This is a genomic window from Aureimonas populi, assembly GCF_017815515.1.
GTDB lineage: Bacteria > Pseudomonadota > Alphaproteobacteria > Rhizobiales > Rhizobiaceae > Aureimonas > Aureimonas populi.
This window is the reverse complement of the sequence record NZ_CP072611.1, coordinates 2,701,016-2,756,740: the sequence shown is the minus strand read 5'-3', so window position 1 is coordinate 2,756,740 and position 55,725 is coordinate 2,701,016. Positions and strand designations below refer to the sequence as shown.

The following is a 55,725-nucleotide window of genomic DNA, read 5'->3' as shown; positions in this document are numbered from 1 at the left end:
GTCGTCGAAGACCGCATGCTTGGCCACGGACGGGACATTCTCCATCGTGACCAAGTCGGGGTGCGTCGCTTTGATCAGGCGGCCGAACTGGTAGAGCAAACCCCAACGGGGGCTACCAACGACATCGTAACGCTGGGCATAGGTCGAGAATGGCTGGCAGGGCGCGCACCCGGCGAGCACGCGGAATTCAGCATCACCGAACAACTCGTCGAGACGCTTGGGAGTCAGACGCCCCACATCCTCATTGATGAATTTCGCCGCGTTATTGGCTTCAAAGGGGTGACGGCATGCCTCATCGACGTCTATGCCCGCAACGACCTTGATGCCTTCAGAAATCAACCCATGCGTAAGGCCGCCGGCCCCGCAGAAAAGGTCGACGCACGCAATATCAGCCATCCGCTTTCCCTCTTTCCGCATGCTTCTCCCTCTGTGAAGCAGGCCCCGATGTTTCTGCTTCTCTGTAATCGTCCGATGCTTTTCCGTTCCTTACCCAGTCATCGACTTCGCCAGTTTTGAACTTCCAAAGTCGCCCGACCTTATGAGCAGGCATCTCTCTCTTACTTATCCATCCGTAGATCGTGTCTTTGCTGACGCCGAGATGTTCAGCAATTTCTTCTACAGAAACCCAGCGGTCGGACATGATACGGCCCTCGAGAGGTCAGCCTTCTCCAAGTTCTCACTATCTCATCCGACTCAGCAGGAGTAAACGGGTTCAAGGCGGGTTTCGTCCGATTTGGTGGTATTTGACCGCGCCTGGGCGGAGATGATCGCGATGGCACCATTCATGAGCAGGCGCTTGGGCGTGCCGGGAAGTCCATCGACGCTCGACCGGCACGCCCATCCCGCGTCATGACCGGCACCACGCCAGCCACGCGGCCGGCGAAAACTCGAGCCGGCCTGGTGGGCTCCGAGCGGGTTCGCCGCCATCCCCACCACCACGCTCGATCCGCCCCACAGTGCGGCGTCTCCCGCGGTCCCCGCGCTTATCGGGTCCGGGTCCCCATCGGTCGTCGCGATCCTGTCAGGCTGCCTCCGGCGGCAGCGTGGATGTCATCTCGGCGATCGCCTGGAACTCGGGCAGGAATTCGGGACGATGCTGCATGAGGTAGCGAACCACGCGGGCGTTCCCGAGCAACTTCGCCAGGTAGCCCTTGACGACGGTCAGATGCAGGTGGTCTTGACCGTAGGTCTCCTGAATGGAGGTGATCGACTCCTGTAGACGGGCCAGCTCGCTCTCCATCCGGGCCATGGCTTCGGGCGTGATGCCCTTGATGCGCTTGGGTTTTGAGCCTTCCGCGAGCTGCGTCTGCGGGGTGCCGGCCAGGATCGCCGAGGCATAGGCGACCGAGTAATTGTTGGCGTTGACCAGCAGTTCGGCGGCCTCGAGCTGGCGCAGCGGCTTCAATTTCCGGAGGATCTCGAACACGGCCATCGGACAGGGCTTGTCCTTGAGGATGGCGACCGTCTCGTCGCAGATCCCGTTCAGCATGCGAACCTTGCGACGTACGCTCTGAGGATTGATGTCCAGCGCCTTGGCGATCTTTTCTTCCGGAACGCCGCGCTCGATGGCGCGCCGGATCATCTTGTGCTCCTGAACCGGCGACAAGCGGCTGATCCGCTTGTTGTAGGTGAAGGCTTCATCGTCGGTGGAGACCAGGCACTCGACCCGTTCGATGCCGAGATCCTTCAGCACCTCGATGCGAACATGGCCATCCAGCAGCAAGAAGGTGCCCGGATTGGCAGGATCGCGGGCCACCACGGGCGGCTCTACGAGGCCGACCTCTCGGATCGAGGCGGTGATCTGCTGGTATTTCTTGCTGGATTTCGTAGCCGTCCGGAGCACCCTCACGGGGAGAAGGGCATCTACGGCCAAGGTCACGCAGTCGTCTTCAAAGGCATGGGCGACGACATCGGAAAGGCGGCGATCTTTCCGTGTCATGGATCCGTCCTCGCGTGTTCCTCCAGATAGGTGGGCATCACCTCGAGGCTTTCGGCACGCAGCAGCGTCAGGAAGTTCTCGTCGCTCCGCAGCGAGCGGAACGCCTCCGTGACAAACAGAAGCCGGCCTTGGGTCAGCTCCGCCTTCTTGATCATCAGCTTCTGGCGATCAGCTTCCTGACGATAGGCCCGCACGAGCGCATCGCTGGTCAGGGGACGCCCGGAGCGGTTCACCTTGCGGCCGAAGGGCGTTTCATCGACGCGCCGCCCATGGCGCTGGCGTCGTTCGAGCAGGCGCCGCACGGCCGCGAACTTCTTCCCGCGCAGCTTCTTCTCCGTATAGGCATCCATGAGCGCGCGCTGGGCACCTTCGTCGTCCGCTCTGGAGATTTCGATCGCGAGGTTCAGCGGCATGAGGCCGGTCTCGACCGCAGAGACGAGCCGCTGCTCGCCTCGCTCCAGCAGGCCGGCGATCATGTTGACGTATTCGGGGCTGACCCCGATCTTGTCGGCGATTTCGCGGTCGTTGTAGCCGCGCTTACGGAGGGTGCCGATTTCCTGCATCAGATCGATCGCGCGATGCTGGCGCCTGGCGCAATTCTCGACGAGGCTCATGACGAGGCAATCGCTCTCGTCGGCATCGATCACGATGGCGGGGATGGCGTCCTGCTTCAGTTCGATGAAGGCTTCGAGCCGCCCCTGGCCGCAGACGAGGTCGTATTCCGCAGGCTCCGTGTCCGAGCGCCGGGTCACGGTGATCGGGCGCTTGAGGCCGATCCGCGCGATGCTCTCGACCATTTCCTCGAACGTTCGCCGGTTGCGCACACGCGGATTGAGGATACGGATCCTGTCGGTCGGGATGAGGGTCACATGCTTGTGGTCGTCGGTCGGGATGTCTTCGGGCATCAGGCCACCTCCGAGAATCTGGCCCTGCCGGCCATTGAGAAGAAGAAATCGAGCGTGTCGAAGCGATAGGCATCGAGAGACAGGCCGTTCTGCTCGGCGAGCCGAAGCCGATCCGCGGTCATGTCGATGCTCGGGAGGACGTAATAGTCGCGTGGCGCCGCGTTCAGCTCGTCCATGCGTATGGCGATGGTGATGTCCGGCAAGAGTCCCGTGTCGAGGCGGATGCGCCAGCGCAACGAGCCTGCCGCGGTCTCGAAGCATCGCGACAGCACGACCGATACCGTGAATTCGCCATTGACGGTCAGAAGCTCGGTCCGGGGGTCCTGAACGGCGCTGCCACCGGCGTTCTCGATCCCGGCGATGACACCCGCGACGATCTGCGGATATGCCTCGCGGAGCTTGCGGTTGATCTCGATGTATCGGTAGTCCCGGTCGGGCTGATAGCCGACCATCTCATAGGCGCGGAGCAGGCTGCCGAACCGGGACCGAAACGCGCTCGATGACGGCGTGTCCTCGTGCTCGTCGATGACCAGCCCGGAAAGGAAGCCCTTGCTGGCAAGCAGCGCCCGGAGTGCGTCCAGCAGGTCCTGGTCGGAAAGATGGCGGCTGCGCGCATCGACGATTTCCCGAGCGCGCAGGAACAGTGCCTCATCGACGATGGCCGGATAGGCGCCCTCGGCGCGGATCCACATCTCGCGCGGGTTCACCACCCGGCGCTGCTTCAGCTTGAAGGAAATCTTGTTGAAGACGTTGTTGCCGATGTATTTCTCGTTGGTCAGCACCTGATGGACCGTCGCCCGCGTCCACGGCCGTTCGAGATCGGTACGCAGTCCTTCGGCGTTCAGGACGTCCGCGATCTCCCGCTCGGATCGGCCCTCTTCGACGAACATGCGATAAATGCGCCGGACGACGTCCTGTTCGTCCTCGGGACCGGGGACGAGAATGACCCTGTCGGTCTGAAGGCTCTTCTGCTCGCCGCGCAACAGTTCGCCCTTGGGATTGCCGTGCTCGTCGATCAGCACCCGGCGCAATCCGTATCCGGGCGCTCCGCCCTGGCGAAAACCGAGTTCGACGAGGCGGCACTGGCCAGCGAAGACCTTCACCGAGAGTTCGCGGCTGTATTCGCCCGCCATGACCCGCTTGACGGTCTTCAGCAGGTTCGAGCCGATGCTGCCATCATTCTCGAATTGCTCGCCGCAGTAATGGACGCGAATGCCGGCGCGCGAGCAGACATGCTCATGGTAGGCGCCTTCGTCGGCATCCTGAAACCGGCCCCAGCGGCTGACGTCATAGACGAGGATCGCCTTGAAGTCGGCTTGCCCGGATTCGACCTCTGCCATCAAGTTCTGGATCGCCTCGCGACCGTCGAGGCGTAGCCCGCTCCGACCGGAATCCTCGAAGACGCGCAGGATCTGAAGACCGCGGGCCGAGGCATACTTGCGGATGACGTCGAGCTGGTTCTCGGTCGAGTATTTCTGATGGTCGGTCGACATCCGGACATAGGCGACCGCAGGCACATCCATCTCGGGCGGCCCGTCGCTCCTATCCGAATTGGTCGTCCAACGACCGCCCAAGCACGCATCTCCTCGTCATTCCAAGCAAATTCGTCCAGTCCGCGCGGAGCTGCGGCTGAATCCCCGTGTCCATGTAACGCGAGGGAGTCTGGAATGTCGTTTCCGAAAAAGGGCAAGTTCTTTCCGAAAGATAATGGGTATACTGGGAATGGTCGGCACGAGCCGAACAACTGGTTCGCCGCTGAGATCGCATCGACCCTGAAGCGATCACTCGGAGACAGCCGGGCGGGGGCGAAGATCGTTGCCTCATGGACCGGCGCCAACGAGAAGACGGTGAAGAACTGGTTCGCCGGCAGATACGGACCGAGCGGAGAGCATCTGGTCGCTCTGGCGCGACACTCCGACGAGGTGCTGGGGGTGTTCCTCGCAATGGCCGGGCGCGAGGAACTGATGGTGGCTGTGAAGCTCGTGGCCGCAGAGCAGGCGATCGAGGAGCTACTGGCGGCGGTCCGTCGGCTGACGGTCGATGATGAAACCGACGACAGCGAAGCACCGCCTGATGCGGCGGATTTTACCGTCCGCCAGTGACGCGCAGGATTTCGCGACGCTCCCGTGTCATTCGACTTGGCACGGGAGAGAGTTGGGTGCCTGAGTCAGCCGCTCCGCCACTTCGGTATAAAACCGGGAACGCCGATTCCCGCCGATTTCGATCCTTCAGCCGCCACAAGCGTCCTCAAGAGGGTACCTTCGCTGCCTTAACGCACGTATCTGCGATGGTCTCGGCGACCCCGTTGGCGGATCGGTCTCGGCATGAGGAGCCAAAAGGTACTCGTCGGCGAAGGCGGGTCGCGGTGACGATCGCCAACAATGCGATGGCCACCAGAAGAATGCCGCTTGACGATTCGCTATCCAGAAAATGTCGAAGGTTGGAATCGATCCGCCCCCTGTAAGGCGAAGCCGTGGGGTGATTGGGCGACATGCGCCTGCGCACCTCGAAACGGGTTTCGTTCGTTCTCAGTTGCGGTGTAAAAGCGCGAGACGCACGCAGCACACGCCATTTGATTCCCAAGAGGCCGAACGGGATGCGTTTCCATGAGAATCGCACGGGCCGGAAAGCGCCTCGGCTGCGTTGCCAGACTCCTCCCTCCTGTCGAAGCCGATGATGGGGCGGCTCAGTCAAGTACCTGCCCGCTCTCGAGGATGATCGGGCCTGTCGCCCCCCACGGAGACATGCCCCTCTCAGAAGCGATCCGCAAGAAACTCCTTGAGACGGGCCAGGGTCGAGGTGTCCAGCGTAGGCGGTTGGGTGATGGCGACCCATGCGTCGATATAGTGCTCCGGCGCATAGACGTGCCCGTATCCGATGGGGGTCGTCGTGGCCACGGCCATGTCGAGCGCAAGCTGCAGCATCGTGACAACGGGAAACCAGGTCAGTGAGGCGGAGACATCCGGGCCGCGCGGCGCGCGCATCCAGGCCGGTTCGCGATAGAGCGAATGGGGATCGAAAAAGGTGACTGGATCGCTGGCATATTGCAGATAGCCGATCCGCATCGGCCCCCAGACGGTGCCGTCGTCGCTCAAGCCGCTCGTCTGGTTGGCGAAACGAACGATCGAGCCATCCCTGAACCTTGGCAGCCAGGCTGGAGAGTCCGGCTGCCGCTCGGCCGTGAACTGTCGCCAGCGCTGGCTGGAGAAAGGCGGACCGCTCCACAGGGCGCCGTGGAATGGATCGGCGATCACGTCGTAAAGGTCCGAGGAAAGCTCCGAGTTCATCGCGCCGAGACTCAGGCCGTGGAGATAGAGCCGTGGCCTCGTTTCAGCCGGCAGCGTGGTCCAATGGGCGTAGACCTTGCTGAAAAGCGCCCTCCCCGCCTCGCCCCCATAACCCGGTTCTACAAGAAGCGAGAGCCAGCTCGTCAGGTAGGAATATTGCAGGGCTACGGAGGCGACATCGCCTCGGTGCAGATATTCCAGCGTATCGAGGGCGGCCGGATCTATCCAGCCGGTCCCCGTGGGAACCACAACCACCAGGATCGAGCGATCGAAGGCGCCGACGCGCAGCATCTCCTCCAGCGCGAGGGCTGCCCGCTCCTCGGCATTTTCACGCGAGTTCAAGCCTACATAGACCCGCAGGGGCTCGAGGGCCGGACTGCCGAAGAAGCGCCCAATCTCCTCGGCCGTCGGACCGGAGGTCACGAATTCGCGGCCCCTCAGGCCCAATAGCTCCCAGTCAATCAGAGACGAAGCGCTGCCGGTCTTCATCGCATCCGCCGGCTGCTGCATCTGCGGGTCGATGCGCTGGTCCAGTTCCTGGAAGGAGCTGTCCGCCACCCGCAGCAGCGTCTCGAAGAAGACGCCGTTGATGACCGACCAGAACAGGATCGCCGTCAGCGCCAGCCCCACCACCTTCGAAATCCGCCTTGGTACATGCCGATTCAGCCGCCAGGACAAGAAACGGTGCACGCGACGGAACAGGCTGACGAGCGCTGTCAGCAAGGCGAAGACGGCGGCGGCGATCGTTGTCACCATCAAAGGATAGGCGGTTTCCACCGCATCCAGTCCCATCAGCGAGCGAACCGAATTCTGCCATTCGGCCGCCCTCCATGCGAAAACGGCGACGGTCACGACACAGATGACGCCTGCCGTCAGCTTCATGATGCGATCGGCCCGCGCTGAAGGGAGCGGGATCTCCAGATAGGCCCAGAGCCAGCGCGCCGCGACCCCGATTCCATAACCAGTGGCGAACGAAGCGCCGCCGAGGACGCCCTGCATCAGATAGGTGCGTGGCAGAAGGCTGGGTGTAAGGGATGCGGCGAAAAACAGCGTTCCGAGGAGCAGGCCCGGCGTCGAGAAGGCCCCTCGAACCTTGCGGTAGAACTCATGCATGGCTTCACGATCCGAAGCGTGGCGGACCGATCTCCGCAATATCGCGGGATCATCACCATCCGCCGGAGGGGTTGTAAAGCGATGTCGAGTTCGCGGTGCCTGGATATGGCGCGGGACGACATCCAGCATGGCGGACCTGGGGTGATCCCGTGACCGACCACCTACCCGTTCGCAAGCTGGCGGCCTCGTAGAGCCAGCCGTCAGACGGAAGCAAAAATGCGCATTGCATTGCCATCTTCGATGGCTATCTCACCCCCGCAATTGGAATTCGGGATACCGCTCGTGACGAGCCGAAATACGCATGTCGACAGTGATTTCAGGTCGTTCCTTCTGGAATATGCCGATTCCGGCGTCTTCGAGAGGCGATCCGAGGAAGCGAGGATCATCAGGATCGTTGCACGCCATGGGCTGACAGGGCTCACCTTCGCGCAGAGGGAAATCTGGTATGCGCGTATCTTGTCGACCGTGAGCAAGCCGATGTCGGAGCAGATCGCCATCAGCATGATCGTGCGCAATGGTGGCCGCGTTCCGCGTCGGATCGACAGCGCGAGCCTGACCGACGACTCGCATCCCTTCGCCCTGGCACAGGACATCGACATAGACCGGGAGCTTGCCGGGCATGATCGCTCCGGCACCGAACCGCTGGTGCGGATTGCAAGGGCGTTGCGCGCGAAGTCCGGGCTTTCCGACGGTCCACCTTTAGGCTCTCGCTCCCCGCAGGGAGACTGAGCCCGCCTCAGGAGTGCGGCGCGCGAACGCGTTCTCGCTCGGGCTCCGGCACATTCTGAGCCTGCTGCGAGGCCGCCTCCCGCAGCCCCTCCTTCACGCGCCCTCGCCGCCCCCATTTGACGGAGAACCGACGGCGCCAGCGACGCACGAGGACGAAATCGATCGACAGGATCAGGAGCCCGAGCGGGAGCATCCAGACACCAAGCACCGGCAGGAAGCTGAAGATCCCGCCCAGGACGAACGCGATGCCGAGCCCGACTCGCGCAAGCCGGGAGGCAGGTAGCTTCACCCTGCGCCCGAACACCTCGATCGCGTTGCCTTTCAAGCGCATGAAGCTCTTCCGGTCGCGCGTATTGTCCTGCATCGCTTCCTCAAGTCGCAGCCTCTTCGAGACGGGCAGCGCGTTTCATGGAGATGAGTTCCTCATATGGGATAGGGAAAGCGAATAAACGCGCGGAAATGCGTCGGAGCGGAAAGTTTCATTTTCGACCGGCCCCCGCTTGGCAATGCAGAGGCGTCTTGCTATAGGCACCGTCGCTGGTCGCTGATGGTGGCCAAGGCGTTCCCCGGTAGCTCAGTGGTAGAGCACTCGACTGTTAATCGATCGGTCGCTGGTTCGAATCCGGCCCGGGGAGCCATTCTTCTTCCTGCCCATTACCGGCGGCCTGTGGTCGCACGTGTTTTCTTGGCGACTGCGGCCGAATCGGTCGCATTTTTGGTCACAGTCGAGCCGGATCAATTCGCCAGTCGGCCGCCGAGCAGACTTCGGGCTGAATCGCGTGCGGCGGACCTATGCCGGTCGCGCGGGGCCGTGCGAGCTGAAGATCCTCGCATGGTCGATCAACTCGCCAGCCATGAGATGAGCGAGGTTCGCGACGCGGTCCACCCTTTCGGTTGCCGGTTCGGTGCTTGCTGCCATGATGTTGCGGCCGCGCGCAACCGGGTCCTCGATCGGGCCAGCCAGTGTGCGAAGGCAATTCTCGGCCAGCGCCCTGCTGGTGGCCGAGGCCCCTTCTTCCCGGATGATCTGTCCCAGGCGCAGGGAGATATGGCCGAGCGACAGGGCGGCGACCGCATCGCCGACCGTTCCAGTGTCCGCCCGCGCGCGCAGCACCATTTCCAGCACGATATGGCGCAGCCGCGCCAGATGGCGCTCGGCCCAGGGCGTTCCGGCGCGCCGGCTGATGAAGGCGATCTCCCGTCTGATCGCGGCCTCGAGATGACGGCGACGACGGCCGGCGTCCATAGGCACCAGCCAGCGGTAGAAAGCATCGCTGATGGCGACGCCGGCGATCAGCATGGCAGCGCCGAAGACCACGGCCTGCGGCGAGGATAGCAACATGTCCACCGGCCGGCTCAACACCGCGAAAAACATGTTGAAGGTCAGTCCAGCAAAGATCGTCGTCCGGCTCGCCTGCAGGGCGGATGCAACGAAGAAGAGCGGCAGGGCCAGCAAGAGCGAAACCCAGGGAACCTCAACGACCGGCACGACACCCAGGCGCCAGGCAACCGCCGCCATCGCGGCCAGCGCCCCTCCGATCAAGCCCTGGCGCACGAGGGGCAGAGGCTCATCCAACGTGGCGAAGAGCACGGTGAAGATCGAGGCGCCGAGCACTATGAAGCGCCCGGCCTCCCAACCGGTCGCGATCCAGACGCCGCCCGACAAAGCGATGATGAGGAAGCCGCGCAACATGGCCCGGCCCAGCCCGGCCATGTCCGGGCGTGGATGAAGGCGCGCAGTGGAGCCGCGGGTGGACGATTCTGAAAGCGCCTGCCGGCTTTGCGAAACCTCATGAAGCTCGGCTGCGAAGGCGCCGAGCATCGGGGCAAGGCGCGCATGGGCGGCCGCGATCCGCTCCGCCGTGGCCACGATGGGCAGCGGGTCGAAGGCCTCGGCTTCTTCCAGCCGCTTCGCTGCCCGTTCCAGTTCGTCCTGTAACCCGGCGAGATCTGCTCGCGCGTGCTCCGCATCGCCTTCCGATGCCTTGCGGATCATCCGGGCCACCACGACCAGATCGAGCAGCCCCGCGAACAGGGCGTTGAGCGGCCGCAGCCCTCGGCGGGCCGTTAGCGATCCGGCGGCGGCATCCTCCGCCCCAGCCGAGATCGCGGCGAGCGCCGAGAGGAAACCGGCCTCCCGCGCCACCAGTTCCGCCTGCCGCTGCCTCAGTGCCAGCGCGATCAGGCGCAGACCGTCGGCAAGGACACGATCCGAGCGCGCCCGAAGGCGCTCGGCCCGCATACGCGGCTGCAGCAGGAAGCCGACCGAGAGAGACGCGCCGATGCCGATCACCGTGTCTCCCAGCCGGGCAAGCGCGAAGGCCGAAGGGTCGATCCCGGTCCCGGCCGTCAAGGTCACGATCACGCTGGCGGTCAAGCCCGCCAAGGCCGCGCCGTAGGCGCGCTGATGCCGCATGGCGCTTGACAGGCCGCAGCAGAACGCCAGCCACAGGGCGAGCCCCGCCAGTTCGAAATGAAGGCTTCCCGCCTGTGCGATCGCAAGCCCGGCCACGGCGCCCAGAAGCGTTCCAGCCAGTTGCGCCGCGCTTCTTTCCAGCAGCAATCCGCGCGGTGGCTGCCCGATCATCCACGTGGCCATGGCGGCCCACCAAGGGTTCTGCAGCTCCAGCGCCGTCGCGATCGCCATCGCGATCATCGCGGCGAGGGTCAATCGATAGGCCGTGCCTCGCACATGCGGGTCGCGAAGCGCACCGGTCAGGTATTCCATGGGGCGTATCCCGAAAGCCAGCGTCCGTCCCATGCGGGGCGGGCGGGGTCGATTGCGAAAAGGGACCGGCCGTTTATGTTCAGAACCCACCTGTGGAGTAAATAGCGCTGTCGCACTTCTGGGCGGCCCCTCGGGGCTGGCGCTGGCGCCGCTGTCGCGTTTGCCTGCTGCTCGTCCTTGCGTTTGGCCGGTACGCGGCCATAGGGTCGCCCGACACGTGACGCGACGAGCTCGAAAGACCCATGGCCAGATACAACTCCGTCATCGACGCGATCGGCAACACGCCACTCATCCGTCTCAACCGCGCTTCGGAGGAAACGGGGTGCGAGATCTACGGCAAGGCCGAGTTCATGAATCCCGGCCAGTCGGTCAAGGACCGCGCCGGGCTGTTCATCATTCGCGACGCGCAGGAGAAGGGGCTTCTGGAGCCCGGCGGAATCATCGTTGAGGGAACGGCCGGCAACACGGGCATCGGCCTGGCGCTGGTTGCCAATGCGCTGGGGTACAAGACCGTCATCGTCATCCCCGAAACGCAGTCCGAGGAGAAGAAGGATGCGCTGCGGCTGATGGGCGCCGATCTCGTCGAGGTTCCTGCGGTGCCCTACCGCAACCCGAACAACTACGTGAAGCTCTCCGGCCGCCTCGCCAGACAGATCGCCCTGACGCATCCGCACGGCGCGATCTGGGCCAACCAGTTCGACAATGTCGCCAACCGCGAAGGGCATGTCGTGACCACGGCCGAGGAAATCTGGCACCAGACCGGCGGCGACGTGGACGGGTTCATCTGCGCGGTGGGCACCGGCGGCACGCTGGCCGGCACCGCAACGGGCCTGAAGCGCCGCTCGGGCCGCATCAAGATCGGCCTCGCCGACCCGAGGGGCGCGGCGCTTTTCAGCTACTATACAAGCGGGGAGCTGTCCTCCTCGGGCGACTCGATCACCGAGGGCATCGGCCAGGGCCGCATCACCGCGAATCTGGAGGGCTTCACGCCCGACTTCGCCTATCAGATCGGCGACGAGGAGGCCCTGCCCGTCATCTTCAACCTTGTGCGCGAGGAAGGCCTGTGCCTCGGCGGATCATCGGGCATCAACATCGCCGGCGCGATCCGCATGGCGAAGGAAATGGGCCCGGGGCATACCATCGTGACGGTGCTGTGCGACTACGGCAACCGCTACCAGTCCAAGCTCTTCAACCCGGCCTTCCTGAAGGAGAAAGGCCTGCCCGCACCCGACTGGATCGGGCGGCCGACGCAGATCGACATTCCCTACGAGGCAGCTTGAGATGATGGCGCCGGCCGTGCATCTGGCGATGGAGCGGCCATGCGCTCCTCCTTGCCTTTCGTTCGCCGTGGCGGGCCTCTAGTCTCGCTGGAACCAGAATCGCACGAGGTCTTCAAAGCGTTGAGCGCAAATCCCTTTCTCATCACCGCGCGGGATCTCGAAGGCCATCTCGGCCGGCCCGGTCTTTCGGTGGTAGACGCCTCCTGGTACCTGCCCGCGCAGAAGCGTTTCGCGCGCGCGGAGTACGAGGCCGGGCATATTCCCGGGGCCGTCTTCTTCGATCAGGACGAGATCGTGGATCGAGCCTCCCCCCTGCCCCACACCTTGCCGTCGGCAAAGGAATTCGGGCGCGCGGTAGGCGCGCTCGGTGTGAGCGATACCGACACGATCGTCGTCTACGATGGAATGGGCCTCTTCTCCGCGCCGCGGGTCTGGTGGCTCTTCCGCACCTTCGGGGCCAAGGACGTCCGGGTGCTCGATGGCGGCCTGCCGGCGTGGAACGCCGCCGGCCTTACGCTGGAAACGGACATCCCCTCCCCCAGGCCGGCGCATTTCGAGGCCCGCCTGAACGAAAGCGCGGTGGCGACGTTCGAGCAGATGCGCTCGCTCGTGGGCGGAACGGACACGCAGGTGGTGGACGCCCGCTCGGCTGAGCGTTTCCGTGGCGAGGCGCCGGAGCCGCGCGAGGGCGTGCGTGCCGGCCATATGCCGGGCGCCTTCTCGCTGCCCATCGCGGAGCTTCAAAGCGAGGGGCGACTGAAATCGCCTCATGAGATCGAGGCCGCGTTCGCAAAGGCCGGGGTCGACCCCGACAAGCCCGTGGTCACGAGTTGCGGGTCCGGCGTCACGGCCGCTGTCCTGACCTTCGCTCTGGCTTCCACCGGGCGCACGGACACGCGTCTCTACGATGGCTCCTGGACCGAATGGGGCTCGGCGTCCGACACTCCGGTCGAAACCGGGCCGGGGCGGCATTGACACCATGAAGCTTCTTCAGACCGAGGTCACGCAGCTCGTCCTCCACTCGCTGCCGAAGGACCCGCCCCCGCGGCCCGACATCCCGCGCAGCCTCGACGTTCTCAAGGTCCGCCAGATTCCTCTGGGCTATTATCGCTACCTCTATACCGTCGGGCGCGCCCACCACTGGACCTCGCGCAACCTGCCGGACGATGCTCTGGCGCGGGAGATCCACGGCCCCAATACGAGGCTTCAGGTTCTCTATTGCGACGGCGGGCCGGCCGGCTGGTTCGAGCTGGACGCCGGGCGCGCTCCCAAGGAGACGAGGCTCGTCCACTTCGCGATCATGCCCGAATATCGCGGCCTCGGCCTTGCGCGGCACCTTCTCGCCCATGCCATCATCGCCGGGTTCGAAGAGCAGCCGAGTGCCCTGACGGTGGAGACCAATACGCTCGACCACCCGGCCGCGCTGCCACTCTACCGCAAGATGGGCTTCCGACCCGTTTCGCGGCGCCTTGTCTCGACACCCGCCTACGAGGAATGATCGTCGCCGGATCGTCGCACGGCCACGATATGGCGGAGCCCTCCCATCCTGTCGCAAGGAGCATACGAATGAAGCGAGCCGACGCCCTTTCCTCCACCGCGATCTCGCGTCGTGGCTTCCTCGCGGGGTCAGCCGCTATGGCCGGTGCCGCCGCATTGCACCCGTTCTCGGCGCGCGCGCAGGAGAACCAGGCGCATCTGCGGCTGATGGAAACCACCGACCTTCACGTGCATGTCTATCCTTACGACTATTACGCCGACCGCGAGAGCGCGTCGGTGGGCCTGGCGCGCACAGCCTCCATCGTGAGCGAGATTCGCGGCGAGGCGACCAATGCGATGCTGTTCGACAATGGCGACTTCCTGCAGGGCAACCCGATGGGAGACTACATCGCCTATGAGCGCGGCATGGATGCCGGAAACGAGCACCCCATCGTCACCGCGATGAACACGCTCGGCTACGATGCCGGCACGCTGGGCAACCACGAATTCAACTATGGGCTGGAGTTCCTGGCCAACGCGCTCGACGGTGCGGACTTCCCGATCGTCTCGGCCAATGTCGCGCGGGGCGAGTTGGGCGCCAGCCCCCTGGAAGACGAGCACCTCGTGCCACCCTACACGATCCTCGACCGCGAGATCGAGCTCGGCGACGGCTCCCGCCGTCCGATCCGCATCGGCGTCATCGGATTCGTGCCCCCGCAGATCATGGTATGGGACGCCCAGCACCTCACGGGCAACGTCTCGGCGCGCCCCATCCTGGAGGCGGCCGAGGCGCTGGTCCCGCGCCTGCGCGAGGAAGGGGCCGATATCGTGGTGGCGCTCTCGCATTCCGGGATCGTGGGAGACGACGGCGACACGGCCGAGAACGCGTCGCTGCAACTGGCCCGTGTCGAAGGCATTGACGTCATCATGACGGGCCACCAGCATCGGCGGTTTCCCAGCGAGGATTTTGACGGCATCGAGGGTGTCGACGTTTCCGCCGGCACGCTGCATGGCAAACCGGCTGTCATGGCGGGCTTCTGGGGCTCGCATCTGGGTCTCGTCGATCTGCTTCTCGAGCATGACGGCGATGGCTGGCGCATCGTCTCGTCTTCCCAGGAGCTTCGTCCGATTTTCGAGCGCGTCGAGCGCGAGACCGTGGCGCTGGTGGAAAGCGACGCGGCGGTGGAGGAGTCCGTGCGCGCCGAGCACGAGGCGACGCTCGAATATGTTCGCACGCCCGTCGGCGAGGCGTCCGCGCCGCTCCATTCCTATTTTGCGCTGGTGGCGGACGATCCCTCGGTGCAAATCGTCAACCAGGCGCAACTCTGGTATCTGCGCGACATCCTGTCCACCACGGAGCACGCGGCCCTGCCGCTGCTTTCGGCGGCCGCGCCCTTCAAGTCCGGCGGCCGCAGCGGGCCGGACTACTATACCGATATCGAGGCCGGCCCCATCGCGATCCGCAATGTCGCCGACCTCTATCTCTACCCCAACACGCTGCAGGCGGTGAAGATCACGGGGGCCGAGGTGCGCGAATGGCTGGAAATGTCGGCGGGCATCTTCAACCGGATCGAACCCGGCTCCACGGATCAGGCGCTCATCGCCGAGGGTTTCCCGTCCTATAATTTCGACGTTATCGACGGTGTGACCTACCGCATCGACGTGACACAGCCGGCCCGTTACGATTCGGACGGAAACCTCGTGGACGAGAGTGCGCACCGCATCGTCGATCTCGCTTATGAGGGCCAGCCCATCGACGAGACGCAGGAGTTCATTGTCGCGACCAACAATTACCGGGCGGGCGGCGGTGGCAACTTCCCCGGCATCGATGCGTCGAAGGTGATCTTCGTCGCGCCTGATGCCAACCGCGACGTTCTCGTGCGCTATATCGTGCAGGAAGGCACGGTGAACCCTTCCGCCGACGACAATTGGAGCTTCGCGTCGGCGGAGGGGACCGTGGTCGAGTTCATGACTGGGCCGGGGAGCCGGGCCTATGCGGAGGCGCTCACGGGCGTCTCCCTGGAGCCGGCGGGCGACACCGACGACGGCTATCTGCGCTATCGACTGTCGCTTTGATCTCATGACACCCAGCGGGAAGCGCGCCCTCCTCCAGGGCGCGCTTCCCCTTTTCATGCCGTAGGTTGCCCATGTCCCGCCGCCTGAAGCTGCGTCTCGGCCTGCTTTTTCTATTGATTGTCGTTCTTGGCGCCGCCGCGCTGTGGCTTTTCGGGCCGCGTGAGCCCGTGGACGTCACGATCCGCTTCGATCCCGCCAGCATAGGCCGCGATCCGGACCTCTATCTCTCCCGGCAGGAAACCTGCGTGCCCGGCATCGGCCCGCAAACGGCCAAGGAGATCGTCTGGGCCTACCCCGCATCCCGCGCCAAGACGCCGCTGGCGCTGGTCTATGTGCACGGCTTCTCGGGCGACAAGCGCGAGATGGCCCCGGTGCCGCAAGAGGTCTCGCGCCGGCTGGGCGCGAACCTCTACCTGACCCGCCTTTCCGGCCACGGAGGCGATCTTGCCGACCTGGCCGAGCCGACGGCGAACGATTGGCTCAACGATCTCGCCGAGGCGGTGGGGATCGCGCGTCATCTGGGCGAACGGGTCGTGGTCATCGGCACCTCCAACGGCGGTGCGCTGGCAAGCTGGGGCGCCGCCCTGCCCGGCTTCATGGAAGGCGTGGACGGCCTCGTCCTGATCTCGCCGAACTATCGCATCAACGACTGGCGGGCCCCGCTTCTGACAGCCCCCTATGGGCGTGACGTGGTTGGCTTCCTCACCGGCGGCACTCTCGACCTTTCGCTTCCCGCCATGCCGGGCGGCGCGCCCCAGACGGTGAGCCTGCCCTCCGACGCGCTCCTGCCGATGGCCGCCCTGACGAGCCACGTGCGCGGGCTGGACTTTTCCGCGATCGGCTTGCCGGCGCTCTTTCTCTATTCTCCGAACGACCAGATCGTCGACCCGCTGGAGACCGAGAGGGTCATCCAGCGCTGGGGCGGGCCCAGCGAGGTGCTGCTCGTTCCGCAGACGAGCGACCCGACGGGCCACATGCTGGCCGGAGACATGTTCTCGCCCGCGACGACGGGCATCGTGGTGGACGCCATCGCCGGCTGGATCGAGCGGCTGGAGGTGCGCTGAGAGCGGGCGCGCGGCCGCCCGGCCTCAGATCAGAAGATCGGCGATCACCTGATTGTCGCTGATATCCTCGTAGCGGATGCCTTCCGCGTCGAATCGCTTCAAAAGGCCGTCGAAATTGCCGGCGTCCCTGGTCTCGATGCCGAGGAGGATGGAACCGAAGTCGCGTGCCGACTTCTTTAGATATTCGAAGCGGGCGATATCGTCGTCCGGGCCGAGAAGCTGGAGGAAATCCTTCAGCGCGCCCGGCCGCTGCGCCAGGCGCAGGATGAAGTACTTCTTGCGGCCCTCAAAGCGCAAAGCGCGTTCCTTCACGTCCGGAAGGCGCTCGAAGTCGAAATTGCCGCCAGAGACCACAAGGACGAGCGTCTTTCCCGAGATTTCGCCCTGAAGCTGCCGTAGCGCGTCGATGGCGAGCGAGCCGGCCGGCTCGACCACGATGCCCTCAACGTTCAGCATCTCCAGCATGGTCTGGCAGATGCTGCCCTCGGGGGAAAGGATAACGTTCTGCGCGGGGAACCGTCCCAGCGTCTCGAACGGCAGGCGGCCGATCTCGGCCACCGCCGCGCCATCCACGAACCCGTCGAGCTGCGGCAGCTTGACCAGCCGGCCCTCTTCGATGGAGGTGCGCAGGCTGGGCGCGCCCAGCGGCTCCACGAAACGGAACTCGGGCTCGTCTTCGCCTTCAAAATAGCGCACCAGTCCCGAGGCAAGCCCGCCGCCGCCAACGGGCAGAACGAGCATGTCCGGCGTCTCGCCGCCGAGCTGGCGGACGATCTCGGCGGCCACGCTAGCCTGCCCCTCCACGATGTCCTCGTGGTCGAACGGCGGCACCATGGCCGCGCCCGTCTCGGCGGCGTAAGCCTTCGCGGCGGCATAGCAATCGTCGAAGAAATCGCCGACCAGCTCGATCTCGACCGCCTCGCCCCCGAAGACCCGGGTCTTGTCGATCTTCTGCTGGGGCGTCGTGACCGGCATGAAGATGCGGCCCCTGAGGCCGAAATGGCGGCAGGCGAAGGCGAAGCCCTGTGCGTGGTTGCCGGCCGAGGCGCAGGTGAAGCTCGCGGCCGCCTGCCCCGCCTCGATCCGCTTGCGCATGAAATTGAACGCGCCGCGGATCTTGTAGGAGCGCACAGGCGTCAGGTCCTCGCGCTTCAGGAAGATCCTGGCCCCGTAGCGCTTCGAGAGATGCTCGTTGAGTTGCAGCGGCGTTTCGGGAAAGAGCATGCGCAGCGCGTCCTGCGCCTGCGCGACATGATCGCGGAATTCCAAGGGGGTCATTGTTCTGGCTTTTCGTGCGGGCCGCATTCTGGATGCGCGTCCCGGAAGGCTGTCTGCCGAGGATTCGGCGGTATCAGACGCGGCGGCCCGGTCACGGGGCGGCTCGCGGCCGGACGCGCTCTTCGCGCCGGAGGCTGCCGGGCAGCGTCGACGGCTAGAGGGCGCCGGCACCGATAATCAGGGACGCGACTCCGCGGATCGAGGTCTGAACCACCATCTGACGCCCCTTTCTTGCCAAGCCGAACTTTCCGGTACGGCTATTCCCTATCGACACGGATTTGTAAAGCCGCCGCCACCGGCCCGTTCCGATCATGCGGCACAGTCCCTACCCCGAAGAGTGGTGCGGGCTGCGGGACTCGAACCCGCAAGACCGAGGCCGGCAGATTTTAAGTCTGCTGCGTTTACCATTTCGCCAAGCCCGCATCGCGCCCTCCCTAGCATCTTTCTCGATGCCGTTCACGACGTCCCGAGACGGTTTCAGAGCAGGTGCATTCTCCCAAAACACTCCCCTGGCGACTGAGGACGACTGGATTTCCTCTTCGATAGCCGGGTGGAGAAACAAGCCGGGCGCGAGCATTGAGGTGCATCACGGATCGTGTTCTATTGTGAAATTCATTCATGCGCCGGGCCACGAAGCGGAGGGCGAGGGAATGGCAGTTCACATCCAGCGCTCCCTGTTTCCGATGGAGGCCGATGCCGGCCGGGAGTCGGTGGCGGCCAGCACCCAGTCCGCTCTTCTGGAGCGGCTGGTGGACGGCAATCGCGCGCTCGACAATCTGCGCCGCGCGCTGGAGTCGGACGAGTCGTCGGTCTCGCCTTTCTCGCGTGAAGAGGCGCTGTCACCCCGAAGGGCGGCCGATCGCCGCTGATGACCGCCGGCCGCGGTATGCCGACCGGTCCTTGTAATCGCTTGATGCGAAACCGAGGAGGCCGGTCCTTGCGGATCGGCCTCCTTCCTTCGCGTCTTTAAGGCCGGTCAGGCGCTGAGCTTGCCGGCGATCTGGGCGATGTGCTGGCCCTGGAAACGGGCCCCTTCCAATTCACGTTCGCTCGGCTGGCGCGATCCGTCGCCGGCCGCGATCGTGGTCGCGCCGTAGGGCGAGCCGCCCACGACTTCGTCCACGCCCATCTGGCCTGCGTATGCATACGGCAGGCCCACGATGAGAAGGCCGTGGTGGAGAAGGGTCTTGTGGATCGAGAGGAGCGTGGCTTCGTTGCCGCCGTGCTGGCTGGCCGAGGAGGTGAACGCGCCGCCGACCTTGCCGATCAGCTTACCCTGCGCCCACAATCCGCCGGTGCGGTCCCAGAACGAGCCCATCTGGGAGGACATGTTGCCGAAGCGGGTCGGCGCGCCGACGATGATGGCATCGTAATGAGCCAGTTCGTCCGGCTGGGCTTCGGGGAAGTCGTGGTTCGTCTTGAAGCCCGCGGCGGCCGCGACGTCGGCCGGGGCCGTTTCCGGTACGCGCTTTATATCGACCTCGGCCCCGCCTGCCTTCGCGCCTTCGGCGACGGCCTTCGCCATCGTCTCGATGTGGCCGTAGCTCGAATAGTAGAGAACCAGCACTTTCGCCATGTCGTCACTCCGTTGTGCGTTTGACTGTTGCCGCACTTAGGGCGCGGCGGGCGGAATTGGCGAGCCCGGAGAACCGAAACGCACCGTCTACCGCTCGGCATGGCTTGCAATTGCCGCCGGCATGGGGAACCGATCCTGATCGGTGCAACGATCGGATCGCCCTCATGCCTGACATCCTGCCGCAAACCGCCGCCATGCTCGCCATCGGCGACGAGCTTCTGTCGGGCCGCACCAAGGATCGCAACATCGGCCATCTCGCCGACGTGCTGACACTGGCGGGGATCGACCTGAAGGAGGTGCGCATCGTGGCGGACGAGGCCGATGCGATCGCTTCCGCGATCAATGCCCTGCGCCGCTCCTACACTTATGTCTTCACCTCCGGCGGCATCGGCCCTACGCATGACGACATCACCGCCGATGCCGTCGGCCAGGCCTTCGGCCTGCCGGTCGACTACCATCCGCAGGCCTATGAGCGGCTGGCAGAGAACTATCGGGCCAGGAAGCTGGAGTTCACCGAGGCTCGCAAGCGGATGGCGCGCACGCCGACGGGCGCGGAGCTAATCGACAACCCGGTCTCCGTGGCGCCCGGCTTCAGGGTCGAGAACGTCCATGTGATGGCAGGCGTGCCCTCGATCTTCCAGGCCATGCTCGACAATGTCATGGCGGGCCTGCCGCACGGCCGGGCGATCTCGAGCGAGACCCTTCACTGCCCCTTCGGCGAAGGCGAGATCGGCGGGCCGCTCGCGGATATCCAGAAAAGACATCCCGGCGTCGCCATTGGCTCCTATCCCAAATATGAGGGCACGTATTTCCATGCCGAGATCGTCCTGCGCTCGCGCGACGCCGCCGCGTTGAGCGCGGCGAAGGCCGATGTCGAGGAGATGCTGGCCCAGATCGTTTCCAGCCGCCCTTCAGCGTAGGACGAGCAGCGCGGCGCGGCCGTCGGTCACGTAGAGGTCGCCCTCCCCGTTCCGGCCCTTATCCGTGGCCCCGCGCCCCGCGATCGACGAGGTCTGCGCCACAAGCCCCGTGGCCTCGAGGTCGGAGACCAGCGCCTGGCGGGCGTCGTCGATGCGGGGCGAGATGTCGTGCGTGACCTGGCCGGTATAGTGGCTGAGCCCAACGCCCGCATCGAAGGTGACGGCGCCGAGCCAGCGCGCCTGCCCTCCATCCCCGCCCATCGCCCAGAGCCGCACATGCTGGCGCCGGTCCGCGCTGATGCCGGCCGCCTTCTCGAACGCCAGATCCTCACGGCGACCATCGTAGAAGAGTGGGCTAACGGGCGCGTCCCTATACGGCCGATCCAGCAGCACGCTGCCGATGATGTCGGCGCTCGTTCGCGCCGTAATCGGATCGGCCGGCGCCCAGCCGGCGGCATTCATCGCCGCCACGAGCGCGGAGCGCGCACCGACGATCTCGACATTGATGGGATCGCCCGCCAGATCGTCCGCCGTTCGCGTCAGCATCTCGGCCAGCGGACGGGACTCGTCGCGCTCGTACCAGAGGTCTGGAAGCAGCAGATAGGACAAGAGCGCGTAGAGTACCGGAAGAAGAGCCACGAGCAGAAGCGCGCGCCGGCGCCGTGCGATCATCTGTGCGTTCCTTGCCTTTGCGGCGGCGGCGGACCGGCAAGCCTTGCTCCTCAAGAGCGGGCAAGCTATCGCAGCCGACGCTTCATGGAGAGATATGATGTCGACGACCGAGAAATCCTTCCCCGTTTCATGGGAACAGTTCCACCGGGACGCCCGCGCGCTGGCATGGCGCCTGGCCGGGCAACGCTCGGACTGGAAGGCGATCGTCTGCATCACCCGCGGCGGGCTCGTCCCGGCGGCGATCATCGCGCGCGAACTGGGCACCCGCCTGATCGAAACGGTCTGCATTGCCTCGTATCACGAGTACGACAAGCAGGGGGAGCTTCAGGTCCTCAAGGATATCGCCCCGGAGCTTCGTGTGGACGATGGCGAGGGCATCCTCATCGTCGATGACCTCACCGATACGGGCAAGACCGCCGCGCTGGTGCGCGCGATGCTGCCGAAGGCCCATTTCGCAACGGTCTATGCCAAGCCCAAGGGGCGCCCGCTGGTCGATACGTTCATCACCGAGGTAAGCCAGGACACGTGGATCTTCTTCCCCTGGGATCTGGGCCTTACCTTCCAGGCCCCCATAGGCAAGGGTGTTCCGGGATAGGGAGAGGCGCATACCCGGCATCAGCGCACGCGCGCGATCGTCATCCTCGCCGTCAGGTCGAGCCCTTCGGGCCGCCATTCCCGTTCGATGCGGCCGTCATACTGGCGGATTACCAGGTTCTCCAGCAGGCTGGTTCCGAAGCCGGCGTTCCGCGGAGCGTCAACCAGCCGGACTCCGGTCTCCCGCCACCGCAGCAGGAGCCTTCGCTCGCCATCGTCCGATTCGACCCGGCAATGGACATCGACGCGGCCACCGTCCCTGAGGGCGCCGTACTTGGCGGCGTTGGTGGTCAGTTCGTGAATGACGAGGCCGAAGACCACGGCATCGGGCGAGGAAAGCGCGATATCGCCGACGTCTATGCGCACGCGGCCATCGGAATCGTAATGCCGCAACTCCGACACCATGATCGCCTTCAGCGTGGCGCCATGGCGATCTCCGTCCAGCAGCAGGTCATGGGTCTTGGCCAGTGAGGAGATCCGGTCCGACAGGGACTTGCGCAGCTTTTCGATATCCGTCTCGGTGCGCAGCGAGAGGCTGATGATCGCCTGCACGGTGGAGAGGCTGTTCTTCACGCGATGCTCCATCTCGCGCAGCAGCATTACGCCCCGGCTTTCCGCCGCCTGGCGGACGCGGACCTCCTCGCGCAGCAATAATTCGGTCTGCAGGATGTCGGCGAGATCGCGCAGGGTGCGCTTTTCCTCCATCGACCAGTCGCGGGGCTTGAAGTCCAGGACGCACAGGGTGCAGGCGACCGCGCCGTCGCCGCGCAGCACGGGCTCTCCCAGATAGGCATGGACGCCGAACTCGACGTTCGCCGGATTATCGCCGACGAGCGCGTGACCATCCGTTTCCCCCACCGCCACCGCCTCGCCGGTGGCCTGTACATGGCGGCAGTAGGAATGGCTGACCGGAATTTCCCGCAGCCCGACCAGCGCGGGCGGAAGGCCGTAGGCACTCTTGAAGTAATTGCGACGCTCGTCGATCACCGAAACGAGAGAGACGGGAGCCTGCAGGACGATGGCCGCCAGATGGGAGATTCGATCGAAGGCTTGCTCGGGCGCGGAATCGATAAGCGAGCGGCACCCCGCAGTCGACTCCGCGTCCAAAACGCTGCCGTCGCGATAAACCTGCGCCCAGCCTTCTCCAGTCATCGCCTACACGCCTCTACCGAAGGTTGTGTTTCAGGATAAGTTCAAACAGGGAGCGAACGCAAAGCGACTTGGCGAATCTGCCGTGCGTTCGATGATCTTGGTTTTCAAGGCGTTTCCAAGCGGCATACGCCCGTGCGAGCCGTTTGGCCACAACGCAAGGCGAAATCGTCCTGCGCATCGCCTTTGCTCGTTATCCACAGAGGTCCGATACAAACTCCGATTGCGAGCCGATTTTAACTTCGCTTACGCACGGAATCCCATATATTGGGCGCAAGATTGAGGACAGCCACAACGCCTAGCGTCGACTGACTCGGTTGTTCCAGCTATTGCCCCTGCCCCGCCGGCCCGACGGTCGCGAGAATCAGGGGCGCAAGATCATAAGGGTAAGTTCATGGGCATGAAGGTCGAGCGCAGATACACGACTGCGGACGGCGGCGCCTACGCGTCCGTGGAATTCCGCAAGGCGACGAGCGAGATCCGCAACCCAGACGGCTCGGTCGTCTTCCGCCTTGCCGACATCGACGTGCCTGCGCAGTTCAGCCAGGTCGCGTCCGATATCCTGGCGCAGAAGTATTTCCGCAAGGCCGGTGTCCCCAAGCACCTCAAGCGGGTGGAGGAGAACGACGTTCCTTCCTTCCTCTGGCGTTCCGTCGCGGACGAGGACAAGCTGGCCGCCCTCCCCGAGGATGAGCGCACCGGCCCGGAGACGGATGCGCGGCAGGTTTTCGACCGGCTGGCCGGCACCTGGACCTACTGGGGCTGGAAGGGCGGCTATTTCGCCAGCGAGGACGACGCGCGCGCCTTCCGCGACGAGCTGGCCCACATGCTGGCGACGCAGAAGGTGGCGCCCAACTCCCCGCAATGGTTCAACACCGGCCTGCACTGGGCCTATGGAATCGACGGCCCCGGCCAGGGCCATTTCTATGTCGACTACCGCACGGGCGAACTGACCCGCTCGGCCTCGTCCTACGAGCATCCGCAGCCGCACGCCTGCTTCATCCAGTCCGTAGCCGACGATCTCGTCAACGAGGGCGGCATCATGGACCTGTGGGTGCGTGAGGCGCGCCTGTTCAAATACGGGTCCGGCACGGGCTCCAACTTCTCCGCGCTTCGCGGCGAGGGCGAGAAGCTGTCGGGCGGCGGCAAGTCCTCCGGCCTCATGAGCTTCCTGAAGATCGGCGACCGTGCGGCCGGCGCCATCAAGTCGGGCGGCACCACCCGGCGCGCCGCCAAGATGGTGGTGGTGGACATCGACCATCCCGACATCGAAAACTACATCATGTGGAAGGTGCGCGAGGAGGAAAAGGTCGCCGCGCTCGTCACCGGCTCCAAGACCGTGTCTCGGCACCTGAAGGCAATTCTCTCGGCCTGCGTGAACTGCGAGGGGCCGGAGGGAGACTGCTTCGACCCCATGAAGAATCCCGCCCTCAAGCGTGCCGTGAAGGACGCCAAGAAGGCGCAGGTGCCGGAGAACTACGTCAAGCGCATCATCCAGTTCGCGCGGCAGGGCTACACGGACATCGACTTCCCGGTCTACGATACCGACTGGGATTCGGAGGCCTACCTTACGGTCTCCGGGCAGAACTCGAACAATTCGGTGCGCGTCACCGACGCGTTCCTGCAGGCCGTGGAGGAAGACGGCGAGCACGAGCTGACCGCGCGCATCACCGGCAAGGTGGTGAAGACGGTCAAGGCCCGCGAGCTGTGGGACAAGATCGGTTATGCCGCCTGGGCGTCCGCCGATCCAGGCATCCAGTTCCACACCACGATCAACGACTGGCACACCTGCGCAGCGGCCGGCGCCATCAACGCGTCGAACCCCTGCTCGGAGTACATGTTCCTTGACGACACGGCGTGCAATCTCGCCTCGCTGAACCTTCTCCAGTTCCGCGACGCGAAGAACAGCATCGATATAGAGAGCTTCGAGCACGCCACGCGCCTGTGGACCATCGTCCTCGAGATCTCCGTCCTGATGGCGCAGTTCCCCTCGCGCGAGATCGCCCAGCGCTCCTACGACTACCGCACGCTGGGGCTCGGCTTCGCCAATATCGGCGGCCTCCTGATGACGGCCGGCATCCCCTACGACTCGTCCGAGGGGCGCGCGATCTGCGGTGCGATCTCGGCCATCATGACCGGCGCGTCGTACAAGACCTCCGCCGAGATGGCCTCGCAGCTGGGTGCCTTCCCGGACTACGAGCGCAACGCGGAGGGCATGCTGCGCGTGATGCGCAACCATGCCCGCGCCGCGCAGGGGCTGGCCAACGGCTATGAGGGGCTGGCAGTCGATCCCGTGCCGCTCGACCATTCCAGCCTGAAGGACAAGCGCCTTTCGGCCCGCGCCAAGAGCGTCTGGGCGGAGGCGGTGGAGCTTGGAAACAAGCACGGCTACCGCAACGCGCAGGTCTCCGTCATCGCGCCCACGGGCACGATCGGCCTCGTGATGGATTGCGACACCACTGGCATCGAGCCGGACTTCGCCCTCGTGAAGTTCAAGAAGCTCGCCGGCGGCGGCTATTTCAAGATCATCAACCGCGCCGTGCCTGAGGCGCTGCGCACGCTCGGCTATTCCGAAAGCCAGATCGCCGAGATCGAGGCCTATGCGGTCGGCCACGGCAATCTGAACCAGGCGCCCGCCATCAACCCCGGCTCCCTGAGGGCGAAGGGTTTCGGCGATGCGCAGATCGACGCGCTGAACGCCGCGCTCGGCCAGGCGTTCGACATCAAGTTCGTCTTCAACAAATGGACGCTGGGCGAGGATTTCTGCAAGGAAACGCTGGGCCTCACCGAAGAGCAGCTCAATGACTTCTCCTTCGAGCTCCTGCCCTTCCTCGGCTTCTCGCGCGCCGAGATCGAGGAGGCCAATATCCATGTCTGCGGCGCGATGACGCTGGAGGGCGCCCCCTTCCTCAAGGACGCGCATCTTCCCGTCTTCGATTGCGCTAACCCGTGCGGGCGCATCGGCAAGCGGGCTCTCTCGGTCGAGAGCCACATCCGCATGATGGCGGCAGCGCAGCCCTTCATCTCGGGCGCGATCTCCAAGACCATCAACATGCCGAACAACGCCACGGTGGAGGATTGCGGCGCGGCCTACATGCTGTCCTGGAAGCTGGCGCTGAAGGCCAACGCACTCTACCGCGACGGCTCCAAGCTCTCCCAGCCGCTCAACGCGTCGCTGATCTCGGAGGAGGAGGAAGAGGACGACATCGTCTCCGAGGTGACGGAGGCGCTGATCGCCGCTCCTGCCCCGGCGCGCGCGGCGGAAGTCGCAGAGCGGGTGGTGGAGCGGATCGTGGAGAAGGTGATCCGCGACCGCGAGAAGCTGCCGAACCGGCGCAAGGGCTACACGCAGAAGGCCATCGTCGGCGGGCACAAGGTGTATCTGCGCACCGGCGAGTTCGATGACGGCCGGCTGGGCGAAATCTTCATCGACATGCACAAGGAAGGTGCGGCCTTCCGGGCGATGATGAACAATTTCGCCATCGCCATCTCGCTCGGCCTCCAGTTCGGCGTGCCGCTGGACGAGTATGTGGAGGCCTTCACCTTCACCCGCTTCGAGCCGGCCGGAATGGTGCAGGGCAACGAGGCCATCAAGAACGCCACGTCGATCCTCGACTACGTGTTCCGCGAGCTGGCCGTCTCCTATCTCGGCCGGCACGATCTCGCCCATGTCCAGCCCGAGGAGTTCGGCTCCTCCTCGATCGGGCGCGGCGTGGAGGGCGACAAGCCGGCTCCGCTGCCGATCTCGTCGGGAATGGTGCGCGGGCAGACGGCGAAGTTCCGCCTCGTCTCGTCCGCCGAGCCGCAAGGCTCGGCTACCGGAACCCAGCCTTCCGGCGCGGCGGCCAATGGCTCCAAGCCAGCGACGGCCGCGGCCGGCTCGCCCGGCGGCGCCCGCGTGTCGGCGACGGGCGGCGCGGCTGTCGCCGTCGCTTCGCCCAGAGGGGCGGTCGCGGTTGCTTCGGGAAACACGGTAACGGCCTTCAAGCGCGACTATGAAAGCGCCCCGCTGGCCGAACCCGCCCCCTCGGCCGACACCTCGCCGGCGCAGGGCCTCTTCGACAGCCCGCTCGCCTATTCTGCGACGGAGAAGGATATCGCCAACGTTGCACGCGCCACGGCCGCCGAGCGCCGCGCCGAGGCGATGATGAAGGGCTACACCGGCGACAGCTGCTCGGAGTGCTCAAACTTCACCATGGTCCGCAACGGAACATGCCTGAAATGCGACACATGCGGCTCGACCAGCGGCTGTAGCTGAGCCTGCTCGGCCACGCCTTGTTGCTACGGGTCTGAGAGCAGCATGATCCGAAAACGAAGGCCCGGGCAGGCTTCACCTGCCCGGGCTTTTCCAATCAGGCTTGTCCTCGCTCCCACTCGCCGCGATGGGACGTTGACGGCGTCGGTTGAGCACGCCACAAGCGGCCGTTCCGAACGGTCGAGGTGTTCCGATGCAGCCTTCGCGAGATGTCACACGGCTTGTCGAGATCATGCGCGCGCTGCGCGATCCGCAGGCCGGCTGTCCTTGGGATGTCGAGCAGGATTTCGATTCGATCGTGCCCTTCACCATCGAGGAGACCTATGAGGTCGTCGATGCGATCGAGCGGCGCGATCCGGACGATCTGCGGGAGGAACTGGGAGACCTGCTGTTGCAGGTCGTCTACTTCGCGCAGCTTGCGGCCGAAGCGGAGCTGTTCGATTTCTCGGACGTGGTGGAAACCGTCACGACGAAGATGATCCGACGCCATCCGCACGTCTTCGGAGATGCGCAGGCACGCAATGCGGATGCCGCGCAAATCCACTGGGCACGGATCAAGGCCGAGGAAAAGGCGGCGCGTGCTTCGTTGCACGCCGAGCGCGCCACGAGAAACGCATCCGGGATGGGGAACCCGGAATGGCCCGGCAGCCCGGAGCCGGATGGCAAGCTCGCGCTCCTCGATGCCGTGGCCGGTTCATTTCCAGCCCTCATGCTGGCGCAGAAAATCCAGGCGAAGGCGGCCAGTGTCGGCTTCGACTGGACGGAGCCGGCGCCCATCCTCGACAAATTGCGGGAGGAGGCCGACGAACTGGCCGTCGCGCTCGTGCAGGAGGATCGCGATGCCCAGGAGGACGAACTCGGCGACATCCTGTTTTGCGCGGTCAATCTCGGCCGCCGGCTGGATATCGAACCGGAAAAGGCACTTCGGCGCACCGTGATGAAGTTCCGCGAGCGCTTCGGCAAGGTCGAGCGCGCCCTTATCACCCAGGGCAGAAGCCTTTCCGAGGCCAGCCTTCCCGAAATGGAAGCACTCTGGCAGGCGGCGAAGCGCGACGAGGGCACGACGCAGACCGTCGCGCCCGGCTCGGCTTAAAGGATCGAGACGTCCGGGTAGCGCTTACCCAGCCGGCGCAGGTCGTTGCGCGCCTGCCGGGTGAGGTCGACCACGAGCTGGACGGCGCCGTCCTCCATGTCCGTTCGCTCGCGCACCGCCGCGTTCTCGTAAAGCCAGGGAAGCAGCGTCAGATTGTGCGCGGGCACCTCAAGCCGTGCTTCGCTCGCATGCCCGGCGATCCGCTCCTCGATCTCGGCCAGCAAGGGCCCGATCCCCTGTCCGGTCAGGGCTGAAACGACATGGACGCTCTGGCCGCCGGCCCGCGCCTCGGAGGCTGGCAGCAAGCGTTCCCGCCCGGCGTCATCCAGAAGATCGACCTTGTTCCAAACCTCGATCACGTGATCGGCGTCCGATGCGTCGATCCCGAGGTCGCTCAGAATCTTGCGAACATCGGCCGCCTGCCCCGGCGCATCGGGATTGGCCATGTCGCGCACGTGAAGCACCAGATCGGCTTCGATCACCTCTTCCAGGGTGGCACGGAAGGCGGCGACAAGGTGGGTCGGCAGATCGGAAACGAAACCCACCGTATCGGAGAAGATGACCTCGGTGCCCCTGGCGAGCGTCACGCGCCGCAGCGTCGGGTCGAGCGTGGCGAACAGCAGGTCCTGCGCCAGAACATCGGCGCCGGTCACCGCGTTGAACAGCGTGGATTTTCCCGCATTCGTATAGCCGACAAGGGCGATGACGGGATGGGGCGCCTTCTTCCGCTTGGCGCGGTGGAGGGTTCGCGTCCGGCGAACAGCGTCCAGTTCCTTCTCGAGCCGCTTGATCTTGTCTTGCAGTTGGCGGCGGTCGGCCTCGATCTGCGTTTCGCCCGGCCCCCCCAGGAACCCGCCGCCGCCGCGCTGGCGCTCGAGGTGGGTCCAGGAACGAACGAGCCGGCCCCGCTGGTAATTGAGATGGGCGAGCTCGACCTGAAGGCGCCCTTCCTTGGTCCGGGCGCGCCGACCGAAAATCTCGAGGATGAGGCCCGTCCGGTCTATGACCTTCGTGTCGAGCTCCTTCTCAAGATTTCTCTGCTGCACGGGCGTCAGCGGGTGGTCGATGATGACGAGGCCGAGTTCCTCGGTCGCCACCAGCTCCTTCAGTTCCTCGACCTTGCCGCTGCCGATGAGCGTGGCCGGCCGTGCCTTCGAAACGGGTATGGTGGCCGTCGCCACGATGTGAAGGTCGATGGCGGCGGCAAGGCCCGTTGCTTCGGCCAGGCGCTCGTCGGCCTCCCGCCGAATGGTCTCGACACCGTCCTCTTCCGGGGCCGGCTGGCGCAGCAGGGGCACGAAGACCCCTGCCCGCGTCGCCACGCTCCGGTGCTCGATCGGGCCCTTGGGTCCGCTGTTCCTGGCTTCGGTCAATCAGGCCTTCTCGCTCTCGTCGCCCCCTTCATACAGCTGCACGGGCTGCGAGGGCATGATCGTGGATATGGCGTGCTTATAGACCAGTTGCGAGTGCCCGTCGCGCCTCAGAAGCACGCAAAAATTATCGAAGGACGTGACGATGCCCGTGAGCTTCACGCCGTTCACGAGAAAGATGGTCAGGGAAATCTTCTGCTTGCGAACCGTGTTGAGGAAAAGGTCCTGCAGGTTCTGCGCTCGTTCGGCCATCAGCCAAGTTCCTATCCATATTGTTCTTGGATCGCGGCATGCGCGATCGGGACGCATTTGCAGGCTTCACCCCGCACCGTAGACGGGCAGCCATCCGATGCGAGCCGTTCCGTTTCAACTCACATCGGCGAGATTGTCATATTCCAACTCAAAAGAACTCGAGGCTGACGCGAAACATCTGCTCGACCTTCCTGATGGCGCCGGCGGCCGCAAAGATCACTACGCGGTCCTGCGCGCGGATGCGCGTTTCTCCTACCGGCCGGATGAACCGCCCCTCCCGGCAGATGCCGCCGATGCGCAGACCGTCCGGCAGAGCCAGGTCCTTCAGCGCCTGCCCGACCAGAGGCGAGGTTTCCAGCGCCTCGGCCTCGATGATCTCCGCAAGGCCGTTCTGAACGGAATGCACCGCACGTATGCGCCCGCGACGCACATGCTGCAAGACACGCGAGATCGTTACCTGCCGCGGATTCACATAGGCGTCGATGCCCAGCGTGTGCGTGAGCGCCTGGAAGGTCGGGTCGGTGACGAGCGCGAGCGACGAGCGGCAGCCGAGCTGCTTGGCCATGACGCTCGACAGGAGGTTGACCTGGTCGTCGTTGGTCACGGCCACCATGAGGTCGGCATCGTCCGCGTCGGCCTCGTTCAGAATGGCATGGTCCAGCGCGCTGCCATTGAGCACGATGGTCTGGCGCAGGCGTTCCGAAATCTCCATCGCCCGCTCGCGCCCTGCCTCGATCACCCGCAGGCGGGTGGACATCTCGCGCTTTTCCATCTGCCGGGCGACGTAATAGCCGATGCTGCCTCCACCCGCGATGACGATCCGCCCCGCCTTCGGCTCCTTGTGGCCGAAGATTTCGAGGACGCGGCCGATCTCCCGCCCGTCCGCAACCACATAGGCGAGATCGCCCGGCTGGAGAGCGGTTTCGCTATCGGGAATCAGGAGGCGCTCGCCCCGGACGATGCCGACGGTGGTGGCGCCGAGATCGGCATGGCGCGTGCTCAGATCGCGCAGCGAAACGCCCAGGAGGGGCGAGTCCGGCTGGCACTCTATGCCTACCATGACGATCGCGTCGCCCGCGAAATGCACCACGTCCACCGCGCCGGGCATCGCGATCCTGCGCAGAATGACCTCGCCCACCTCCACCTCGGGCGAGATGATGACGTCGATGGGAACCGCATCATCGGTGAAAAGGTCCTGCACATGGGAGCGAAGGTAGGATTGAGAACGGATGCGGCCGATCTTGGTGGGAACCTCGAAGATCGTGTGGGCGACCTGGCAGGCCACCATGTTGACCTCGTCATGCAGGGTGACAGCGATGAGCATGTCCGCCTCGTTGGCCCCCGCCTCGGCCAGCACCTCGGGATGGGCGCCATGGCCGACGATCGCCCGCGCGTCTATCGTTTCTCGCACCCGCTCGATGAGAGCGGGCGCGGTATCGATCACCGAAAGGTCGTGGCCCTCCGCAGCGAGCCGCTGCGCGATGCCGTAGCCGACCTGGCCGGCGCCACAGATGACGATCCGCATGGGATTTCCTCTGCCGCCGACCTCAGATGCCGAGTGACTTCAACTTGCGATGAAGGGCCGAACGCTCCATGCCGACAAACTCGGCCGTGCGCGAGATATTGCCACCGAAGCGGTTGATCTGCGCCACGAGATACTCCTTCTCGAAGACCTCGCGCGCATCGCGCAGCGGCAGCGCCATGATGCGCCCGTCCGACTGGCTGGGTGTTCTGGGCAGCATGTCGGAGACCTCGTTGGGCAGCATGTCGGCCGAGATCGCCGCGCCGTCGTCCTGCCGCGACAGGATCATCAGGCGCTCGATATTGTTGCGTAGCTGCCGGATGTTGCCGGGCCAGTCGCTGGACTGGAGCACCGCCATGGCCTCCGGGCTGATCTCCTTCGGCCGGATGCCCGTCTGCTCGGCGATCTGCTTCATGAACGCCTCGATGAGAAGCGGAATGTCGGCGCGGCGCTCCGCCAGTGGCGGCACCGCGATCGGGACGACCGACAGGCGATGATACAAATCCTCCCGGAAGGAGCCTTCCGCGATCAGCGACTCCAGGTTCTGCGCGGTGGAAGAGATGATGCGCACGTCCACCTTCACCCGCTTGGTGCCGCCCACGCGCTCGAAGGTCTGCTCGGTAAGCACGCGCAGAATCTTGTTCTGCGTCTCCCGGGGCATGTCGCCGACCTCGTCGAGATAGAGCACGCCGCCATGCGCTTCCTCGAACGCGCCCACCTTGCGCTCGACGCCGGGTGGCGTTTCCGTGCCGAACAGCTCCGTCTCCATCCGCTCCGGGGTGATCGCAGCAGCGTTCAGCGCGACGAAGGGCCCCTTGGCGCGCGCGGAAGCCGCGTGGATCGCCCGGGCCACCATCTCCTTGCCCGAGCCGGACGGGCCCAGGATCATGATTCGGCTGTTCGTCGGCGCAACGCGCTCGATGGCGGTTCGCAACTGGTTCATCGGCTGCGAACGGCCGATCAGCTCGGCGAAATCGGACGAGCGCCGGCGCAACTCGGAGACCTCGCGCTTCAGCTTCGAGGTTTCCAGCGCACGCTCGGCGATGAGCACGAGACGGTCGGCCTTGAAGGGCTTCTCGATATAGTCGTAGGCGCCGCGCCTGATGGCGGAGACCGCCGTCTCGATATTGCCGTGGCCCGAGATCATTACGACGGGCACTTCCGGGTGCTGCGACTTGATCGCGTCCAGTAGGTCCAGCCCGTCGAGCCGGCTGCCCTGCAACCAGATGTCAAGGAAGATCAGCCGGGGCACACGGTCGGCGATCGCGGCGAGGGCCGCGTCGGAATTGGCCGCGATACGCGTCTCGTGCCCTTCGTCTTCCAGAAGGCCCGCGACCAGCTCGCGAATATCGGCTTCGTCATCGACGATAAGGATGTCCGATGCCATCAGTGCTCACCCAGTTTTTTTGTGTTGTTCGTGACGGATGAATCCAACCGTTCGGACTCCGTTGCCGGGAGCCTGATGCGCACAAGCGCGCCCTGCCCGTCCCTGGCGTCCCCAAGCTCGATGGTCCCGCCGTGTTCCTCGACGATCTTGCGAACGATGGCGAGGCCGAGCCCCGTCCCCTTCTCGCGCGTCGTCATATAGGGCTCCAGAAGCCGTTCGCGATCCTCCTGCGGAAAACCACGCCCATTGTCGGCGATCTCGACGATATGGAAGCCCGGCTCATGGGAGACCGTGATCGAAATGCTCCCGCCGCCGCCCTCGTGAACGCTCTCCACCGATTCCACCGCGTTCTTCACCACATTCCCGAAGGCCTGGGAAAGAAGCCGGATATCATAGGAGCCGTGCAGCGGCTGCGATCCGAAGTCGCTGGAGAAGGCGATTCCGTGGTCGCCCATCTCGCGCATGAAGACGGCCTCCTGCAGCGCCTCGCGCAGGTCGCGCTCTTCCATGGCAGGCTTGGGCATACGGGCGAAAGTGGAGAATTCATCCACCATGCGGCCGATATCGGACACTTGCCGGACGATGGTATCGACGCAGCGGTCGAAGACCTCTCGGTCGTCCTCGACCTTCTTGCCGTAGCGGCGGCGGATTCGCTCGGCGGAAAGCTGGATCGGCGTCAGCGGGTTCTTGATCTCGTGGGCGATGCGCCGCGCGACGTCCGCCCAGGCGGAGGAGCGCTGCGCCTCGACGAGATCGGTGATGTCGTCCAGCGTGACCACGCTCGAATGGGCGCCATCAGCCGTGCCTTCGGAGGTCACGCGAATGTCGAGCACGCGGTCGCGCTGCTTGATCTGCTCCTGATACTCGGCCTTTCGCGAGCAACCGGCGGCCTGGTGGATCGAGGCGATCTGCGGATAGAGCGCGCCCAGCGGGCGACCCACCGCGTCCTCGGAGCGAATGGAGAGGATGCGCTCGGCCGAAGGATTCATCATCGAGATCGTGCCGTCGCCCTTCACGCCGATGACCCCGGCCGTCACGCCCGAGAGAACGGCTTCGGTGAAGCGACGCCGCTCGTCGATCACGTCCTTGGCGTTGATCAACTCACTACGCTGGCTGCGCAGTTGGAGGATCATGTTGTTGAAGGTGTTGGACAGGGAGCCCACATCGCCATCGGAGGCGCGCACCGGAACGGAGACGGCGAGATTGCCGCCGCTGACCTCGTCGGCCGCGCCGATCAGGAGGCGGATCGGGCGCACGAGACGATCGGCGACGCCGATGCCCGTCCAGATCGCCGAGAGGAGCACGATCAGCGTGATCCCGATATAGAGTAGCGCGAAGGCCACCTGAAGGCCGAACCTGTTGGCCTCCAGCGCAGAATATTCCGCAGTCCGCTCCTCCATCAGCCGCATCGCGGCGATGACCTCGGGGTCGACCGCGCGGACTGTGTAGAGGAAGACGTCGCCGAACTGGTTGAGGCGCGCGACCGCGCCCACCAGATTGGTCACGCCCGGCGGAATGAAGACGAGATTGCCTTCGCGCGCCTGCACCAGCGCATCCTCCGGCGGCACCGGCAGGGGGCGCTCCACCGGCACGTCCGCGCGCAGGAAGGGCGTTCCATCGTCGCGCAGCAACTGGGCTCCGAGCAGCGAGCGCCCCCTCGCCTGCTCGGTCATGAGCTGCTGGAAGCCGGTGCGGTCGAGGTCGTAGAGCCGGCGCTGGGCGCTCAGATCGTAGGCCATGGACAGGGTCGAACCCTGCAGATTGCGCGCATTCTCGTTCACATAGGCGCGCGCCACGCTGATGGAGGAATCGACGATGGCCCGCGTGCGCATCTCGAACCAGCGGTCGAGGCCGAGATCGAGCGTGATGCCTGCGACGATCGCCACGAGCAGCGCGGGAAGCGCCGCGACGATGGAGAAGAGCACGACGATGCGCACGTGAAGGCGGGAAGCCGCGCGGCCCTGGCTGCGCGCGCGCACCATGCGGGCCACCTCGCGCCAGATCATGGCGCACAGTAGCAGCACGAAGCCGCCATTCACCACGGTCGCGACCGTGACCACGGTGTCCGTTGGCGCGATGGCCGTGAGGCCCATCAGGACGACGAAGGAGATGGCGCCCGTCACCAAAGCGCCGACGACCACAAGCACGCCCGGAATGAGCATGAAGCGGCGCCGCTCCTTCAGGAACGGCACATCTCCCTCCGCCTGTATCTGCTGTGCCGTCATGAGCCGCCGTCCACGAGAATCAGTGGCACGATTGCTACATAATGAGGCGGATTTGCAACGAGATCGGAAAAATTACCTCACGGAGCGCACGACCATCACATCGAGATCGCGGATTTTCTTGCGCAGCGTGTTGCGGTTCACACCCAGGAGGTCGGCCGCCTTCACCTGGTTTCCGCGTGTCGCGGCCAATGCTGCAGCGATCAGCGGGTACTCCACCTCTCGCAGGACACGGCCGTGGAGACCCGGCGGTGGCAGATCGTTGCCGAAGGAGGTGAAATAGTCGGCCAGATACCGCTCGACGGAGGCGGAGAGATCGACCGGCTTTCCGTTGCCCTGCTCCTCGGCACCGGGGCGGATGAAGTCCGCCGCGATCTCGTGCTCCACGATGGCGGCGGAAATCTCCTCCTGCGGGTAGAGCGCAGACAGGCGGCGGATCAGGTTCTCCAGCTCGCGCACATTGCCCGGCCAGCCATAGCGCCGCATCACGTCCAGCGCGCCCTGGCTCAGGGTCTTTCGCGGCAGGCCTTCCTTCTCCACCATGGCGAAGAAATGTCGGGACAGATCGGGAATGTCCTCGATGCGCTCGCGCAAGGGCGGCAGGCGCAGCGGAACGACATTCAGGCGGTAGAACAGATCCTCGCGGAACAGCCCCCGCTGGATGAGCTGGCGCAAATCCTTGTTGGTGGCCGCGACGATCCGCACATCCGTGGCGATCGCGGTCCGGCCGCCGACCACGGTGTACTCGCCCTGCTGAAGAACACGCAGGAGACGCGTCTGCGCCTCCATCGGCATGTCGCCGATCTCGTCCAGGAAGAGCGTGCCGCCTTCGGCCTGCTCGAAACGGCCGCTGGTGCGGGCCTGCGCGCCGGTGAAAGCGCCCTTCTCGTGCCCGAACAATTCCGATTCGATCAGGTCTCGCGGAATCGCCGCCATATTGATCGCGACGAACGGGCCCTTCCGGCGACGGCCGTAATCGTGGAGCGCACGGGCGACGAGTTCCTTGCCGGTGCCGGACTCGCCGGTGATCAGCACGGTCAGGTCCGTCTGCATCATGCGGGCCAGAGCGCGATAGATGTCCTGCATGGCGGGCGAGCGTCCCACCAGCGGCATGGAATCGGCGTCGTCGCCCCCTTCCGCACGCGCCGCGGCCTTCGGCTCCGACAGGGCCCGGCGAACGATCGACACCAGTTCCCCGAGATCGAATGGCTTGGGCACATAGTCGTAGGCGCCGCGTTCGGAGGCCTTCACCGCTGTCATGAAGGTGTTCTGCGCGCTCATCACCACGACGGGCAGATCCGGCCGCGTGTTCTTGAAGCGCGGCAGCATGTCGAAGACGTTGCCGTCCGGCATCAGGACGTCGGTGATGACGAGGTCGCCATCGCCGGCCGAGATCCAGCGCCAGAGCGTGGCGATGTTGGAGGTGACGCGCACCTCGTAGCCCGATCGCAGAAGCGCTTGCGAAAGCACGGTGCGGATCGCGGCGTCGTCGTCCGCAACTAGAATCTGAGCGGATGCCATCAGTCGGCCCTCCCCTTATCGCCGCTGTCCTGCGTCATCATTCCCAGATCGTCGTTCCACGCCGGCATCAGGACACGGAAGCTCGTATGCCCGGGCTGCGAATCACATTCGATGACCCCGCCATGGTCGCCCACGATCTTGGCGACGAGGGCAAGGCCAAGGCCCGAGCCGCTCGGCTTCGTGGTGACGAACGGGTCGAAGATGTTTTCCCTGATATCGTCCGGTATGCCCGCCCCGTTGTCTTCCACCGTGAATTCGAGCGGAAGGCTGATGCGGGACTTCGAGCCGGGCACCGACAGGCGAACGCCTGGACGGAACGCCGTCGAAAGGCGGATTTCAGGCGCATCGAGATCGGCGACGGCCTCGCTGGCATTCTTGATCAGGTTCAGGAACACCTGAACGAGTTGATCGCGATTGGCGTAGACCGGCGGGAGCGAGGGATCGTAGGTTTCCAGAATGCGCACGTCGCGGGCAAAGCCGCTGCGCGACAGCGTCTTCACATGCTCCAGCACGGAGTGGATGTTGACCGCCGAGCGCTCCACCGGCCGCTGGTCGGAGAAGACCTCCATGCGATCGACCAGCTTCACGATCCGGTCGCTCTCTTCCTGGATCAGGCGCGTCAGGATGCGGTCCTCGTCGCTCGCCGCACTCTCCAGAAGCTGCGCCGCGCCCTTGATGCCCGATAGCGGATTGCGGATCTCGTGCGCCAGCATGGCCGCCAGCCCCGTCACGGAACGGGCTGCCGAGCGGTGGGTCAACTGCCGGTCCATCTTCTCGGCGATGGAGCGAAGCTGGATCATCAGAACGACGTGGCCGGGCTGGTCGGGCATTCCCGACACGTAGAGATCGACGACGCGCTCCGCGCCGAGGCGCGGCGAGGAAAGGTCCACCCGGTACTCCGCGATGCGTGAGCGATCCTTGCGCACCTGCTCCATCAGCGAGAACAACGGGCTGTCGGCGGGCACGAAGTCGCTCAGCCGGCGGCGCGCCAGATAGGCGGCGCCCGCCCCGAAGAACTGCTCGGCATCTGAGTTCGCGAAATCGAAGTGCCCCTCGCCGTTGATGACGACGACCGGATGAGGCAGCGCGTTCAGGACACCATAATGATCGAGCTTGGCGGAAGACGTGGATACGGCGTTCATGCGGCCCTACCAATGAAGTGCATTTCGACATCTGCCTTTTCGGCGCGGTTCTTATGACCGAAGATGTCGGAAGGCAGGGGACCGGGTATGGCTATCATGCTGGCCGCCCTCGATGGCTCGGGAGGCAGAACCGCCCGGTCTCCACACCTGACCCGACCGCTGATTAGGCTCTGCGATTGATCGCTGTGTAGGGCGAGGACGGCGTGGGAAGGTTGCCGCTCAAAGGAGGACGCATCAGGGAGGAAAGCATGCACCTTTACGTCGGTATCGACGCCGCCAAGGACATCCATTGGGCCTGCGCTATCAGCTCGGACGCAAAGGCCATCTTCAGCCATGCTGTCAGGAACGACCCGGAAGGCATCGAGGCGTTGATCAGCGAACTGTCCGCGCCGGATGCCGCAAGCGTCACGGTCGCGCTCGACCTGCTCGGCGGCTGCGCCACTCTGCTCTGTGCAATGCTGGCCGAAGCGGGCTTCCGGGTTGTTCACACGCCCGGCCTTGCGGTCAACCGAGCCCGGCAGGGAACACGCGGCGGCGAGAACAAGTCCGATCCCCGTGACGCCGCGACCATCGCCGATCTGGCGCGAACCCGCATGGACCTGCGGCCGGTGGAGGTCGAAACCGAGATCAACGTCGACATCCGTCTGCTCGTCGGCCGACGTCGCGAGGTCGTCGTCGATCAGACCAGACGTCTCGCGCGTTTGCGCGACCTTACTTCCTCGCTCTTTCCGGCGCTGGAGCGGCGCATCGACGTGAGGACCAAGGCCGGCCTCGTCTTCCTGAGCCTGTTCGCCGCTCCGCACGAGCTGCGCGACGCCAAGCCCGAACGCCTCGCACGCCAGCTCACGAAAGCCTATCCGCGCATGCGGGGCGCTGACGCCATGGCCGAAGAGGCCGTCACCCTGGCCAAGGCGCAGGCCATCGACGTGCCCGGCGCCCAAACCCGCGCCAGACTGGTCAAGGACCTCGCCACCGAGGCGCTGGCCGCCCGTGCGCAGCGCGACCGCATCGATGCCGATCTTGAGCTCCTTCTCGATTGCCACCCTGATGCGGCCCTCATCCGCAGCCTGCCGGGGATGGGGGCCGTGCTCACGGCAGACTTCATCGCCTGCGTCGGCTCGGCCACCCGATTCCGTTCCGCCGATGCACTCGCAGCCGCCGCCGGGCTCACTCCCGTCCTGCGCCAGTCCGGGAAATCCAGAACCGTCCGACGATCCACCGGAGGCGACAAAACCCTCAAACGCGTCTTCTTCCAGTCCGCTTTCAACGCTCTCGCAGACCCGGAAAGCCGCGCCTTCTACGACCGAAAGAGAACCGAGGGAAAACGCCACAACCAAGCCGTCATCGCCCTCGCACGGCGGCGCGTAAATGTCGTCTGGGCCATCCTCCAAACAAGGACGCCGTTCAGCCCAAACTTCAAGAATGCAGCTTGACGAAACCATTAGGCTGCCTCTCGCCATTGGGCGCGTGGGTTGAATTCGACATCGGCCGGCGTCACGCCGCCGAAGATCACGCGAAGGGCTGCCACCACGCGAGCGGGATCGCTCTCGCGCAGGAGCTCGGCACGCGCCGACGCGCATTCGGGGCCGAAGGCCGCTGCGAGCCTGTCGAGATACCAGCCCAGGTGCTTGCGGGCATGGCGAAAGCCAGCCTGCGCCCCGTAGTGAGACAGCATGGATTCGTAGTGCTCGACCACGATGTCCGCGAGTTGCACCTGCTCCAGATCGCTTCTCGAGACGGCGCCCGCCACGAGGCCGGGGAACCAAGGGCGCCCGCAGGCGCCGCGCCCGATCATCACCGCGTCGCAGCCGCTGGCGGCGCGCATCGGCGCCTCCTGATCGGCCCGAACGAGATCGCCATTGGCGACGACGGGAATCGAAACGGCCCGGCTGATCCCGGAGATCGCCGCCCAGTCCGCCTGCCCCCCGTAGAACTGGTCGCGCGTGCGTCCGTGAACCGTGACCATCCGAGCGCCGACCCGTTCGGCGCCCCGCGCGATCTCCGAGGCGTTCAACGAGTCGCGATCCCAGCCGAGCCGCATCTTCACCGTCACCGGGACGGCTCGCGCGCCGGCGACAGCCGCCTCCACGATCCGAAGCGCCAGTTCCGGTTCGCGCATCAGGGCCGAGCCCGACATACCGCCCACGACCTTCTTCGCGGGGCATCCGAAATTGATGTCGATAAGGTCGGCGCCTTCGCCCGCCAGCCGCGCCGCGGCCTCCCCCATCGTGCGCGCATCACGCCCGGCGAGTTGCACGGCATGAAGCCCGGCCCCGTCGCTCATGGCGCGCTGCAGGCTATCGGAGCTGCCTTTCAGAAGCTCCCCGCTCGCAACCATCTCGGAAAAGACGAGGCCCGCCCCGAATCGGCGTGCCAGGCGACGAAACGGAACGTCGGAGATGCCGGACAAAGGAGCCAGGAAGACGCTGGATGACAGGCGTATGGGTCCGACAGCCAACTGGCTCGGCGGAACCGCCTTGGCCTCAACTGATACGATCTTCATCATCGGCTGGACCTTATCGCGGCATGCTCAAAAGACAATCATCATCCGCATTTAAAGGCAGTACGGAATGCATAACAGCGATGCAAGGACGCATAGCTGGCAGAACAGAGCGCACGCTTGCCCTTCAGGGCGGACTCGTGGTCGATGGCGCGAACTTACCATCGCGAGGCGCCATGACGACAACCGACACCGCGCTCATTCTAGTCGCAGGCGGCCGAGGAGAGCGTGCTGGCGATCCGGCCAGCGGGCCGAAGCAATATCGCCTGCTCGCCGGAAAGGCGGTCATCTGGCACTCCTTGCGCGCCGTTCTCTCCATGCCGGAGATCGCGACGGTCGTCGTGGTCATCCATCCCGAGGACAAAGCGCTGTTCCAGGCCGCCTGCGGCGAGTTCGAGGGACAGGTGCGGCTCGCCCTTGGGGAGTCCACTCGACAGGGCTCGGTGCTCGCCGGATTGCGGGCCCTGCGCGAGAATCCTCCTTCCGTCGTGCTCATACACGATGCGGTCCGCCCCTTCGCTGGTCCCAGTCTCATCCGCAGGGTCGCGACCTCCGTTGGGCAGGACACCGCTTCCTTGCCCGCCATTCCCGTGGCGGACACGCTCAAGCGCGCGGCGGCCGACGGAACGGTGGGCGAAACGGTTTCCCGAGCCGGCCTTTATGCCGCACAGACCCCGCAGGGCTTTCCCTTCGGCCCGATCCTCGCAGCTCATGAAGCGGCCTTCTCGGCCGGGCGCTTCGATTTCACAGACGACGCAGCGCTCGCCGAATGGGCTGGCCTCACCGTGCGCCTTGTGGAAGGCTCCCCGGACAATGTGAAGCTCACGCTGGCGGCCGATATCGCGGCCGCCAATCTACGCTTGAGAAAGGCCTCCGCAATGCTCGATCCACGCACCGGAAACGGCTACGACGTGCATCGCCTCGTTCCGGGAGACCATGTCACGCTCTGCGGCGTGCGTATCGAACACGACCAGAGGCTGGATGGCCACTCGGATGCCGATGTGGGGCTTCACGCCCTCACCGACGCCCTGCTCGCCACCTGTGGAGCCGGAGATATAGGCGATCATTTTCCGCCCTCGGACCCGCAATGGCGCGGCGCCTCCTCCGACCGATTCGTGCACCATGCCGCGCGCCTCGTCGGCGAGCATGGCGGACGCATCGCCAATGCCGATATCACTCTCATCTGCGAAGCCCCGAAGATCGCTGGGCACCGCCTGGCGATGCGAGAGGCCATCGCACGGATGCTGGGCATCTCGCTCGATCGCGTCTCGGTCAAGGCCACGACCAACGAGACGATCGGCTTCGTGGGACGGCGCGAGGGAATCGCGGCGATCGCGACGGCGACGGTCCTTTACGGGATGGATGCATGAGCGGGTTCGATGACGCGCTGTTGAAGCGCGCCGCCCTGCTGATCGAACGCGCAGGCGCACGCGGCACCCGGATCGCCACGGCGGAATCCTGCACCGGCGGCCTCGTCGCCGCCCTGCTCACCGAAATTCCCGGATCATCGAAAGTCGTCGACCGGGGCTTCGTGACCTATTCCAACGCGGCCAAGGCAGAGCTTCTCGACATCGATCCCGCATTGATCGAAACGGAAGGCGCCGTTTCGAAACTGGTCGCGCAGGCGATGGCGAAGGGCGCTCTGGCTGCGTCCCGCGCGCAGCTTTCCGTCTCCGTCACCGGCGTCGCGGGCCCCGGCGGGGGAACGGAGCGCAAGCCGGTCGGTCTCGTTCATTTCGCGGGCGCCGTGGACGGCCACGTCCACCATGTGGAGAAGCGCTTCGGCGATCTCGGCCGCGCTGGCATCCGGAACGCCAGTGTGGAGACCGCCCTCGGCATCCTGGAACAGCTTCTCGAGCGCTAAGGAGCCGAGGGTGCGCCTTCACCGTAGATGATCCGGGCGCGCTCCTCGAACGCGGCCGCGAAGCGGCGGAACGCGTAGTCGAACATGGAGCCCATGAGAAGGCCGAGCGTACGGCTGCGGAACTCGTAATCGATGTAGAAATTCACCGCGCAGCCCTCGGGGGCCGGCTCGAAACGCCACAGATTGTCGAGATAGCGAAAGGGACCGTCGATGTACTTGGTCTCGATTTCCTTCTCCGCCGGCTTCAGGAGCACCTGCGAGGTGAAGGTCTCCCGCACCATCTTGTAGGCGACCGTCATGTCGGCGACGAGCAGCGTCTTCTCGCCCCGCTCGCGCCGGGACCGGACCTCCAGCGCCTTGCAGAGTGGCAGGAAATCCGGATACCGCTCGACATCGGCGACGAGATCGAACATCTCCTGCGGCGCATGCGGAACGATGCGGGTGTTCTGGAAGGTCGGCATGGGGCGATTACGCCGCCCTCTGCCGGGACAGGCGCGCCGCCTTCAACTTCTCGAAATCGTCTCCCGCATGGTGCGAGGAGCGGGTGAGCGGGCTCGAGGCGACGACGAGGAAGCCCTTGGTATAGGCGACCGTTTCGTAGGACTTGAACTCCTCCGGCGTCACATAGCGCTTCACCGGGTGGTGCTTCTTCGTCGGCTGGAGATACTGGCCGATGGTGATGAAATCGACATCGGCCGTGCGCAGATCGTCCATGAGCTGCAGCACCTCGTTCCGCTCCTCGCCGAGGCCCACCATGATGCCCGACTTGGTGAAGATCGTCGGGTCGAGTTCCTTGACGCGCTGGAGCAGGCGGATCGAATGGAAATAGCGCGCGCCGGGCCGCACCGTCAGGTAGTTCGACGGCACGGTCTCCAGATTGTGGTTGAACACATCCGGCTTGGCCGCCACCACCACTTCGAGCGCGCCCGGCTTGCGCAGGAAGTCGGGCGTCAGAATTTCGATGGTCGTGCCGGGCGCGGATGCGCGAATGGCGCGGATGGTGCGGGCGAAATGCTCGGCCCCCCCATCGGCAAGGTCGTCCCGGTCCACCGAGGTGATCACGACATGGTTCAGCCCCATGGAGGCGACGGCACGGCCAACGCTGGCCGGCTCCCCCTCGTCCAGCGCATTGGGCATTCCGGTGGCGACATTGCAGAACGCGCAGGCGCGCGTGCAGATGCCCCCCATGATCATGAAGGTCGCGTGCTTCTTTTCCCAGCACCCCCCGATATTGGGGCAGCCGGCCTCCTCGCACACCGTGACGAGCTTGTTGGATTTGACGATTTCGCGCGTTTCGAAATAGCCGGGCGAAACCGGCGCCTTCACCCGGATCCAGTCGGGCTTGGGGAGGCTCTCCGTATCAGGACGATGAGCCTTTTCGGGGTGGCGCGGCCGGGGCTTTGCCCCGGCCGCGCCACGGTTATCGAGCAACGTGACCATCGGACCTCAACTAAGCTTGGTCCAAGGGCGATGCAATCGCCGTCAGACCCTCCGGCCGCGGAAAGCGCGGAAGATAGCGATGAGAATGCAGGCGCCTATGAAGCCGACGATCAGATACGACAACGAGAAGCTTGCCCCCGCCTGCCAGTCCGTCAACCCGAGGATTGCCAGTAGGAAGTTGAGGAAGACCGCCCCGACGATGCCGAGAATGATATTCATGAAAAGCCCCATGTCGCTCTTCATGAACTGCTCCGCCAGCCATCCGGCGATGCCTCCCACGATGATTGCTGCCAGCCAACCCATATACGCCTCCGTTTGAGAACTGCTCGTCAAACAAGATAGCGCATTGCGAAGAAGGGCAAGTAGGGCCCGGCCGCGTGAGCGGCCTGGCGGCGACTTTACATGTGAATTGCGCGTCCATACGCATCCAGCACGCTCTCATGCATCATTTCCGAAAGCGTGGGATGCGGGAAGACCGAGTGGATCAGTTCCTCCTCCGTCGTCTCCAGCCCCATGGCGATGACGAAGCCCTGGATCAACTCGGTGACTTCCGCTCCCACCATGTGGGCGCCAAGCAGTTCGCCCGTCCTGGCATCGAAGATCGTTTTCACAAGCCCTTCCGGCTCGCCCAGCGCGATGGCCTTGCCGTTGGCCTGGAACTTGAACCGGCCCACCTTGATCTCGCGCCCGCTTTCCTTGGCCTTCGCTTCCGTCAGGCCGACGCTGGCCACCTGCGGCTGGCAATAGGTACAGCCGGGAATCTGCGTCTTCTTCATCGGGTGCGTCTCAAGACCCTTGATCGCCTCGACGCAGATCGTGCCCTCGTGCTCGGCCTTGTGGGCAAGCATCGGCGCGCCCGCGACATCGCCGATGGCGTAGATGCCCTCCACATTGGTTCGGCCGGCGCCGTCCACCGCGATGATACCGCGCTCCACCTTCACGCCCACGCCCTCGAGGTTCAGCCCCTCGGTGTTGCCCTGTACGCCGACCGCCGAGATCAGCCGCTCGGCCTTCAGCACTTCGGACTTTCCGCCGATTTCGACGGTCACTTCCACGCCGTCGCCGAGCTTGACCACCTTCGCCACCTTGGCGTCCGTCAGGATCTTCATGCCCTGCTTCTCGAACTGCTTTCGCGCCACCGCGGCGATTTCCGCGTCCTCGACGGGCAGGACCTGCGGCAGAAGCTCCACCACCGTCACCTCCGCGCCCATCGTGCGGTAGAAGGACGCGAATTCGATGCCGATGGCGCCCGATCCCATCACGATCAGCGAGCGAGGCATGGCCTTGGGCTTCATCGCCTCGAAATAGGTCCAGATGCGCTCACCGTCCGGCTCGATGCCGGGCAGGACGCGCGGACGCGCGCCGGTGGCGACGATGACATGACGGGCCTTGTAGGTGCCGTGCCCCAGAACGCCTTTCGGAACCGGGTTCTGCGGCTCGACGACAGGCTTCTTCGAGGCGCCCACCTCGACCTCGACCGGGCCGTCTTTGCCGGCCTTGGCGATTTTGGCCTCGCCCCAGATCACATCGACCTTGTTCTTCTTGAGCAGGAAGCCGACGCCGCCGTTCAGTTGCGCGGAGACACCGCGCGAGCGCTTGACCACGGCGCCGATGTCGAAGCCCGGCTTTTCGATCGTCAGCCCGTAGCTCTCGCCATGCTCGGCATAATGGAAGATTTCCGCCGAACGCAGCAGGGCCTTGGTGGGGATGCAGCCCCAGTTCAGGCAGATGCCGCCGAGGTGCTCGCGCTCCACCACCGCCGTCTTGAAGCCGAGCTGGGCAGCGCGAATGGCTGCCACATAGCCGCCGGGCCCGCCGCCGATGACGAGGATGTCGTAGGTGTCAGCCATGAGAGGCGCCTTTCAAGCTGCTTGGGTTCCGGCTCGCTGAATCAGACAAGCATTCCCATCGGGTTCTCGATGAGCTGCTTGAAAGCCGACAGGAGCTCGGCGCCCAGCGCACCGTCCACGGCGCGGTGGTCGGTGGAGAGCGTCACCGACATGACCGTCGCCACCTTGACTTCCCCCCCCTTCACGACCGCCCGCTGCTCGCCTGCCCCCACGGCCAGGATGGTCGCGTGAGGCGGGTTGATGACGGCCGCGAAGTTCTTGATGCCGAACATGCCGAGGTTGGAGACCGCCGTGGTGCCGCCCTGGTACTCTTCCGGCTTCAGCTTGCGTGCCCGCGCGCGCCGAGCCAGATCCTTCATCTCGTTGGAGATGGTCGAGAGCGTCTTCTCATCCGCCCGCCGCACGATCGGCGTGATGAGGCCGCCTTCGATGGATACCGCGACCCCGACATCGGCGTGCTTGTGTCGCAGGATCGCCGTTTCCGTCCAGGATGCGTTCGCGTCCGGCACGGCCTTCAGCGCCATGGCCATGGCCTTGATGACGAGGTCGTTGACTGAAAGCTTGTAGGCCGGCTTCTCGCCCGCCTCCACCTTCACCGTCGGCGCGGCATCGTTCAACTGCTTGCGCAAGGCAAGCAGCGCGTCGAGCTCGCAGTCCAGCGACAGGTAGAAGTGCGGGACGGTCTGCTTGGATTCGACCAGGCGCTTGGCGATGGTCTTGCGCATGCCGTCGTGCAGAATCTCCTCGTAGGACCCTTCCGGGAACAGCTTGCGGATCTGGTCGTCGCTCGGGCCCTTGGCCGGCGCGACGGCGGGAGCCGGAGCATCGGCCTTCGGCGCAGGAGCGGCATCAGGCTTCTGCACAGCGCCGCCCTTTGCAGCCGCTTCCACGTCCGCCTTCACGATTCGGCCGTTCGGGCCGCTGCCCTTCACGGCCGACAGGTCGACGCCCTGATCCTTGGCGATCCGGCGCGCCAGCGGCGAGGCGAAGACGCGCTCCCCCTTGGCGGACTCCCCGGCTTCGGCCTTGCCCCCTCCGCCCTCGGCCTTCGCAGCCGTTTCCGGCGCGCGGCTTTCCGGCTTTCCGGGCGCCTTCCCGGCTGCCGCAGCATCGTCCACCTTCGGCTGCGACGGCTCGGAGCCACCGGAGGCGGCGGCAGACAAGTCCTCACCCTCCCCGGCAAGGACCGCGATCACCGCGTTGACCTTCACGCCCTCCGTTCCCGCCGGCACGAGGATCTTCGCGACGGTTCCTTCATCGACCGCCTCGACTTCCATCGTGGCCTTGTCGGTCTCGATCTCGGCGATGATGTCGCCCGAGGAAACCTTGTCGCCTTCCTTCACCAGCCATTTGGCGAGGTTTCCCTCCTCCATGGTCGGCGAAAGCGCGGGCATCGTGACATTGATCGGCATGGCGCGAACGTCTCCTCAGTCGCCCTTCCGCCGGCCTTCGAGGCTCTCGGCGTGGGTCGCCCAATTTGCCAGATGGTTCGACCATCCGCTTTCATGATTCTGCATCAAGGCCTGCCGCTCGCGCTCGGGCGCGCTCTGCCAGCCCTGGTGCTCGACAGTGACGAGCGATCCCGCCCCGGCCGGCTCGATCCAGATCGAGACCACCGTATCGAAGGACCAGTCCTCATCCGCCCAGACCATCACCAACCCCCTGGGCGGATGAAAGGCCGTGACCTGTGCGCGGGTCAGCCGCCCGCGCCCTTCCGGATCGGTCCAGGGCTCCCGGAACGCGCCGCCCTCACGAGCGTCGAATTCCAGGTTCTCGCGCCGCCAGACCTTCAAGCAGGCCGGGTCGGTCAGGCACGTCCACAGGTCGGTGGGGGATGCATCGACGTGGCGGTCGATGCGCACGGCCAGCGCCGCCGCTTCGCCGTCTTGCCCCTGCGCCAGTCCCGACATGGCTCGCCTCAATCCCGGTAGCAGACCGCCTTCACCGCATCGATGACTTCCTTGACGGAAGGCAGTGCCAGCTTTTCCAGATTGGCAGCGTAGGGCATGGGCACATCCTTGCCCGCCACGCGCAGCACCGGCGCATCGAGATAGTCGAAAGCGCGGGTCATCAACTGGGCCGAGATTTCGGCCCCGACCGAGCTTTGCGGATAACCTTCCTCGACCGTCACGCAGCGGTTCGTCTTCTTCACCGAACGGACGATGGCATCGACATCCATCGGGCGGATCGTGCGCAGGTCCAGCACCTCGGCGTCGATCCCTTCCTTGGCCAGTTCCTCGGCCGCGGCGACCGCATAGGTCATGCCGATGCCGAAGGAGACGATAGTCACGTCCGTGCCCTTGCGATGGATGCGGGCCTTGCCGATCGGCACAGTCCAGTCATCGAGCTTGGGCACTTCGAAGGAGTGGCCGTAGAGAATCTCGTTTTCGAGGAAAATGACCGGGTTGGGGTCGCGGATGGCGGACCGCAGCAGGCCCTTGGCGTCCGCGGCCGTGTAGGGCTGCACCACCTTGAGCCCCGGTATGTGGCTGTACCAGGCCGCATAATCCTGACTGTGCTGCGCGCCCACGCGGGCGGCCGCGCCGTTGGGGCCACGGAAGACGATGGGGCAGCCCATCTGACCGCCGGCCATGTAGAGCGTCTTGGCGGCCGAATTGATGATCTGGTCGATCGCCTGCATGGAGAAGTTGAAGGTCATGAACTCGACGATGGGACGCAGGCCCGCAAAGGCGGCGCCGACGCCGAGGCCGGCAAAGCCATGCTCGGTGATCGGCGTATCGACCACGCGGCGCGCGCCGAACTCCTCGAGCAGGCCCTGGCTGATCTTGTAGGCGCCCTGGTACTCGGCGACCTCCTCGCCCATCAGGAACACGGCCTCGTCGCGGCGCATCTCCTGCGCCATCGCATCGCGCAGCGCCTCGCGCACGGTCTGCGTCACCATCTCGGTGCCTTCCGGCACCTCGGGGGCCTCGCCGTCGGCGTCCTCCGCCTCGGGATGCGCCATGCCCTGCGCGGGCACCTTGTCGGCCTTGCGCTCGGCCGTCCGGCTCGCGCCGCTTTCGGCCTTGTCCGCCTGCGGGTCGTTCGCGGTCTCGCCCACCGGCTGGGAGGCCTTCGGCGAGGCTTCGATGTCGTCCGCGCTCTCGCCCTCGCCCACCAGGATGGCGATGGGCGTATTGACCTTCACGCCCTCAGTCCCTGCCGCAACCAGGATCTTGCCGAGCTTGCCCTCGTCGACGGCCTCGACCTCCATCGTCGCCTTGTCTGTCTCGATCTCCGCGATCACGTCGCCGGGGGCGACATCGTCACCCTCCTGCTTCACCCATTTGGAAAGCGTTCCCTCTTCCATGGTAGGAGAAAGGGCGGGCATCAGAATCTCTGTCGGCATGACGCGCTCCTTACTCGGCCGCCTGGGGAATCTCGTCGGCGTAGATGTCCGTCCACAGCTCCGAGGCATCCGGCTCCGGGTCGTTCTGAGCGAACTCGGCGGAATCGGCCACGATGTCGCGCACCTCCTTGTCGATCGCCTTCAGATCGTCCTCCGACAGACCATGCGCCTCCAGGAGCCGCTGCTTGACCTGCTCGATAGGGTCCGATTCCGAGCGCATCTTCTGCACCTCGTCGCGGGTCCGGTACTTGGCGGGGTCCGACATCGAGTGGCCGCGATAGCGATAGGTCATCATCTCCAGCAGCACCGGCCCCTTGCCCGTGCGGCAATGCTCCACGGCCATGTCGCCAGCAGCCTTCACAGCGCGCACGTCCATTCCGTCCACCTGGATGCCAGGAATCTTGAAGGAGATGCCGCGATGGGCGAAATTCGTCTCCGCGCTGGCGCGGCTGACGGAGGTACCCATGGCGTAGCGGTTGTTCTCGATGACGTAGATCACGGGCAGCTTCCACAGCGAGGCCATGTTGAAGCTCTCGTAGACCTGCCCCTGGTTGGCGGCGCCGTCGCCGAAATAAGTGACGGAGACCGAATCATTGCCGCGATAACGATTCGCGAAGGCAAGTCCGGTGCCGAGCGAAACCTGCGCCCCGACGATGCCGTGCCCGCCGTAGAAATTCTTCTCCTTGGAGAACATGTGCATCGAGCCGCCCTTGCCCTTGGAGTAGCCCGAACGGCGGCCCGTCAGCTCGGCCATCACGCCGCGCGCTTCCATGCCGGTGGCCAGCATGTGACCGTGGTCGCGATAGCCGGTGATGACCTGGTCGCCCTCCTTCAGGGCGGCCTGCATCCCCACCACCACGGCTTCCTGGCCGATATAGAGGTGGCAGAACCCGCCGATGAAGCCCATTCCGTAAAGCTGGCCGGCCTTCTCCTCGAAACGCCGGATCAGCAGCATGTCGCGATAGGCGTTGAGGTCTTCGTCCTTGGTGAAGCTGGCCGGCGCGGGCGTCTCCAGGCGTTCCAGCGTCTTCACGATCTCCGAGGTCGCGGCCTCGGCCGATCCCGGCCTGCTCTCGTCGCCCTTCTGCCTGGTCGCAGCCATCAGCGCCATCCTGTCCTTGACCCGATCCGTCGAGGGATCATCTGACGCGGAACTATACCCTGCGCCGGCAACGGACAAGTCGAGGCCAAAATTTTGACTGGCATTAGGTTCAAGATCGGTATTTAACCGTCTTGATGTTAATCTTCTATGGTTGGTCGAGAATAACGATCTCGTCTTCCGCTACCATGCTCAGCGCACGGCGGGTGCGCTCATCGAGCATGTCGCGTTCAAGCGACCCGTCCTGCAGGAACTGGACGCGCTGTTCCAAGCGCTCGCGCTGGCGCAGCAGCTTGGCGTATTCAGCCTCACGCTGATCGAGCAATTGCGCGAACTCTTCCTTGGCTTGCGTGCCGTAACGGCCGGACTGTGCCTGGATCGCGAAATAGCCGAGGAACAGAATCGAGATCGCGGGCACGATCAGCCTTCCGATCCGCGTCTGTCGTTTCTGCCTGGTCTGCATGTCGTCCGCTCCGCTGCGCGGACACATCACAGCACGGGCGGTCTTAAGCCGGGGTTAAGCATGGGGCGACGCTCGGTAGCGCCGCCCCATGCTGGAGTGTCAGGCTCCTCGCAGGATGGAGCGACCGGCATAGACGGCCTGGTCGCCCAGTTCCTCCTCGATGCGCAGGAGCTGGTTGTACTTGGCCAGGCGGTCGGAGCGCGCCAGCGAGCCGGTCTTGATCTGCCCGCAATTCGTCGCGACCGCGAGGTCGGCAATGGTCGCGTCCTCGGTCTCGCCGGAGCGGTGGGACATGACGGCGGTGTAGTTCGCGCGATGGGCGACGTTCACCGCATCCAGCGTTTCGGACAGAGTGCCGATCTGGTTGACCTTCACCAGGATCGAATTGCCGACACCCTTTGCGATTCCCTCGCGCAGGCGCTCCGAGTTCGTGACGAAGAGATCGTCGCCGACGAGCTGTACCTTCGAGCCGATCTTGCCAGTCAGCGTCTTCCAGCCGGCCCAGTCATCCTCGGCCATGCCGTCCTCGATAGAGATGATGGGGTAGTCGCGCGTCAGTTCCGCGAGATAGGCGGCAAGCTCGTCACTCATCAGCCTGCGGCCCTCGCCCGCAAGATCGTATTCACCGTCCTTGAAGAACTCGGTCGAGGCGCAGTCGAGCGCCAGATAGACGTCCTGGCCCGGCTTGTAGCCGGCCGTCTCGATGGATTTGAGAACGAAGTCCAGCGCCTCGCGGGCCGAGCCGATATTGGGCGCGAAACCGCCCTCGTCGCCCACATTGGTGTTGTGGCCGGCGTCCTTCAGGGCTTTCTTCAGCGTGTGGAAGATTTCGGCTCCCATGCGAAGCCCTTCGCGGAAGCTTTCCGCGCCGACCGGCATGATCATGAACTCCTGGAAGTCGATCGGATTGTCGGCATGGGCGCCGCCATTGATGATGTTCATCATCGGCACCGGAAGCACATGGGCCGCGGCGCCGCCGACATAGCGGTAGAGCGGCAGGCCGGCCGCCTCGGCGGCGGCCTTCGACACCGCCAGCGATACGCCGAGAATGGCGTTGGCGCCGAGGCGGCTCTTGTTCTTCGTGCCATCGAGAGAGCGCAGGACGGCGTCGATGCGAAGCTGGTTCTCCGCCTCGTAGCCGCTGATGGCCTCGAGGATTTCGGTGTTCACGGCCTGCACGGCCTGCTCGACACCCTTGCCGAGATACCGCTCGTCCTTGTCGCGCAGCTCCACAGCCTCGTGCGCGCCGGTGGAGGCGCCGGACGGAACGGCGGCACGACCCATCGAACCGTCCTCGAGGACGACGTCGACTTCGACCGTCGGGTTTCCACGGCTGTCGAGAATCTCTCGCCCAATGATGTCGATGATGGCCGTCATGCCTTTGCCTCTCCTCTGCTCGCGCCCCGCGCGTGGGTTGCGCGGAGGTTTAGCGTATCGAGGCGGCGGAATGAACCGGCTTCACAGCGGAGCGGTAAATTCCTTCGCCACGGCGTCCAGCGCCCGAAGGCGCTTGAGGAGTTCCGGCATCCTGTCGAGCGGCACCATGTTCGGGCCGTCCGAGGGCGCGTTGTCGGGGTCCTCATGCGTCTCGATGAAAAGGCCCGCCACGCCGACCGCGACGGCCGCGCGCGCCAGCGTCTCCACGAAGCGCCGCTCGCCGCCCGAAGAACCGCCCTGCCCGCCCGGCTGCTGCACCGAATGGGTGGCGTCGAAGACGACAGGCGCGCCCAGGCCGGCCATGATCGGCAGCGCGCGGAAATCGGACACGAGCGTGTTGTAGCCAAAGGAGGCGCCGCGCTCGGTGAGGAGCACGTTGGGGTTGCCGCTTTCCGTCACCTTGGCCAGAACGTTCTTCATGTCCCAGGGAGCCAGGAACTGGCCCTTCTTGATATTCACGATCCGCCCCGTGCGCGCGGCGGCGATCAGAAGATCGGTCTGGCGGCAGAGAAAGGCCGGAATCTGGAGGATGTCGCAGGTTTCGCCGACGATTCGGCACTGCTCCTGTGTGTGGACATCGGTCAGCACCGGCAGGCCGAAGGTCTCTCGGATTTCCGCGAAGACGGGCAGCGCGGCCTCGATGCCGATGCCCCGCCGGCCGGACAGGCTCGTTCGATTGGCCTTGTCGAAGCTCGCCTTGAACACATAGCCGATGCCCAGGTCATCGGTGATCCGCTTCATCCTCTCGGCCACCATGAGCGCGTGGTCGCGGCTCTCCATCTGGCAGGGGCCGGCGATCAGCGCGAAGGGCGCCGTCTGGTCGAAAACGACATCGCGGGCATTCACTGTGGCGTTGGCGTTCATGCGCTTTCCTTCTCGAAGCCGACGAAAGCGCCGGCGCCCAGCCTTACGATCAGCCGGCCATGCCGTTCCTCCGCCTGGGGCGCGAAGCTGCGAACGGCTTCGAAGTCGCGCACGGCCAGAACGATTCCCTCGAAGCTCAGGCCCCGCCGCTCGTCCCGCGCCGCGCCATAGCGGATCGCGAGCGCCTCGGGCGTGGCGACCTCGAGGATGCTTCTGCCCATGCGCAGCGTCATCCCAAAGGAATCGGCCTCGATCTCGCGGTCGCCTGTCAGATGCTGAAGATAATACTGGAAGTCGGTGGGGTTGGGCTCGGCCATCACCAGGCGCGCGGTGCCGAGGGCGCCGTTCGCGTGGCGCGTCAGCGCGGAGCGGTCCGGCTTATGCACATGCGTGGGCTGGCAGGTGAAGAACGCGACATCGGGCGCGCGCAGGTCTCGCGCGAAGGCGAGCTTGAATCCGACCAGCCCGTCCTGGCCGTCCGGCGTCCTGAAGCGACGCTCGAAGGCCAGGCTCTCTCCACCGCCGAAGCCGGCCTCCCGCATGTCGTCGCGGTCCGCGTCGGCATCGGGCGAAGCGAAGGCGACGCAGGAGAAGGAAGGGGTTCCGATGCGGAAGCGATGCGCCTGGTCGCGCGTGATGAAGGCGTTGCCCGCCCTGGCCTCGGCCTCGCAGGTCTCGCGGTGGCCGACCGCCAGCGGCTCGATATAGGAGCCGTCCGCAAGGAAGACGCAGGCATTCTCGGTCCCGAAGGGATGCTGCGCGTCGGGAGCGACGACAAAGCCGAGCGCCTCGAACCAGCCGCGCGCCTCCTCGAGCGACGGAACGGCGAGAACGCAATGGTCGAGCTTGCGGGGAGCGGTCATCATACGAGCCGCGAGCGTTCCACGGCAGCCTCGATGAACGAGGCGAAGAGCGGATGCGGCTCGAAGGGGCGCGATTTCAGCTCGGGATGATACTGCACGCCGATGAACCAGGGATGGTCCACCAGCTCGACGGTTTCCGGCAGGAGGCCGTCGGGCGACATGCCCGCAAAGCTCATTCCGGCCGCCTCCAGCCGCTCGCGATAGGCGCGGTTGACCTCGTAGCGATGGCGATGGCGCTCGACGATCTCGTTCGAGCCGTAGATCTGCGAGATCAGCGAACCTTCCTTCAATGCGGCCCGATAGGAGCCGAGCCGCATGGTCCCGCCCAGATCGCCCGCCTCCGCGCGCGTCTCAAGCTCATTGCCCTTCAGCCACTCGGTCATCAGGCCGACGACGGGCTCCTCCGTCGCGCCGAACTCCGTGGACGCAGCCTTCTCGATGCCCGCGAGCGAACGCGCCGCTTCGATGACGGCCATCTGCATGCCGAAACAGATGCCGAAATACGGCACCTTGTGCTCGCGTGCGAACTTGGCCGCGAGAATCTTGCCCTCGGAGCCACGCTCGCCGAAGCCGCCAGGCACGAGGATACCACTCACGCGATCCAGATAGGGCGTCGGGTCCTGCGCCTCGAAGACCTCCGACTCGATCCAGTCCAGCTTGACCCGCACCTTGTTGGCGATGCCGCCGTGCTGGAGCGCCTCGATCAGCGACTTGTAGGCGTCCTTGAGGCCCGTATACTTGCCGACGACCGCGATCGTCACTTCGCCTTCCGGGTTGCGGATGCCGTCGACCACCTGGTGCCAGCGCTCGAGCTTGGGCTTGGGCGCAGGGTCGATGCCGAAGGCGGCCAGCACTTCCGTGTCCAGGCCTTCCTTATGGTAGGCGATGGGCACGTCGTAGATCGTGGCCACGTCCAGCGCCTGGATGACGGCCGTCTCCCGCACATTGCAGAAGAGGCTCATCTTGCGGCGCTCCTCCTTCGGGATCGGCCGGTCGGCGCGCACGAGGAGGATGTCGGGCTGGATGCCGATGGAGCGAAGCTCCTTCACCGAATGCTGCGTCGGCTTGGTCTTCAGTTCCCCGGCGGTGGGAATGTAGGGCATCAGCGTGAGATGCACGTAGACAGCGCCGTTGCGCGGCAGCTCGTTTCCGAGCTGGCGAATGGCCTCCATGAAGGGCATCGCCTCGATGTCGCCCACCGTGCCGCCGATCTCGCACAGGACGAAGTCGAACTCCTCGTTTCCGTCGAGGATGAATTCCTTGATGGCGTCCGTGACGTGGGGAATCACCTGGACCGTCGCGCCGAGATAGTCCCCGCGCCGCTCCTTGGCGATGATCTCCTTGTAGATGCGCCCGGTGGTGATGTTGTCCATCCGGTTGGCCGGCCGGCCGGTGAAGCGCTCGTAATGGCCGAGGTCGAGATCGGTCTCGGCCCCGTCCTCGGTCACGAAGACCTCGCCGTGCTGGGTCGGGCTCATCGTGCCCGGATCGACATTGAGATAGGGGTCGAGCTTGCGAAGCCGGACCCTGTAGCCCCGCGACTGGAGCAGAGCCCCGAGTGCGGCTGAGGCGATGCCTTTCCCAAGAGAGGAAACCACGCCGCCGGTGATGAAGATGTATCGCGCCATGGGCTTTCCCGATACTCGCTCGAACGAAATTCTGCCAGCCCGAAAATCGGCTCAAACGAAGAGGGGCGCCGAGGCGCCCCGATTTCCGGTGTCGCTGACGAGTGAACGCTTACTGCTGCGTGGCAGGTGCAGGCTCGGCATCGGCAGGCGGCGAAACCACCTCCGGCGCCGCCGGGTCAGCCTCGGCGGGCTCGGCCGGTGCCTCGGCCGCGGGCTCCTGCGGGGAAGCGCCCAGCGGCACGCCGCCGTCCTGCGGCTGGGCGGGCGCGGCCGGGGCGAGCGGTGCCGTCACCGGGGCGCCGCCGGCCGGCACGTCGACCGGGGCCGGCTCGGCAGGCGCCTCCTCTTCCGGCAGCCCACCGAGCTGGTCGAGAAGCGAGCCGCCGCCGGCCGGCGCGCTCTGCCCCGCCTGCCCGGCCGGGATGCGGTCGAGAATGTCGGTCGGGCTGCCGCCGTAACGGGCGAGGATCGCCAACGACATGGAGGTGAGGAAGAAGGCCGCGGCGAGGATGGCCGTGGTGCGCGTCAGCGCGTTGGCCGCGCCACGCGCGCTCATCAGCCCGCCCCCGCCGCCTCCGATGCCGAGCGCCCCGCCCTCGGAGCGCTGCAACAGCACCACCACGACGAGCGCCATGACGATGATAAGGTGGACGACGATGAGAACGGTTTGCATGAGCTTGTTCGCGCAACTTCTTTTTCGAATTCGCGCGCCTTCTACAGGAGAGGCCGGGTTATGCCAAACGCATTCGACGCGCGGGAGCGATCACGCCGGCCGGGATGCCCGGCATATCGCAATGAAATCGTCCGCCTTCAAGCTC

Annotated in this window: 50 protein-coding genes and 2 tRNA genes (2 of these 52 only partly in view); 16 read left to right on the top strand and 36 right to left on the bottom strand. The window is 65.3% G+C overall.

All coding sequences use genetic code 11. The features are described 5' to 3' along the window. From J7654_RS12980 to J7654_RS12960, 5 genes are all read right to left on the bottom strand, one after another. Window positions 1-396 carry the 5' end (the start) of a DNA cytosine methyltransferase gene (locus J7654_RS12980; RefSeq protein ID WP_245195492.1) on the bottom strand. It extends 702 nt beyond the left edge of the window, so the window shows 396 of its 1,098 coding nt (coding positions 1-396); the start codon lies at window positions 394-396; its stop codon lies off the left edge, out of view. Next, window positions 389-640 (bottom strand): helix-turn-helix domain-containing protein, encoded by a 252-nt coding sequence (locus J7654_RS12975; RefSeq protein WP_209736318.1) that lies wholly within the window; start codon window positions 638-640, stop codon window positions 389-391. The genes J7654_RS12980 and J7654_RS12975 overlap by 8 nt, the downstream gene beginning before the upstream one ends. A 381-nt stretch (window positions 641-1,021) precedes the next feature. Beyond that, window positions 1,022-1,939, bottom strand: a complete 918-nt coding sequence (locus J7654_RS12970; protein ID WP_209736317.1) for a plasmid partitioning protein RepB C-terminal domain-containing protein — start codon at window positions 1,937-1,939, stop codon at window positions 1,022-1,024. Then, complete coding sequence (locus J7654_RS12965; RefSeq protein ID WP_209736316.1) at window positions 1,936-2,844, bottom strand: plasmid partitioning protein RepB C-terminal domain-containing protein; 909 nt, start codon at window positions 2,842-2,844, stop codon at window positions 1,936-1,938. The genes J7654_RS12970 and J7654_RS12965 overlap by 4 nt, the downstream gene beginning before the upstream one ends. Further along, window positions 2,844-4,367, bottom strand: coding sequence for a recombinase family protein (locus J7654_RS12960; RefSeq protein ID WP_209736315.1), 1,524 nt, complete (start codon window positions 4,365-4,367; stop codon window positions 2,844-2,846). The genes J7654_RS12965 and J7654_RS12960 overlap by 1 nt, the downstream gene beginning before the upstream one ends. Window positions 4,368-4,511: 144 nt before the next feature. Between J7654_RS12960 and J7654_RS12955 the strand changes: the two genes are divergently transcribed. Beyond that, complete coding sequence (locus tag J7654_RS12955; RefSeq protein WP_209736314.1) at window positions 4,512-4,946, top strand: hypothetical protein; 435 nt, start codon at window positions 4,512-4,514, stop codon at window positions 4,944-4,946. A 651-nt stretch (window positions 4,947-5,597) separates the two neighbouring features. Here the strand turns inward: J7654_RS12955 and J7654_RS12950 are convergent. Continuing rightward, the gene (locus J7654_RS12950; RefSeq protein WP_209740533.1) at window positions 5,598-7,244 is read right to left on the bottom strand and encodes an alpha/beta hydrolase; all 1,647 of its coding nucleotides are present in this window, start codon (window positions 7,242-7,244) and stop codon (window positions 5,598-5,600) included. Between the two features lie 216 nt (window positions 7,245-7,460). On the opposite strand from J7654_RS12950, the gene J7654_RS12945 reads away from it, so the two are divergent. Continuing rightward, window positions 7,461-7,973, top strand: a complete 513-nt coding sequence (locus J7654_RS12945; RefSeq protein WP_209736313.1) for a hypothetical protein — start codon at window positions 7,461-7,463, stop codon at window positions 7,971-7,973. 7 nt (window positions 7,974-7,980) lie between these two features. Here J7654_RS12945 and J7654_RS12940 read toward each other — a convergent pair whose 3' ends face one another. After that, entirely contained in the window at window positions 7,981-8,337 is a 357-nt protein-coding gene (locus J7654_RS12940; RefSeq protein WP_342451364.1) for a hypothetical protein, read from the bottom strand. A gap of 199 nt (window positions 8,338-8,536) precedes the next feature. On the opposite strand from J7654_RS12940, the gene J7654_RS12935 reads away from it, so the two are divergent. Next, window positions 8,537-8,611 (top strand) — tRNA-Asn (locus J7654_RS12935). A gap of 152 nt (window positions 8,612-8,763) precedes the next feature. Here the strand turns inward: J7654_RS12935 and J7654_RS12930 are convergent. Beyond that, the gene (locus tag J7654_RS12930; protein WP_209736312.1) at window positions 8,764-10,701 is read right to left on the bottom strand and encodes an FUSC family protein; all 1,938 of its coding nucleotides are present in this window, start codon (window positions 10,699-10,701) and stop codon (window positions 8,764-8,766) included. A 242-nt stretch (window positions 10,702-10,943) separates the two neighbouring features. Here J7654_RS12930 and J7654_RS12925 point away from each other — a divergent pair, with 242 nt between their 5' ends. The 5 genes from J7654_RS12925 to J7654_RS12905 all read left to right on the top strand — a co-directional run bounded on the left by J7654_RS12925 (window position 10,944) and on the right by J7654_RS12905 (window position 16,597). After that, the gene (locus J7654_RS12925; protein WP_209736311.1) at window positions 10,944-11,981 is read left to right on the top strand and encodes a cysteine synthase A; all 1,038 of its coding nucleotides are present in this window, start codon (window positions 10,944-10,946) and stop codon (window positions 11,979-11,981) included. A gap of 120 nt (window positions 11,982-12,101) precedes the next feature. Beyond that, entirely contained in the window at window positions 12,102-12,956 is an 855-nt protein-coding gene (gene sseA, locus J7654_RS12920; protein WP_245195491.1) for a 3-mercaptopyruvate sulfurtransferase, read from the top strand. 4 nt (window positions 12,957-12,960) lie between these two features. After that, window positions 12,961-13,479, top strand: coding sequence for a GNAT family N-acetyltransferase (locus J7654_RS12915; RefSeq protein WP_209736309.1), 519 nt, complete (start codon window positions 12,961-12,963; stop codon window positions 13,477-13,479). A gap of 68 nt (window positions 13,480-13,547) precedes the next feature. Further along, complete coding sequence (locus J7654_RS12910) at window positions 13,548-15,533, top strand: bifunctional 2',3'-cyclic-nucleotide 2'-phosphodiesterase/3'-nucleotidase (RefSeq protein ID WP_209736308.1); 1,986 nt, start codon at window positions 13,548-13,550, stop codon at window positions 15,531-15,533. 71 nt (window positions 15,534-15,604) lie between these two features. Continuing rightward, a complete protein-coding gene (locus J7654_RS12905) occupies window positions 15,605-16,597 on the top strand; it encodes an alpha/beta hydrolase (RefSeq protein ID WP_209736307.1) in 993 nt (330 codons plus the stop codon). Between the two features lie 24 nt (window positions 16,598-16,621). Here the strand turns inward: J7654_RS12905 and ilvA are convergent, their stop codons facing one another. Together ilvA and J7654_RS12895 are read right to left on the bottom strand one after the other, a co-directional pair. Next, the gene (gene ilvA, locus J7654_RS12900) at window positions 16,622-17,875 is read right to left on the bottom strand and encodes a threonine ammonia-lyase IlvA (RefSeq protein ID WP_209736306.1); all 1,254 of its coding nucleotides are present in this window, start codon (window positions 17,873-17,875) and stop codon (window positions 16,622-16,624) included. 338 nt (window positions 17,876-18,213) lie between these two features. Beyond that, window positions 18,214-18,297, bottom strand: a tRNA-Leu gene (locus J7654_RS12895). 228 nt (window positions 18,298-18,525) lie between these two features. On the opposite strand from J7654_RS12895, the gene J7654_RS12890 reads away from it, so the two are divergent. Then, a complete protein-coding gene (locus tag J7654_RS12890; protein WP_209736305.1) occupies window positions 18,526-18,744 on the top strand; it encodes a hypothetical protein in 219 nt (72 codons plus the stop codon). A gap of 107 nt (window positions 18,745-18,851) precedes the next feature. Here J7654_RS12890 and wrbA read toward each other — a convergent pair whose 3' ends face one another. Continuing rightward, a complete protein-coding gene (wrbA, locus tag J7654_RS12885; RefSeq protein ID WP_209736304.1) occupies window positions 18,852-19,451 on the bottom strand; it encodes an NAD(P)H:quinone oxidoreductase in 600 nt (199 codons plus the stop codon). 164 nt (window positions 19,452-19,615) lie between these two features. Between wrbA and J7654_RS12880 the strand changes: the two genes are divergently transcribed. Further along, on the top strand, window positions 19,616-20,371 hold the full coding sequence (locus J7654_RS12880) for a competence/damage-inducible protein A (RefSeq protein WP_209736303.1): 756 nt from the start codon (window positions 19,616-19,618) through the stop codon (window positions 20,369-20,371). On the opposite strand, the gene J7654_RS12875 is transcribed toward J7654_RS12880, so the two are convergent. Further along, window positions 20,363-21,043: an LssY C-terminal domain-containing protein gene (locus tag J7654_RS12875; protein WP_209736302.1), complete on the bottom strand. Its 681-nt coding sequence runs from the start codon at window positions 21,041-21,043 to the stop codon at window positions 20,363-20,365. The genes J7654_RS12880 and J7654_RS12875 overlap by 9 nt on opposite strands. A 97-nt stretch (window positions 21,044-21,140) precedes the next feature. Here J7654_RS12875 and gpt point away from each other — a divergent pair, with 97 nt between their 5' ends. Beyond that, the gene (gpt, locus tag J7654_RS12870; protein WP_209740530.1) at window positions 21,141-21,638 is read left to right on the top strand and encodes a xanthine phosphoribosyltransferase; all 498 of its coding nucleotides are present in this window, start codon (window positions 21,141-21,143) and stop codon (window positions 21,636-21,638) included. A 20-nt stretch (window positions 21,639-21,658) separates the two neighbouring features. On the opposite strand, the gene J7654_RS12865 is transcribed toward gpt, so the two are convergent. Further along, window positions 21,659-22,789 carry an HWE histidine kinase domain-containing protein gene (locus tag J7654_RS12865; protein ID WP_209736301.1) on the bottom strand — a complete coding sequence of 377 codons (1,131 nt, stop codon included), beginning with the start codon at window positions 22,787-22,789 and terminating at the stop codon, window positions 21,659-21,661. Window positions 22,790-23,186: 397 nt separating this feature from the next. Between J7654_RS12865 and J7654_RS12860 the strand changes: the two genes are divergently transcribed. Beyond that, window positions 23,187-27,044 carry a vitamin B12-dependent ribonucleotide reductase gene (locus J7654_RS12860; RefSeq protein ID WP_209740528.1) on the top strand — a complete coding sequence of 1,286 codons (3,858 nt, stop codon included), beginning with the start codon at window positions 23,187-23,189 and terminating at the stop codon, window positions 27,042-27,044. Between the two features lie 190 nt (window positions 27,045-27,234). Next, window positions 27,235-28,134, top strand: a complete 900-nt coding sequence (mazG, locus tag J7654_RS12855) for a nucleoside triphosphate pyrophosphohydrolase (RefSeq protein ID WP_209736300.1) — start codon at window positions 27,235-27,237, stop codon at window positions 28,132-28,134. Here mazG and hflX read toward each other — a convergent pair. The 7 genes from hflX to J7654_RS12820 all read right to left on the bottom strand — a co-directional run bounded on the left by hflX (window position 28,131) and on the right by J7654_RS12820 (window position 37,550). Next, window positions 28,131-29,507 carry a GTPase HflX gene (gene hflX / locus J7654_RS12850; protein WP_377946425.1) on the bottom strand — a complete coding sequence of 459 codons (1,377 nt, stop codon included), beginning with the start codon at window positions 29,505-29,507 and terminating at the stop codon, window positions 28,131-28,133. The genes mazG and hflX overlap by 4 nt on opposite strands. After that, window positions 29,508-29,756: an RNA chaperone Hfq gene (gene hfq, locus J7654_RS12845; protein ID WP_209736299.1), complete on the bottom strand. Its 249-nt coding sequence runs from the start codon at window positions 29,754-29,756 to the stop codon at window positions 29,508-29,510. Between the two features lie 148 nt (window positions 29,757-29,904). After that, window positions 29,905-31,281: a Trk system potassium transporter TrkA gene (gene trkA, locus J7654_RS12840; RefSeq protein ID WP_209736298.1), complete on the bottom strand. Its 1,377-nt coding sequence runs from the start codon at window positions 31,279-31,281 to the stop codon at window positions 29,905-29,907. 22 nt (window positions 31,282-31,303) lie between these two features. Next, window positions 31,304-32,665, bottom strand: coding sequence for a nitrogen assimilation response regulator NtrX (gene ntrX / locus J7654_RS12835; protein WP_209736297.1), 1,362 nt, complete (start codon window positions 32,663-32,665; stop codon window positions 31,304-31,306). Continuing rightward, window positions 32,665-34,890 carry a sensor histidine kinase NtrY-like gene (locus J7654_RS12830; RefSeq protein ID WP_209736296.1) on the bottom strand — a complete coding sequence of 742 codons (2,226 nt, stop codon included), beginning with the start codon at window positions 34,888-34,890 and terminating at the stop codon, window positions 32,665-32,667. The genes ntrX and J7654_RS12830 overlap by 1 nt, the downstream gene beginning before the upstream one ends. Before the next feature lie 72 nt (window positions 34,891-34,962). Continuing rightward, window positions 34,963-36,408, bottom strand: coding sequence for a nitrogen regulation protein NR(I) (gene ntrC / locus J7654_RS12825; protein ID WP_209736295.1), 1,446 nt, complete (start codon window positions 36,406-36,408; stop codon window positions 34,963-34,965). Further along, entirely contained in the window at window positions 36,408-37,550 is a 1,143-nt protein-coding gene (locus J7654_RS12820) for a two-component system sensor histidine kinase NtrB (protein WP_209736294.1), read from the bottom strand. The genes ntrC and J7654_RS12820 overlap by 1 nt, the downstream gene beginning before the upstream one ends. A gap of 203 nt (window positions 37,551-37,753) precedes the next feature. Here J7654_RS12820 and J7654_RS12815 point away from each other — a divergent pair, with 203 nt between their 5' ends. Next, window positions 37,754-38,983 (top strand): IS110 family RNA-guided transposase, encoded by a 1,230-nt coding sequence (locus J7654_RS12815; RefSeq protein WP_245195490.1) that lies wholly within the window; start codon window positions 37,754-37,756, stop codon window positions 38,981-38,983. 8 nt (window positions 38,984-38,991) lie between these two features. Here J7654_RS12815 and dusB read toward each other — a convergent pair whose 3' ends face one another. Next, complete coding sequence (gene dusB, locus J7654_RS12810; RefSeq protein WP_209740522.1) at window positions 38,992-40,053, bottom strand: tRNA dihydrouridine synthase DusB; 1,062 nt, start codon at window positions 40,051-40,053, stop codon at window positions 38,992-38,994. Window positions 40,054-40,076: 23 nt separating this feature from the next. Here dusB and J7654_RS12805 point away from each other — a divergent pair, with 23 nt between their 5' ends. Then, the gene (locus J7654_RS12805) at window positions 40,077-41,420 is read left to right on the top strand and encodes a bifunctional 2-C-methyl-D-erythritol 4-phosphate cytidylyltransferase/2-C-methyl-D-erythritol 2,4-cyclodiphosphate synthase (protein WP_377946577.1); all 1,344 of its coding nucleotides are present in this window, start codon (window positions 40,077-40,079) and stop codon (window positions 41,418-41,420) included. Then, window positions 41,417-41,914 carry a CinA family protein gene (locus tag J7654_RS12800; protein WP_209736292.1) on the top strand — a complete coding sequence of 166 codons (498 nt, stop codon included), beginning with the start codon at window positions 41,417-41,419 and terminating at the stop codon, window positions 41,912-41,914. Before J7654_RS12805 ends, J7654_RS12800 begins: the two co-directional genes overlap by 4 nt. Here the strand turns inward: J7654_RS12800 and J7654_RS12795 are convergent. The 15 genes from J7654_RS12795 to tpiA all read right to left on the bottom strand — a co-directional run. Then, the gene (locus J7654_RS12795) at window positions 41,911-42,375 is read right to left on the bottom strand and encodes a type II toxin-antitoxin system RatA family toxin (protein WP_209736291.1); all 465 of its coding nucleotides are present in this window, start codon (window positions 42,373-42,375) and stop codon (window positions 41,911-41,913) included. The two genes, J7654_RS12800 and J7654_RS12795, sit on opposite strands and share 4 nt — an antisense overlap. 7 nt (window positions 42,376-42,382) lie before the next feature. Beyond that, window positions 42,383-43,354, bottom strand: a complete 972-nt coding sequence (gene lipA, locus J7654_RS12790; RefSeq protein WP_209736290.1) for a lipoyl synthase — start codon at window positions 43,352-43,354, stop codon at window positions 42,383-42,385. Window positions 43,355-43,396: 42 nt separating this feature from the next. Beyond that, window positions 43,397-43,657 (bottom strand): GlsB/YeaQ/YmgE family stress response membrane protein, encoded by a 261-nt coding sequence (locus J7654_RS12785; protein ID WP_209736289.1) that lies wholly within the window; start codon window positions 43,655-43,657, stop codon window positions 43,397-43,399. Between the two features lie 95 nt (window positions 43,658-43,752). After that, window positions 43,753-45,204, bottom strand: coding sequence for a dihydrolipoyl dehydrogenase (gene lpdA / locus J7654_RS12780; RefSeq protein WP_209736288.1), 1,452 nt, complete (start codon window positions 45,202-45,204; stop codon window positions 43,753-43,755). 41 nt (window positions 45,205-45,245) lie between these two features. Further along, entirely contained in the window at window positions 45,246-46,616 is a 1,371-nt protein-coding gene (locus J7654_RS12775) for a pyruvate dehydrogenase complex dihydrolipoamide acetyltransferase (RefSeq protein WP_209736287.1), read from the bottom strand. Window positions 46,617-46,631: 15 nt separating this feature from the next. Beyond that, window positions 46,632-47,114 carry an SRPBCC family protein gene (locus tag J7654_RS12770; protein ID WP_209736286.1) on the bottom strand — a complete coding sequence of 161 codons (483 nt, stop codon included), beginning with the start codon at window positions 47,112-47,114 and terminating at the stop codon, window positions 46,632-46,634. A gap of 8 nt (window positions 47,115-47,122) precedes the next feature. Continuing rightward, the gene (locus J7654_RS12765) at window positions 47,123-48,553 is read right to left on the bottom strand and encodes a pyruvate dehydrogenase complex E1 component subunit beta (RefSeq protein WP_209736285.1); all 1,431 of its coding nucleotides are present in this window, start codon (window positions 48,551-48,553) and stop codon (window positions 47,123-47,125) included. A 10-nt stretch (window positions 48,554-48,563) separates the two neighbouring features. Next, on the bottom strand, window positions 48,564-49,655 hold the full coding sequence (gene pdhA, locus J7654_RS12760; protein WP_209736284.1) for a pyruvate dehydrogenase (acetyl-transferring) E1 component subunit alpha: 1,092 nt from the start codon (window positions 49,653-49,655) through the stop codon (window positions 48,564-48,566). 145 nt (window positions 49,656-49,800) lie between these two features. Then, entirely contained in the window at window positions 49,801-50,115 is a 315-nt protein-coding gene (locus tag J7654_RS12755; RefSeq protein WP_209736283.1) for an FtsB family cell division protein, read from the bottom strand. A gap of 99 nt (window positions 50,116-50,214) precedes the next feature. Continuing rightward, window positions 50,215-51,492, bottom strand: coding sequence for a phosphopyruvate hydratase (eno, locus tag J7654_RS12750; protein ID WP_209736282.1), 1,278 nt, complete (start codon window positions 51,490-51,492; stop codon window positions 50,215-50,217). An 81-nt stretch (window positions 51,493-51,573) separates the two neighbouring features. Then, entirely contained in the window at window positions 51,574-52,416 is an 843-nt protein-coding gene (kdsA, locus tag J7654_RS12745; protein WP_209736281.1) for a 3-deoxy-8-phosphooctulonate synthase, read from the bottom strand. Beyond that, on the bottom strand, window positions 52,413-53,282 hold the full coding sequence (locus tag J7654_RS12740) for a VOC family protein (protein ID WP_209736280.1): 870 nt from the start codon (window positions 53,280-53,282) through the stop codon (window positions 52,413-52,415). The genes kdsA and J7654_RS12740 overlap by 4 nt, the downstream gene beginning before the upstream one ends. Continuing rightward, a complete protein-coding gene (locus J7654_RS12735) occupies window positions 53,279-54,907 on the bottom strand; it encodes a CTP synthase (protein WP_209736279.1) in 1,629 nt (542 codons plus the stop codon). The genes J7654_RS12740 and J7654_RS12735 overlap by 4 nt, the downstream gene beginning before the upstream one ends. A 109-nt stretch (window positions 54,908-55,016) precedes the next feature. Further along, window positions 55,017-55,580 carry a preprotein translocase subunit SecG gene (gene secG, locus J7654_RS12730; RefSeq protein WP_209736278.1) on the bottom strand — a complete coding sequence of 188 codons (564 nt, stop codon included), beginning with the start codon at window positions 55,578-55,580 and terminating at the stop codon, window positions 55,017-55,019. A gap of 90 nt (window positions 55,581-55,670) precedes the next feature. Beyond that, window positions 55,671-55,725, bottom strand: partial view of a triose-phosphate isomerase gene (gene tpiA / locus J7654_RS12725; protein WP_209740520.1) — the 3' end only. Its footprint extends 698 nt past the window's final position; 55 of the gene's 753 nt are visible here — the last part of the coding sequence; its start codon lies off the right edge, out of view; the stop codon is at window positions 55,671-55,673.

What these genes read in the sequence shown, in the direction of transcription:
- J7654_RS12975 (WP_209736318.1), bottom strand. Translation starts at nt 640, where the DNA reads ATGTCCGACCGCTGGGTTTCTGTAGAAGAAATTGCTGAACATCTCGGC.
- J7654_RS12970 (WP_209736317.1), bottom strand. Translation starts at nt 1,939, where the DNA reads ATGACACGGAAAGATCGCCGCCTTTCCGATGTCGTCGCCCATGCCTTT.
- J7654_RS12965 (WP_209736316.1), bottom strand. Translation starts at nt 2,844, where the DNA reads ATGCCCGAAGACATCCCGACCGACGACCACAAGCATGTGACCCTCATC.
- J7654_RS12960 (WP_209736315.1), bottom strand. Translation starts at nt 4,367, where the DNA reads ATGGATGTGCCTGCGGTCGCCTATGTCCGGATGTCGACCGACCATCAG.
- J7654_RS12955 (WP_209736314.1), top strand. Translation starts at nt 4,512, where the DNA reads ATGTCGTTTCCGAAAAAGGGCAAGTTCTTTCCGAAAGATAATGGGTAT.
- J7654_RS12950 (WP_209740533.1), bottom strand. Translation starts at nt 7,244, where the DNA reads ATGCATGAGTTCTACCGCAAGGTTCGAGGGGCCTTCTCGACGCCGGGC.
- J7654_RS12945 (WP_209736313.1), top strand. Translation starts at nt 7,461, where the DNA reads ATGCGCATTGCATTGCCATCTTCGATGGCTATCTCACCCCCGCAATTG.
- J7654_RS12940 (WP_342451364.1), bottom strand. Translation starts at nt 8,337, where the DNA reads ATGCAGGACAATACGCGCGACCGGAAGAGCTTCATGCGCTTGAAAGGC.
- J7654_RS12930 (WP_209736312.1), bottom strand. Translation starts at nt 10,701, where the DNA reads ATGGAATACCTGACCGGTGCGCTTCGCGACCCGCATGTGCGAGGCACG.
- J7654_RS12925 (WP_209736311.1), top strand. Translation starts at nt 10,944, where the DNA reads ATGGCCAGATACAACTCCGTCATCGACGCGATCGGCAACACGCCACTC.
- J7654_RS12915 (WP_209736309.1), top strand. Translation starts at nt 12,961, where the DNA reads ATGAAGCTTCTTCAGACCGAGGTCACGCAGCTCGTCCTCCACTCGCTG.
- J7654_RS12910 (WP_209736308.1), top strand. Translation starts at nt 13,548, where the DNA reads ATGAAGCGAGCCGACGCCCTTTCCTCCACCGCGATCTCGCGTCGTGGC.
- J7654_RS12905 (WP_209736307.1), top strand. Translation starts at nt 15,605, where the DNA reads ATGTCCCGCCGCCTGAAGCTGCGTCTCGGCCTGCTTTTTCTATTGATT.
- ilvA (WP_209736306.1), bottom strand. Translation starts at nt 17,875, where the DNA reads ATGACCCCCTTGGAATTCCGCGATCATGTCGCGCAGGCGCAGGACGCG.
- J7654_RS12890 (WP_209736305.1), top strand. Translation starts at nt 18,526, where the DNA reads ATGGCAGTTCACATCCAGCGCTCCCTGTTTCCGATGGAGGCCGATGCC.
- wrbA (WP_209736304.1), bottom strand. Translation starts at nt 19,451, where the DNA reads ATGGCGAAAGTGCTGGTTCTCTACTATTCGAGCTACGGCCACATCGAG.
- J7654_RS12880 (WP_209736303.1), top strand. Translation starts at nt 19,616, where the DNA reads ATGCCTGACATCCTGCCGCAAACCGCCGCCATGCTCGCCATCGGCGAC.
- J7654_RS12875 (WP_209736302.1), bottom strand. Translation starts at nt 21,043, where the DNA reads ATGATCGCACGGCGCCGGCGCGCGCTTCTGCTCGTGGCTCTTCTTCCG.
- gpt (WP_209740530.1), top strand. Translation starts at nt 21,141, where the DNA reads ATGTCGACGACCGAGAAATCCTTCCCCGTTTCATGGGAACAGTTCCAC.
- J7654_RS12865 (WP_209736301.1), bottom strand. Translation starts at nt 22,789, where the DNA reads ATGACTGGAGAAGGCTGGGCGCAGGTTTATCGCGACGGCAGCGTTTTG.
- J7654_RS12860 (WP_209740528.1), top strand. Translation starts at nt 23,187, where the DNA reads ATGAAGGTCGAGCGCAGATACACGACTGCGGACGGCGGCGCCTACGCG.
- mazG (WP_209736300.1), top strand. Translation starts at nt 27,235, where the DNA reads ATGCAGCCTTCGCGAGATGTCACACGGCTTGTCGAGATCATGCGCGCG.
- hfq (WP_209736299.1), bottom strand. Translation starts at nt 29,756, where the DNA reads ATGGCCGAACGAGCGCAGAACCTGCAGGACCTTTTCCTCAACACGGTT.
- trkA (WP_209736298.1), bottom strand. Translation starts at nt 31,281, where the DNA reads ATGCGGATCGTCATCTGTGGCGCCGGCCAGGTCGGCTACGGCATCGCG.
- ntrX (WP_209736297.1), bottom strand. Translation starts at nt 32,665, where the DNA reads ATGGCATCGGACATCCTTATCGTCGATGACGAAGCCGATATTCGCGAG.
- J7654_RS12830 (WP_209736296.1), bottom strand. Translation starts at nt 34,890, where the DNA reads ATGACGGCACAGCAGATACAGGCGGAGGGAGATGTGCCGTTCCTGAAG.
- ntrC (WP_209736295.1), bottom strand. Translation starts at nt 36,408, where the DNA reads ATGGCATCCGCTCAGATTCTAGTTGCGGACGACGACGCCGCGATCCGC.
- J7654_RS12820 (WP_209736294.1), bottom strand. Translation starts at nt 37,550, where the DNA reads ATGAACGCCGTATCCACGTCTTCCGCCAAGCTCGATCATTATGGTGTC.
- dusB (WP_209740522.1), bottom strand. Translation starts at nt 40,053, where the DNA reads ATGAAGATCGTATCAGTTGAGGCCAAGGCGGTTCCGCCGAGCCAGTTG.
- J7654_RS12805 (WP_377946577.1), top strand. Translation starts at nt 40,077, where the DNA reads ATGCTCAAAAGACAATCATCATCCGCATTTAAAGGCAGTACGGAATGC.
- J7654_RS12800 (WP_209736292.1), top strand. Translation starts at nt 41,417, where the DNA reads ATGAGCGGGTTCGATGACGCGCTGTTGAAGCGCGCCGCCCTGCTGATC.
- J7654_RS12795 (WP_209736291.1), bottom strand. Translation starts at nt 42,375, where the DNA reads ATGCCGACCTTCCAGAACACCCGCATCGTTCCGCATGCGCCGCAGGAG.
- lipA (WP_209736290.1), bottom strand. Translation starts at nt 43,354, where the DNA reads ATGGTCACGTTGCTCGATAACCGTGGCGCGGCCGGGGCAAAGCCCCGG.
- J7654_RS12785 (WP_209736289.1), bottom strand. Translation starts at nt 43,657, where the DNA reads ATGGGTTGGCTGGCAGCAATCATCGTGGGAGGCATCGCCGGATGGCTG.
- lpdA (WP_209736288.1), bottom strand. Translation starts at nt 45,204, where the DNA reads ATGGCTGACACCTACGACATCCTCGTCATCGGCGGCGGGCCCGGCGGC.
- J7654_RS12775 (WP_209736287.1), bottom strand. Translation starts at nt 46,616, where the DNA reads ATGCCGATCAATGTCACGATGCCCGCGCTTTCGCCGACCATGGAGGAG.
- J7654_RS12770 (WP_209736286.1), bottom strand. Translation starts at nt 47,114, where the DNA reads ATGTCGGGACTGGCGCAGGGGCAAGACGGCGAAGCGGCGGCGCTGGCC.
- J7654_RS12765 (WP_209736285.1), bottom strand. Translation starts at nt 48,553, where the DNA reads ATGCCGACAGAGATTCTGATGCCCGCCCTTTCTCCTACCATGGAAGAG.
- pdhA (WP_209736284.1), bottom strand. Translation starts at nt 49,655, where the DNA reads ATGGCTGCGACCAGGCAGAAGGGCGACGAGAGCAGGCCGGGATCGGCC.
- J7654_RS12755 (WP_209736283.1), bottom strand. Translation starts at nt 50,115, where the DNA reads ATGCAGACCAGGCAGAAACGACAGACGCGGATCGGAAGGCTGATCGTG.
- eno (WP_209736282.1), bottom strand. Translation starts at nt 51,492, where the DNA reads ATGACGGCCATCATCGACATCATTGGGCGAGAGATTCTCGACAGCCGT.
- kdsA (WP_209736281.1), bottom strand. Translation starts at nt 52,416, where the DNA reads ATGAACGCCAACGCCACAGTGAATGCCCGCGATGTCGTTTTCGACCAG.
- J7654_RS12740 (WP_209736280.1), bottom strand. Translation starts at nt 53,282, where the DNA reads ATGATGACCGCTCCCCGCAAGCTCGACCATTGCGTTCTCGCCGTTCCG.
- J7654_RS12735 (WP_209736279.1), bottom strand. Translation starts at nt 54,907, where the DNA reads ATGGCGCGATACATCTTCATCACCGGCGGCGTGGTTTCCTCTCTTGGG.
- secG (WP_209736278.1), bottom strand. Translation starts at nt 55,580, where the DNA reads ATGCAAACCGTTCTCATCGTCGTCCACCTTATCATCGTCATGGCGCTC.